Annotated in this window: 61 protein-coding genes, 2 tRNA genes and 1 other annotated feature (2 of these 64 running past the window's edge); of the genes, 13 read left to right on the top strand and 50 right to left on the bottom strand. The window is 38.9% G+C overall.

Features of this window, described 5'->3' with window-relative positions; all coding sequences use genetic code 11:
* From hemQ to JEM45_RS08955, 3 genes are all read left to right on the top strand, one after another.
* Positions 1-130: the 3' end of a hydrogen peroxide-dependent heme synthase gene (gene hemQ, locus JEM45_RS08965; protein WP_198687326.1), read on the top strand. It extends 620 nt beyond the left edge of the window; only the last 130 of its 750 coding nucleotides appear in the window; its start codon lies beyond the left edge, outside the window; the stop codon is at positions 128-130.
* 81 nt (positions 131-211) lie between these two features.
* On the top strand, positions 212-355 hold the full coding sequence (locus JEM45_RS08960) for a hypothetical protein (protein WP_198687325.1): 144 nt from the start codon (positions 212-214) through the stop codon (positions 353-355).
* A gap of 62 nt (positions 356-417) precedes the next feature.
* A complete protein-coding gene (locus JEM45_RS08955; protein WP_198687324.1) occupies positions 418-1,140 on the top strand; it encodes an MBL fold metallo-hydrolase in 723 nt (240 codons plus the stop codon).
* A 51-nt stretch (positions 1,141-1,191) separates the two neighbouring features.
* Here the strand turns inward: JEM45_RS08955 and JEM45_RS08950 are convergent, their stop codons facing one another.
* A complete protein-coding gene (locus tag JEM45_RS08950; protein ID WP_166627009.1) occupies positions 1,192-2,172 on the bottom strand; it encodes an acyltransferase family protein in 981 nt (326 codons plus the stop codon).
* Positions 2,173-2,313: 141 nt separating this feature from the next.
* Between JEM45_RS08950 and JEM45_RS08945 the strand changes: the two genes are divergently transcribed.
* The gene (locus JEM45_RS08945; protein WP_198687323.1) at positions 2,314-3,186 is read left to right on the top strand and encodes a LysR family transcriptional regulator; all 873 of its coding nucleotides are present in this window, start codon (positions 2,314-2,316) and stop codon (positions 3,184-3,186) included.
* A gap of 54 nt (positions 3,187-3,240) precedes the next feature.
* On the opposite strand, the gene JEM45_RS08940 is transcribed toward JEM45_RS08945, so the two are convergent.
* From JEM45_RS08940 to JEM45_RS08905, 8 genes are all read right to left on the bottom strand, one after another.
* Entirely contained in the window at positions 3,241-3,906 is a 666-nt protein-coding gene (locus tag JEM45_RS08940) for a hypothetical protein (RefSeq protein WP_198687322.1), read from the bottom strand.
* Positions 3,907-3,916: 10 nt separating this feature from the next.
* Complete coding sequence (locus JEM45_RS08935) at positions 3,917-4,543, bottom strand: hypothetical protein (protein WP_198687321.1); 627 nt, start codon at positions 4,541-4,543, stop codon at positions 3,917-3,919.
* Entirely contained in the window at positions 4,544-5,425 is an 882-nt protein-coding gene (locus JEM45_RS08930; protein ID WP_198687320.1) for an ATP-binding cassette domain-containing protein, read from the bottom strand.
* Entirely contained in the window at positions 5,425-5,793 is a 369-nt protein-coding gene (locus tag JEM45_RS08925) for a GntR family transcriptional regulator (protein ID WP_026866120.1), read from the bottom strand. The genes JEM45_RS08930 and JEM45_RS08925 overlap by 1 nt, the downstream gene beginning before the upstream one ends.
* Before the next feature lie 295 nt (positions 5,794-6,088).
* The gene (locus JEM45_RS08920) at positions 6,089-6,454 is read right to left on the bottom strand and encodes a DUF423 domain-containing protein (RefSeq protein ID WP_026866121.1); all 366 of its coding nucleotides are present in this window, start codon (positions 6,452-6,454) and stop codon (positions 6,089-6,091) included.
* A 17-nt stretch (positions 6,455-6,471) separates the two neighbouring features.
* Entirely contained in the window at positions 6,472-6,744 is a 273-nt protein-coding gene (locus JEM45_RS08915; RefSeq protein ID WP_026866122.1) for a hypothetical protein, read from the bottom strand.
* Between the two features lie 17 nt (positions 6,745-6,761).
* Complete coding sequence (locus JEM45_RS08910; protein ID WP_026866123.1) at positions 6,762-6,998, bottom strand: hypothetical protein; 237 nt, start codon at positions 6,996-6,998, stop codon at positions 6,762-6,764.
* Positions 6,998-7,657 (bottom strand): uracil-DNA glycosylase, encoded by a 660-nt coding sequence (locus JEM45_RS08905; RefSeq protein WP_035855713.1) that lies wholly within the window; start codon positions 7,655-7,657, stop codon positions 6,998-7,000. Before JEM45_RS08905 ends, JEM45_RS08910 begins: the two co-directional genes overlap by 1 nt.
* A 119-nt stretch (positions 7,658-7,776) precedes the next feature.
* On the opposite strand from JEM45_RS08905, the gene thiD reads away from it, so the two are divergent.
* The 4 genes from thiD to folE2 all read left to right on the top strand — a co-directional run bounded on the left by thiD (position 7,777) and on the right by folE2 (position 10,618).
* Positions 7,777-8,610, top strand: coding sequence for a bifunctional hydroxymethylpyrimidine kinase/phosphomethylpyrimidine kinase (gene thiD / locus JEM45_RS08900; RefSeq protein WP_026866125.1), 834 nt, complete (start codon positions 7,777-7,779; stop codon positions 8,608-8,610).
* Between the two features lie 69 nt (positions 8,611-8,679).
* Positions 8,680-9,042 (top strand): DUF1806 family protein, encoded by a 363-nt coding sequence (locus tag JEM45_RS08895; protein ID WP_026866126.1) that lies wholly within the window; start codon positions 8,680-8,682, stop codon positions 9,040-9,042.
* Between the two features lie 11 nt (positions 9,043-9,053).
* Positions 9,054-9,728, top strand: coding sequence for a bacillithiol biosynthesis deacetylase BshB2 (gene bshB2 / locus JEM45_RS08890; RefSeq protein ID WP_198687319.1), 675 nt, complete (start codon positions 9,054-9,056; stop codon positions 9,726-9,728).
* An 11-nt stretch (positions 9,729-9,739) separates the two neighbouring features.
* On the top strand, positions 9,740-10,618 hold the full coding sequence (folE2, locus tag JEM45_RS08885) for a GTP cyclohydrolase FolE2 (RefSeq protein ID WP_026866128.1): 879 nt from the start codon (positions 9,740-9,742) through the stop codon (positions 10,616-10,618).
* Between the two features lie 58 nt (positions 10,619-10,676).
* Here the strand turns inward: folE2 and JEM45_RS08880 are convergent, their stop codons facing one another.
* From JEM45_RS08880 to JEM45_RS08845, 8 genes are all read right to left on the bottom strand, one after another.
* Complete coding sequence (locus JEM45_RS08880; RefSeq protein ID WP_026866129.1) at positions 10,677-11,042, bottom strand: cytochrome C oxidase subunit IV family protein; 366 nt, start codon at positions 11,040-11,042, stop codon at positions 10,677-10,679.
* A complete protein-coding gene (qoxC, locus tag JEM45_RS08875) occupies positions 11,043-11,648 on the bottom strand; it encodes a cytochrome aa3 quinol oxidase subunit III (RefSeq protein WP_198687318.1) in 606 nt (201 codons plus the stop codon).
* Entirely contained in the window at positions 11,641-13,587 is a 1,947-nt protein-coding gene (gene qoxB / locus JEM45_RS08870; RefSeq protein ID WP_026866131.1) for a cytochrome aa3 quinol oxidase subunit I, read from the bottom strand. The genes qoxC and qoxB overlap by 8 nt, the downstream gene beginning before the upstream one ends.
* A gap of 18 nt (positions 13,588-13,605) precedes the next feature.
* A complete protein-coding gene (gene qoxA / locus JEM45_RS08865; protein WP_026866132.1) occupies positions 13,606-14,550 on the bottom strand; it encodes a cytochrome aa3 quinol oxidase subunit II in 945 nt (314 codons plus the stop codon).
* A 157-nt stretch (positions 14,551-14,707) separates the two neighbouring features.
* Positions 14,708-15,199 carry a tRNA adenosine(34) deaminase TadA gene (tadA, locus tag JEM45_RS08860; RefSeq protein ID WP_198687317.1) on the bottom strand — a complete coding sequence of 164 codons (492 nt, stop codon included), beginning with the start codon at positions 15,197-15,199 and terminating at the stop codon, positions 14,708-14,710.
* Positions 15,192-15,893, bottom strand: coding sequence for an HAD family hydrolase (locus tag JEM45_RS08855; protein WP_026866134.1), 702 nt, complete (start codon positions 15,891-15,893; stop codon positions 15,192-15,194). Before JEM45_RS08855 ends, tadA begins: the two co-directional genes overlap by 8 nt.
* Before the next feature lie 43 nt (positions 15,894-15,936).
* Positions 15,937-16,881: an NAD-dependent epimerase/dehydratase family protein gene (locus JEM45_RS08850; protein ID WP_198687316.1), complete on the bottom strand. Its 945-nt coding sequence runs from the start codon at positions 16,879-16,881 to the stop codon at positions 15,937-15,939.
* 29 nt (positions 16,882-16,910) lie between these two features.
* Positions 16,911-18,101: a glycine C-acetyltransferase gene (locus JEM45_RS08845; protein WP_198687315.1), complete on the bottom strand. Its 1,191-nt coding sequence runs from the start codon at positions 18,099-18,101 to the stop codon at positions 16,911-16,913.
* Between the two features lie 166 nt (positions 18,102-18,267).
* On the opposite strand from JEM45_RS08845, the gene JEM45_RS08840 reads away from it, so the two are divergent.
* The 3 genes from JEM45_RS08840 to JEM45_RS08830 are packed head-to-tail and all read left to right on the top strand — an operon-like array spanning position 18,268 to position 21,805.
* On the top strand, positions 18,268-19,455 hold the full coding sequence (locus tag JEM45_RS08840) for an amidohydrolase (protein ID WP_198687314.1): 1,188 nt from the start codon (positions 18,268-18,270) through the stop codon (positions 19,453-19,455).
* Entirely contained in the window at positions 19,446-20,633 is a 1,188-nt protein-coding gene (locus JEM45_RS08835) for a M20 metallopeptidase family protein (RefSeq protein ID WP_198687313.1), read from the top strand. The genes JEM45_RS08840 and JEM45_RS08835 overlap by 10 nt, the downstream gene beginning before the upstream one ends.
* Positions 20,633-21,805, top strand: coding sequence for a M20 metallopeptidase family protein (locus JEM45_RS08830; RefSeq protein ID WP_166627018.1), 1,173 nt, complete (start codon positions 20,633-20,635; stop codon positions 21,803-21,805). The genes JEM45_RS08835 and JEM45_RS08830 overlap by 1 nt, the downstream gene beginning before the upstream one ends.
* Positions 21,806-21,973: 168 nt before the next feature.
* Here JEM45_RS08830 and tuf read toward each other — a convergent pair whose 3' ends face one another.
* The 29 genes from tuf to JEM45_RS08685 form a co-directional block, all read right to left on the bottom strand.
* A complete protein-coding gene (gene tuf / locus JEM45_RS08825; RefSeq protein WP_026866140.1) occupies positions 21,974-23,161 on the bottom strand; it encodes an elongation factor Tu in 1,188 nt (395 codons plus the stop codon).
* 125 nt (positions 23,162-23,286) lie between these two features.
* Positions 23,287-25,368, bottom strand: a complete 2,082-nt coding sequence (gene fusA / locus JEM45_RS08820) for an elongation factor G (RefSeq protein ID WP_026866141.1) — start codon at positions 25,366-25,368, stop codon at positions 23,287-23,289.
* Positions 25,369-25,427: 59 nt separating this feature from the next.
* Entirely contained in the window at positions 25,428-25,898 is a 471-nt protein-coding gene (rpsG, locus tag JEM45_RS08815) for a 30S ribosomal protein S7 (RefSeq protein WP_026866142.1), read from the bottom strand.
* A gap of 65 nt (positions 25,899-25,963) precedes the next feature.
* Entirely contained in the window at positions 25,964-26,386 is a 423-nt protein-coding gene (rpsL, locus tag JEM45_RS08810) for a 30S ribosomal protein S12 (RefSeq protein WP_026866143.1), read from the bottom strand.
* A gap of 366 nt (positions 26,387-26,752) precedes the next feature.
* Positions 26,753-30,373 (bottom strand): DNA-directed RNA polymerase subunit beta', encoded by a 3,621-nt coding sequence (gene rpoC, locus JEM45_RS08805; protein WP_198687312.1) that lies wholly within the window; start codon positions 30,371-30,373, stop codon positions 26,753-26,755.
* A gap of 41 nt (positions 30,374-30,414) precedes the next feature.
* The gene (gene rpoB / locus JEM45_RS08800) at positions 30,415-33,957 is read right to left on the bottom strand and encodes a DNA-directed RNA polymerase subunit beta (protein WP_198687311.1); all 3,543 of its coding nucleotides are present in this window, start codon (positions 33,955-33,957) and stop codon (positions 30,415-30,417) included.
* Positions 33,958-34,196: 239 nt separating this feature from the next.
* Positions 34,197-34,784, bottom strand: a complete 588-nt coding sequence (locus tag JEM45_RS08795; RefSeq protein ID WP_198687310.1) for a class I SAM-dependent methyltransferase — start codon at positions 34,782-34,784, stop codon at positions 34,197-34,199.
* Between the two features lie 77 nt (positions 34,785-34,861).
* On the bottom strand, positions 34,862-35,227 hold the full coding sequence (gene rplL / locus JEM45_RS08790) for a 50S ribosomal protein L7/L12 (protein ID WP_026866147.1): 366 nt from the start codon (positions 35,225-35,227) through the stop codon (positions 34,862-34,864).
* Between the two features lie 40 nt (positions 35,228-35,267).
* Positions 35,268-35,774 (bottom strand): 50S ribosomal protein L10, encoded by a 507-nt coding sequence (gene rplJ / locus JEM45_RS08785; protein ID WP_026866148.1) that lies wholly within the window; start codon positions 35,772-35,774, stop codon positions 35,268-35,270.
* A 27-nt stretch (positions 35,775-35,801) separates the two neighbouring features.
* Positions 35,802-35,946: a sequence feature (ribosomal protein L10 leader region), on the bottom strand.
* A 44-nt stretch (positions 35,947-35,990) separates the two neighbouring features.
* On the bottom strand, positions 35,991-36,689 hold the full coding sequence (gene rplA, locus JEM45_RS08780; protein ID WP_026866149.1) for a 50S ribosomal protein L1: 699 nt from the start codon (positions 36,687-36,689) through the stop codon (positions 35,991-35,993).
* 59 nt (positions 36,690-36,748) lie between these two features.
* Positions 36,749-37,174 carry a 50S ribosomal protein L11 gene (gene rplK / locus JEM45_RS08775; protein ID WP_026866150.1) on the bottom strand — a complete coding sequence of 142 codons (426 nt, stop codon included), beginning with the start codon at positions 37,172-37,174 and terminating at the stop codon, positions 36,749-36,751.
* Positions 37,175-37,321: 147 nt separating this feature from the next.
* Positions 37,322-37,861 (bottom strand): transcription termination/antitermination protein NusG, encoded by a 540-nt coding sequence (gene nusG, locus JEM45_RS08770; RefSeq protein ID WP_026866151.1) that lies wholly within the window; start codon positions 37,859-37,861, stop codon positions 37,322-37,324.
* Between the two features lie 18 nt (positions 37,862-37,879).
* Complete coding sequence (gene secE / locus JEM45_RS08765; protein WP_026866152.1) at positions 37,880-38,056, bottom strand: preprotein translocase subunit SecE; 177 nt, start codon at positions 38,054-38,056, stop codon at positions 37,880-37,882.
* Positions 38,057-38,073: 17 nt separating this feature from the next.
* Complete coding sequence (gene rpmG, locus JEM45_RS08760) at positions 38,074-38,211, bottom strand: 50S ribosomal protein L33 (RefSeq protein ID WP_084145681.1); 138 nt, start codon at positions 38,209-38,211, stop codon at positions 38,074-38,076.
* A gap of 10 nt (positions 38,212-38,221) precedes the next feature.
* Positions 38,222-38,878: an RNA polymerase sigma factor gene (locus JEM45_RS08755; RefSeq protein WP_198687309.1), complete on the bottom strand. Its 657-nt coding sequence runs from the start codon at positions 38,876-38,878 to the stop codon at positions 38,222-38,224.
* Positions 38,879-38,941: 63 nt separating this feature from the next.
* Positions 38,942-39,466: an NYN domain-containing protein gene (locus JEM45_RS08750; protein WP_235678858.1), complete on the bottom strand. Its 525-nt coding sequence runs from the start codon at positions 39,464-39,466 to the stop codon at positions 38,942-38,944.
* Position 39,467: 1 nt separating this feature from the next.
* On the bottom strand, positions 39,468-40,208 hold the full coding sequence (gene rlmB / locus JEM45_RS08745) for a 23S rRNA (guanosine(2251)-2'-O)-methyltransferase RlmB (RefSeq protein WP_026866155.1): 741 nt from the start codon (positions 40,206-40,208) through the stop codon (positions 39,468-39,470).
* A complete protein-coding gene (locus JEM45_RS08740; protein ID WP_198687308.1) occupies positions 40,205-40,606 on the bottom strand; it encodes a Mini-ribonuclease 3 in 402 nt (133 codons plus the stop codon). Before JEM45_RS08740 ends, rlmB begins: the two co-directional genes overlap by 4 nt.
* Complete coding sequence (gene cysS / locus JEM45_RS08735) at positions 40,599-41,993, bottom strand: cysteine--tRNA ligase (RefSeq protein WP_198687307.1); 1,395 nt, start codon at positions 41,991-41,993, stop codon at positions 40,599-40,601. Before cysS ends, JEM45_RS08740 begins: the two co-directional genes overlap by 8 nt.
* A complete protein-coding gene (cysE, locus tag JEM45_RS08730; protein WP_026866158.1) occupies positions 41,977-42,633 on the bottom strand; it encodes a serine O-acetyltransferase in 657 nt (218 codons plus the stop codon). The genes cysS and cysE overlap by 17 nt, the downstream gene beginning before the upstream one ends.
* Before the next feature lie 248 nt (positions 42,634-42,881).
* Positions 42,882-44,333, bottom strand: coding sequence for a glutamate--tRNA ligase (gene gltX / locus JEM45_RS08725; RefSeq protein WP_026866159.1), 1,452 nt, complete (start codon positions 44,331-44,333; stop codon positions 42,882-42,884).
* Positions 44,333-44,818, bottom strand: coding sequence for a 2-C-methyl-D-erythritol 2,4-cyclodiphosphate synthase (gene ispF, locus JEM45_RS08720; protein ID WP_026866160.1), 486 nt, complete (start codon positions 44,816-44,818; stop codon positions 44,333-44,335). The genes gltX and ispF overlap by 1 nt, the downstream gene beginning before the upstream one ends.
* 1 nt (position 44,819) lies before the next feature.
* Positions 44,820-45,494, bottom strand: coding sequence for a 2-C-methyl-D-erythritol 4-phosphate cytidylyltransferase (gene ispD / locus JEM45_RS08715; protein WP_026866161.1), 675 nt, complete (start codon positions 45,492-45,494; stop codon positions 44,820-44,822).
* Positions 45,491-46,543, bottom strand: coding sequence for a PIN/TRAM domain-containing protein (locus JEM45_RS08710; RefSeq protein ID WP_026866162.1), 1,053 nt, complete (start codon positions 46,541-46,543; stop codon positions 45,491-45,493). The genes ispD and JEM45_RS08710 overlap by 4 nt, the downstream gene beginning before the upstream one ends.
* Positions 46,544-46,575: 32 nt before the next feature.
* Positions 46,576-47,955, bottom strand: a complete 1,380-nt coding sequence (gene radA / locus JEM45_RS08705; protein WP_026866163.1) for a DNA repair protein RadA — start codon at positions 47,953-47,955, stop codon at positions 46,576-46,578.
* A 233-nt stretch (positions 47,956-48,188) separates the two neighbouring features.
* On the bottom strand, positions 48,189-50,633 hold the full coding sequence (locus tag JEM45_RS08700; protein WP_198687306.1) for an ATP-dependent Clp protease ATP-binding subunit: 2,445 nt from the start codon (positions 50,631-50,633) through the stop codon (positions 48,189-48,191).
* Positions 50,634-51,650: a protein arginine kinase gene (locus JEM45_RS08695; RefSeq protein WP_198687305.1), complete on the bottom strand. Its 1,017-nt coding sequence runs from the start codon at positions 51,648-51,650 to the stop codon at positions 50,634-50,636. It lies immediately after the preceding gene.
* The gene (locus JEM45_RS08690; RefSeq protein WP_026866166.1) at positions 51,640-52,155 is read right to left on the bottom strand and encodes a UvrB/UvrC motif-containing protein; all 516 of its coding nucleotides are present in this window, start codon (positions 52,153-52,155) and stop codon (positions 51,640-51,642) included. Before JEM45_RS08690 ends, JEM45_RS08695 begins: the two co-directional genes overlap by 11 nt.
* Positions 52,156-52,159: 4 nt before the next feature.
* Complete coding sequence (locus JEM45_RS08685) at positions 52,160-52,627, bottom strand: CtsR family transcriptional regulator (protein ID WP_026866167.1); 468 nt, start codon at positions 52,625-52,627, stop codon at positions 52,160-52,162.
* A 213-nt stretch (positions 52,628-52,840) separates the two neighbouring features.
* Here JEM45_RS08685 and JEM45_RS08680 point away from each other — a divergent pair, with 213 nt between their 5' ends.
* Entirely contained in the window at positions 52,841-54,052 is a 1,212-nt protein-coding gene (locus JEM45_RS08680) for a NupC/NupG family nucleoside CNT transporter (protein WP_026866168.1), read from the top strand.
* A 47-nt stretch (positions 54,053-54,099) separates the two neighbouring features.
* Here the strand turns inward: JEM45_RS08680 and JEM45_RS08675 are convergent, their stop codons facing one another.
* Positions 54,100-54,909 (bottom strand): ZIP family metal transporter, encoded by an 810-nt coding sequence (locus JEM45_RS08675; RefSeq protein WP_198687304.1) that lies wholly within the window; start codon positions 54,907-54,909, stop codon positions 54,100-54,102.
* Positions 54,910-55,027: 118 nt separating this feature from the next.
* Here JEM45_RS08675 and JEM45_RS08670 point away from each other — a divergent pair, with 118 nt between their 5' ends.
* On the top strand, positions 55,028-56,350 hold the full coding sequence (locus JEM45_RS08670; protein WP_198687303.1) for a MurT ligase domain-containing protein: 1,323 nt from the start codon (positions 55,028-55,030) through the stop codon (positions 56,348-56,350).
* A 58-nt stretch (positions 56,351-56,408) separates the two neighbouring features.
* Here the strand turns inward: JEM45_RS08670 and JEM45_RS08665 are convergent.
* The 3 genes from JEM45_RS08665 to lysS form a co-directional block, all read right to left on the bottom strand.
* Positions 56,409-56,482, bottom strand: a tRNA-Ile gene (locus JEM45_RS08665).
* 30 nt (positions 56,483-56,512) lie between these two features.
* Positions 56,513-56,587 (bottom strand) — tRNA-Gly (locus JEM45_RS08660).
* Between the two features lie 132 nt (positions 56,588-56,719).
* A protein-coding gene (lysS, locus tag JEM45_RS08655) for a lysine--tRNA ligase (RefSeq protein ID WP_198687302.1) crosses the window boundary here: on the bottom strand, positions 56,720-57,671 show its 3' portion. It continues 536 nt past the right edge of the window; the window shows 952 of its 1,488 coding nt (coding positions 537-1,488); its start codon lies off the right edge, out of view; it ends in the stop codon at positions 56,720-56,722.

Here is a 57,671-nt window from a genome sequence, read left to right as displayed (position 1 = left end):
CATGCTTGAGTTCAAGAAAATCATCTATGAAATGCGCTTTGATGAAGCAAGTGCTCGTTATGGTGTCTTTGGTGACTTCTATGTCGGCAGTATCATCGAACGTGATGGATTAGAAGCGTACTTTAAGTAATAGATATTTTAAGTATCCCTCTGTTTTATCCTCTTTAAAATGGGTTATATATAATTATCTAGATTTTTAGGAGGAAACCTTATGAAGCGCTTGTTAAAGCGTGTAGCAATCTTTGCTGCACCAATTATCATCAATAAAATCGGTGAGAAATTCATGAATAAAGGCAGTAAAGATACTGACTCAAATTCAGGTACTTATCCAAGTAAGAAAAGTAAAAGAAAATAAAGATCAACTTATAAAATCCACCTAACAATCGTTAAGTGGATTTTACTATAGAGAGGACGCCTATGATTAAACAAATTTCAGATCACGTCTATGTTATGCCATTTGATGGTGAGCGGGACCGGCCACACATTGGATATATTCAAGGTGAACAGTTTAGTGTTTTAGTTGATGTCGGTAATTCACCTGAACATCTCAGTGAAGTACTAAATGAAACTCAAGAAAATAATTTACCAGAACCGACACTTGCCATCATCACCCATTGGCACTGGGATCATACTTTTGCTATGCATGCTTTTAAAGGTAAAACAATCGCCCACAAAAAGACAAATGATATCTTGTCTCAGGTCAGCACTTGGGAGTGGACAAAAGACGCGATGATGGAACGTCTTAGAACAGGTGAAGAATGTCAATTTTGCCATCATCATATCCTTATCGAATATGATGATATCTCAGAGATGAAAGTCGTAACTGCTGATATCGTCTATGACAACACGCTATCTTTAGACTTAGGAAACCTGACTGTACACGTTGTACCTATCGATAATCCCCATTCAGATGATGGTGTTGTGTTGTTCGTAGAAGAAGAAAAAGTGCTATTTGCTGGTGATGCAGACAGTGGCGAGTATTATAAATTAGATGGTGGTTATGATTCAGACCGCTTCTATCACTACGTAAAAACAGTTGATCAATTCCCATACGAAACCTATATTCATGGACATGTGGGACCCTTTAACCGTGAAGAGACTCAAAGATTTCGGCAAACAATCATAGATGAAGAATTGTAGGCAAAATACCGATTAATATACGAAAGAGAGCCGATAAAATCAGCTCTCTTTTTATTTCTTCCATTTTAATTCTACTAGTGGACGGGTCAATGTCACAACTGGCTTACTTGATAGCACCAACACAATAAGCGCTGAGAAAATGACAAATATAAAGGTTTCATACCATCTGTCATACCAAAGCACATCAAATTCTCTAAGTGGCTGGATTATAAAGCCGTGTAAAAGATAGACATATAAGGTATTTTGTCCAAGCTTAGTGAGGTAACCATAGTTTTTGTCTGGTATCCAAGCAATCATAAAAATAATAAGCAAGGTAGCAAGTACATAAATAATGAGTCGCATCAAGCTACCACTGATTTCAGCTTCCAACGAGCGGTAAGCAATAGCGCCAGTTAACCAGTCAGTATCTAGAGATACATCGATATTTATCGAGCTGTATATAAAAACAAAAAGTACAACTGCAAATATAAGTCCAATTATCCTTAAGCCCTTGGTTTTTAACATGACTACATGCTCTTTATTCATATAATACCCGGCTAAAAAGAATGGGAAGAACACTATCGTTCTAGACAAACTTAGGCCAAAACTTGATAAATCCACATAGCCAACTGAAATGCCTATGAGGACCGTAAGCGGAATACCTACGTATGCCGGAAAGCGTTTAAACAAGATTAACAATATGTGCCAACTAAATAGACTGACTAAGAACCACATCGCCCATTGCGGTTTCAGAATACCCACGTACACGTCCTCTCTACCTAAGAGAAGATACAAGCCCGTATATATAACTTGAAAAATTAAATAAGGCAAAAGTAAATTCTTAGCGAGCTTTAAAATGTATTTAGGTTCACCAATACCCTTAGCAAAAAAACCTGCCAACAAGATAAACATTGGCATATGGAAAATATAAATAAAGGCATAGATTGAATTTATTAATTGTGAATCCGTCGCAAATGGTTGAATCATATGACCGAACACGACTAAGAAAATCAAAATCAATCTCGCATTATCAAAAAACGGTAAGCGGTTCATAGTTCTCCTCCGAGCCAAAAAATATCATTCCCAATATAGTAGGATAATTTACACGAAAATGAAAGTAAAATAAAAAAAGAATCTTAAACTAATTAAGATTCTAAATGAAGTCATATTAAAAATAATATGGTTGGAGGGCTTATGGATTTTAGACAGCTATACTACTATAGAGAAATTATTCGAGAAGCAAGTATTTCTAAGGCAGCTGAAAAGTTACATATTGCTCAGCCACCCCTTAGTCAGCTATTAAAACGTTTAGAAGATGAACTTGAAACAACACTGATTCACCGTTACCGACAAAAGTGGGAAGTCACTGAAGCGGGTCGTCTTTTATATGATTACGCAAATCAAATAATCGGCCAGTCTGATCAACTTAAAAAGAGAATTCATGAACTTGAGATGGGTCAAGGTGGAACCATTGAAATAGGCGTCTCATCCTCATGCTATAACTTATTAATCGACTATCTTCATAATTTCCGGTCACTCTATCCAAATGTTAAGATACTCATCCATTCCGGTGATTCTGAAACTTTAATTGAAAAACTTAAAGAAAAGGAAATAGACATTGCCATTGTCATGCGTCCTTCAATGACTGATGATTATGATGTTAAAACACTCGAGAGTGAGCCTAATATTTTAATCACTCCAGAAAGCTGGGCGAGTAGTTTACCAGAAGAACCAGAATTAAAAGACCTGGTCCATCTTCCCTTTATTATGCTCGGTGCAATGAAGGACTATACTTTTAGAAACGATTTACTCAAGTCATTCGCCCGTCGAGGAATCAAACCAGATATCGTCATGGAGTGTAAAGACCTACCTATTTTGGTTTCGTTGGTCAGTCACGAACTCGGCATCTCTATTATTCCTGGTATGAATAAAAAATCCCTAGTTACAGAACATCTAAAGATCTATAAATTACCTCAGTTAGAAGTGACTGTAGAACCTGTCTTTTTAAAATTAAAAGATATACACATGTCGACAGCTGCGAATAACTTTTGGAACTTAGTAAACTAATAAAACCCTCTCGGAAAATCAAGATTTCCAAGAGGGTTAAACCAATTATAGAATTTATTTTACTTTTACCGGCATATCTTTCAAGATTCTCGATAAGATCCATGTGTAAATTAGTGTGACAACAACTACTGCCAGATGTCCTAAATATACTTGCATTCCATTTAAAGAAGCGAGATAGTTCATCCAACTTTCGGTGAAAACTAAGGCTACGATAAGCACGATACCGGATAGTATTGAAACCATTCCTGGCACGAAACCTTTCTGGAAAGCTGCACCTATCAATGCGCCTGTCACAAAGAACAGTGGACTTTGTAAGAACACGAATAGTCCATTACCAATCACTGATAAACTTTCAATTTGCTCTTCCATCAAATAGTCTCCTGCTAATGGTGTAAAGGATAATACAAAGTTAATGATAACTGCTACAATCACGAGTATAATCGCTGTCAACACTGCTGATGCCAACAGTGATTTAAAGAAAGTCTTTCTAGAAACGCCTGAATTCACTGCCCATTCCAAGAATCCTGCAACCATCGTTATTCCAACAACAGCAAAATAAATCCGGGCAGTTCTCATGCTGATGCCAAAGAAACTAGAAGTTGGATCGTCTAAAAAACTTAGAATAATATAAATGATGAGTAGTATTCCCAGAAACATCATTGTAAACATTGACAACATATATGTCAGTGACTGGGTCGTCTCTTTAAATTTCGTTTTCATACTTCGCCTCCTAATAAATATTTATAGTCGCATTTAAGACTAACTTTCTAGCAAAATAGCCAAGTAAAACTACAGATACAATTGAAATGACTAGCATTATTATTGGCTGAATACTGACTATTTCTGAAAAATTGAAATACACGGTTATTCCACCAAGAATCAAGGTCACCAATGTACCTAACCATATATTTTTCTTAAATGAATAGTAAATTATAAGCCCCACATAATAATAGATGACGCCACTTAATATCCCACTTATATTGATGACGATCAGCTCTAAAATTTGTGAGCTAGCATTAATTTGTCCATCTAAATTCAGTGTCATAATCAGTAACCAGTAAAATATATTAATGAGAATTGCACTATAAATACTTAGAAAAAGTACTGTGCCTGTGCTCTCTTTGAAAAATGTTTGTCTAGATACACCATAACCAACCATTTTTTTCAATACGATATAGGCAAGTAAGCCGAATAAAATCATGACCACACTGAGTTGAGTATACATGGCTTGATAATGAATCCCTGCCGACTCATCAGTAAAGTGAATAATCGCACCTACAATGATTGTTACCAGTAGTGCATACAGAAAAATCCACAGCAAATACTTAAAGCGTGTCTTATTTTTTAATTTAATCACCTAATCACCCTTACTCTTTTCATCATTCGTAAGACTAATGAATAACTCCTGTAGTGCTAGTCGTGAAATATCTAGATGATTATCTTCAGCGTACGCCATTTCTTCTGGACTTAAATAACCAATAACTGTGTCGATTTGTAAAGCACCTAAAAATTTAACATTGATAACGTTCTTATTGGCAGTAAATTCCCTTACTTTCTCCGCCTTACCAGCGACTGTGAACCCTTTTTCTAATAGATCATCCGTCGGTTCTTGAAGTAAAATCTTGCCATTGTGCATCATGACAATCTCATCAAATAAGTGTTCCATTTCAGAGATAATGTGCGTAGATAAGATGATGACACGGCTGCATCTACGTTTAGCTTGCAATACTTCTTCATAGAATAACTCTCTTGTTGGCGCATCCATGCCATTTGTGACCTCATCAAAGATGGTTACTTTCGATAAAGAAGCTAAGCCCATAGACGCATTCACTGCCGCTTGTTGACCTTGAGATAATTCATTGAAATTTTTATTTTCATCAATTTTAAATTTCTTCAGTAACTCATTTGCATATTCTTGATCGAAGTCCTCCCTAAACATCGCATGACTTTCCGGGTATTCTTTAACTTTATCCGTCTCAGATGAAGTATCTTTTACATTGTAGATAAAATTAACATGCTGCATCATTTCATCTTTTTCATATATTGTTTTCCCGTCCAAGGTAATTGAACCCTGAGTCGCTTTTCTATAGGATGCAATTAAAGAGATTAAAGAAGTTTTCCCTGCACCATTTCTTCCTAATAAGCCGTATATTTTTCCTGGAGTGAACTCTACATTGATATCACTCAAAATCTCTTCTTTCTTTATGGATAAACCCACATTCTCTATATTTAAATTCATTACTTTTCACCTCTATTATCAATTAGTTTTTGAATATCGGATTTACTTAATTCCAACTTCTTAGCTTCGTCTAACATCGGTTTTAAATAATCTTCAACAAATTCTTCTCGTCTTACAGTTAACAATTTCTCTCTCGCACCTTCTTCAACAAACATGCCTACACCCCTCTTTTTGTAGAGTATGCCTTCTTCAACTAACTGCGTTACACCCTTAGAAACTGTGATGTGATTGACTTTGAAGTAGGTCACTATCTCATTTGTAGATGGAATCTTGTCATGCACTTCTAAAGTCTCGTCTATAATTTGATCCGTTAGCCAATCCTTGATTTGAGCATATATCGGTTTTTTATCGTTCAACAAACTTGTCAAATGTATCCCTCCCATCACCTTGTACTTATCCGACAGGTAAACTGGTTATATATCTATGTATATAACTATATAACCATATGTTGTATTTGTAAACACCTTTGAGAGATTTTCATATAAATAGATGGGTTAGACTGCTTGATTTGCTTCGTTTTTATTTCGAAGCTCACCTATTGCCTGCGCTCAGCTTCGTTTTTATTTCGAAGCGGACCTAATGCCACTCCTCATCTTCCTGCAATACAACAAAAAACGCATCAAAAACCTTATACAAAGATTTTTGATGCGTATATATTTCTTTTTATAGTTTTGCGATACCGATAATTACAAGGATCCAGCTGATTAAGAACATTACGCCACCGATTGGTGTGACTGCTCCGAGTATAGACACACCTGATAAGGCGAGGACCATCAGTGAACCTGTAAAGAAGATAATTCCTGCTAACATGAACCAACCTGCTGCAGTTAAGAACTGTGCACCTGTCACTTGGATTAAAATACCAATCGCAATAAGTCCTAATGCATGGTAGAACTGATACTTAACAGCAGTTTCCCATATGTCTAAATAGTGCTGGTCGAGCTTTGCTTCTAAAGCATGTGCACCGAAGGCACCGCATGCAACGGCAATTAAAGCATTAATTGCACCGAGTATAACGAATAATTTCATCAAGAACTTCCTTTCGTTTAAATCACTTTTTTATTTTTATAGTAAATCATAAATAATGATGTCACATATATTAATAAACTAAATACCAAGAGCCAACCACTGATGAGTAGCATCTGTGCACCTGGTGTATACATCGCACCTGCAAATGCTGTGGCAAGGGCAATCCATCTTATATAATTCAACACTTTAGACCAAGGTTTCTGATACTTCTCTTGTAACTTGATTTTATAACTCTTTCCTAGAAAAGTTAAACTAAACACAAGGACACCTATAATAATAAACGCTAACATAATTTACACTTCCTACTCTAAAAATCGAAGATATCTCCACCGTGTCCGCCTGCTTTGTCTTCAGCTTGCTCATTTATAATTTGTCTACTGACAACTGGACTGGATTCAGTTCGTTCTTCAGTTGTTTCTTTAACCGCTTCGTCATCCAAAACATCCAACAGCCGCTTCATCGTATACACATGCTTTTCAATATCCTCACTATTTTTAAGCAAGGCAAGTTCATTTTCAAGCTGCGCAATTACTCTTTCGTTCATTATTTCTCGCTCCAATCGATTGGTTTCAACCCCTGACTCACTAGATAGTCATTGGTTTGACTAAAAGGTTTTGATCCAAAGAATCCTCTATATGCTGACAATGGACTCGGATGTACAGATTGGATGATGTGATGTTTAGTCGTATCGATGAGTTTAATCTTCCTCTGTGCAGGTTTGCCCCACAAGATAAAAACCACGCCCTCTAAATTGTCAGACACCGCTTCAATGACGCTATCGGTGAATACTTCCCAGCCTAAACCTCTATGTGAGTTTGCTTGACTCTCATCAACGGTGAGTACCGTGTTTAATAAAAGTACCCCTTCTCTAGCCCAGTCTTTTAAACTGCCAGAGTGACGTTTGATACCTAAATCAGCTTCTAATTCCTTGTAAATATTTCTTAAGGACGGCGGCAACTTAATACCATCGTTTACTGAAAAGGCTAAACCATGGGCTTGACCTTCCCCGTGGTAAGGATCTTGACCGAGAATAACAACTTTCACATTTTCAAAAGGTGTTAAATCAAATGCTGTATAAATTTCTTCTCTTGGTGGAAAGACATTTCCTGATTGATAACGTGAACTTAAAGTTTCTTTTAAAGTGGAAAAATCATGATTTTCATTTATCTTTTTAAATACATTGTCCCAATGTAATTTTGTCATTTCTTACTCACCTTCCATTAAAGTTTCATTATATCACCGAAGTAAGCAATGCTCTAGAATTACAAGGTAAATTATAGTAGAATGACAATATCTATATGTAGTTACTAGGAGGAAAATATATGGCTTTAGCAAAAACATTAACAATTGCTGGTACTGATGTAAGTGGCGGTGCAGGAATTGCAGCAGATTTAAAAACTTTTCAGGAACATGAAACATACGGTTACAGTGTCTTAACAACTGTCGTTTCGATGGATCCAGGTACATGGTCACACCGTGTAAGTCCAATTCCTGTAATTGATGTTAAAAACCAACTGGAGACAGCACTATCGCTTAATCCAGACGTTATAAAAACAGGTATGCTCCCTTCTGAAGAAGTTGTTGAACTTTCAAAAGATGCCTTCCTAAATTCAAATGCTAAACATTTCGTAGTTGATCCTGTAATGGTTTGTAAAGGGGACGACGAGGTTCTAAACCCAGGATTAGTTGAATCAATGATCGAAAATCTAATTCCTAATGCTACGGTCGTTACACCTAACCTTGTAGAAGCTGGCCATTTAGCGGGTGTTAAAACACCGCGTACGCTTGAGGAAATCAAGGATGCAGCTAGATTAATTCATGAAAAAGGTGCCAATAATGTTGTCGTTAAAGGTGGTACTGGTATCGAGGGAGATAATGCAATTGATGTCTTCTATGATGGTAAAGAAATGCACTTACTAGAGTCACCAAAATTTGACTCTTCATATAACCATGGTGCAGGTTGTACTTTTGCGGCTGCAATCGCAGCAAACTTAGCAAATGGAAAATCACCATTAGAATCAGTTCAAGACGCTAAATCATTCGTTACAAGTGCCATAAAAAATGGTTGGAAGATGAATGATCATGTTGGCGTTGTGAGACATGGTGCATACAATTCAGTAGAGAAAATCGAAGTACTCGATAAGGTATTGAACTAAGTTGAGAGATAGCTTGCTATCTCTTTTCTATTCAATGACTAACTATTTAGGAGTTTGCTATTCATGGAAATGAAAAAAATTGAAAAGAAAAAAGTTCAGGAGATTTTAACAAGTTTTCAAAATACACCGGTTTATTTACACGTTGAAATTACCAGCGGTATGTACGCAAGCCACCTAGACGATAGCGTTTTTAATGCCGGAACTTTCCTACGCAATATTCAAGTCGAATATATTCAAGGTACAATCCGAGGCGGAAATCGTTCTAAAGAGCACCGTGTCGGTTTAAAATTGACTAACGGTGGTTGGATTTACGTACTCGGTCTTACACATTACATTGTGAACGAGGACGAGGCGTTTATTATGCATGGCTTTAACGGTGAAGGCAAACTTGCTGCAGCTCTAGAAATCTCAACCAAACCATTTACTAAGTAGGAGGCTGTTCCATGGATTTTGCAAATGAAAATCATGTACTTGTTGTCTTCCCCCACCCTGATGATGAAGCATTTGGTGTGAGTGGGACAATTATGAAATATATAGATGCGGGTGTTCCCGTCACTTATGCATGCCTTACATTTGGCGATATGGGTCGCATGTTAGGATATCCACCTTTCGCTACAAGAGAATCACTTCGTGCCATTAGGAAAGCTGAAGTTGAAGAATCAGCTAGAGTAATGGGGCTTAAAGACTTACGTCTCTTAGGCTTCAGAGATAAAACACTTGAATTCGAAGAAAAAGGAATTCTAAAAGAGGTCATTACTAACTTAGTAGAAGAATTATCTACAACACGTATCATTAGTTTTTACCCTGGCTATTCTGTGCACCCTGACCATGAAGCAACTGCTGATGCAGTGATTGAAGCGGTTAAAGATATGCCTATAAAGGATCGTCCAAAGTTACAGATGGTTGCCTTTGATAATCGAACTTTTGATGATCTTGGTGAACCTGATATCGTTAATGATATCGATGGTTACACCGACCGTAAGATGGAAGTCATGGCTGCCCATCGTTCTCAAACAGGTAAGCTGTTAGAAGACTTAGCAGCTGATACTCAACAAGGTGACGACGCACGTAATCGATGGATGAAATACGAAAACTTTTACAGTTATGAAATAGATTAAGGAGTATCACTATGGAAGAATATGATCTAACGACACGAGAAGGTCGTTTTAAACATTTCGGCTCAGTAGACCCTATCGTTGGTTCGAAACCGAAGAAAAAAGAAGATATGGCAGACTTGCAAAACTCTCGTAAAGACTTCTTATTCGAAGTCGATTCAGTAGGAATCAATAACTTAACCTACCCTGTTGTAATTGGAGATTTCCAATCCGTTGGTAATTTCGAACTGTCTACAAGCTTAAACAAAGACGAAAAAGGTATCAATATGAGCCGTCTAATTGAGTCTCTTGAAACTGTAAATGAAAATGGCGTCCCATTAAATTTCGATACAATAGAGTCTCTATTATTGCACTTAAGAGAACGCATGAATCAGAATGATGCAGGAGTAACAGTTGATGGAACTTGGTTCTTTAACAAACCTTCACCAGGTACGAACATCAATGGTATCGCTCATGCAGATGTAAAATATTCAGCTTCTCATGATGGAGAAAAATTCACACGTAAACAATTTGGAATGACTGCACAAGTTACAACACTATGCCCATGCTCAAAAGAAATTAGTGAATATGGTGCACATAACCAACGTGGTAATGTTAAGGTGCTCATCGACATTGATGATAGTGTTGAATTACCTAAAACTTATAAAGAAGACTTATTTGAAATACTAGAAATAAATGCATCTAGTCAACTATTCCCAGTGTTGAAACGTACAGATGAAAAAATGGTCACAGAACGTGCTTATGAAAACCCACGTTTTGTTGAAGACCTCATTCGTCTTGTAGCTTACGACCTAGTTGAATTACCATGGGTCAAAGGCTTTGTATTGGAATGCCGTAACGAAGAAAGTATACATCAACACGACGCATTCTCAAGACTGAAATATCAAAAATAATATATAATAAGTAATCCGCACCTCACCTATTTCAGGTCAGTGCGGATTCTTATTGTATTTAATGAGAATCATCTGCTTCTTCGGATTGCATATCATGTTGTTCGTGTGAACCGTCTCCGTGATTATGGCTAAATCCAAAGGACATCGTAAAGATAGAACCTGCAACAATAATTGCCGCCAATATGAAGGCGTGGAAGATCATATGCCACGGTGCATGAGTGGTTCCGCGCTCTGTAATATGCATGAACATAAATAACTGTATAAAGGCTTGAATGACTGCAAGTGCTAGAACTGAAATAACAATCCACATCACTGGCATATCTGATGAGAGTGCAGTCCAGGCAGCTAATATAGTCAGTAACACTGATAATACAAAACCAATTATATGATTTATAGGATATTTCTTTTTGTTATTCTCACTCATCTACAACACCATCCCTAGCATATAGACTGCAGAAAAGATGAAGATCCAAACCACATCTAAGAAGTGCCAATATAGACTTAGAACAAAGGCCTTCCTAGTTGTAACAGGCGTCAAGCCACGTTTTCTGAGTTGAATAATTAATGCTACCATCCAACCAATCCCTAGGAGTACGTGCAAACCATGTGTACCTGTTAAGGTGAAGAAGACTGACCAATAAGCACTAGATTGTAGTGTCACACCTTCATGTACATAGTGCACGAATTCATATATTTCTAAGCCTAGGAATGATAAGCCTAGTAGTAAAGTTACTGCTAACATACTAATAAGCCCTTTTAATGACTGCTCTCTCATAAAGTGAACTGCCAAGCCACATGTGAAACTACTTGTCAGTAGTAAAAAGGTCATAATGAGGACGATGTTTGGTTGAAACATCTCCGCTGTAGTCGGGGCATCAGCTGTACGTCCCATTAAGACAGCATGAGTGGCAAACAAGGTTCCAAACAATGACATCTCAGCAGCTAAAAATAGCCAGAACCCAATTATTTTATTCTGTCCTTCTTCAGTACTATATTCCATTGAGACATCAGTTCGAATATCTTCACTCATTTTCAGCCCCCCTTAACTCGCGTTCTATACTTTCTATTTCATCAACTTCAAAGTGATAGCCATCTCTATAATCAAATGATCTCATTATCATCATTACGATTGTAGCGATGAGCCCAATGACCGCTAGCGTAATCCATTCAAAGACTAGGAAGAAACTTGCAAAAAACATTATTGCCGTCATAATAAAAGGCTGTCCAGTATCATTAGGCATGTGTATTCTTGATAATTTACGCTTATCGAAAGTCGTTTCACCTTTCTTTTTCATTTCAATTAAGGCATCAGTAGAATCGACTTCTGGTAGAGTGGCAAAATTATATTTTGGTACTGGTGTTGGTGTTGCCCACTCAAGTGTTCGTCCTACACCCCACACATCTCCGTCTAACTGACGGGTACTCTTGAGGTAGCTGTAGACGATACCGTAAACAAATATTGCGAAGCCAGCACCCATAACAAAGGCACCAATTGTTGAGATGAAATTAAGGGTGAACCATTCTGGACCTGCCGTAAATAACCTTCTTGCCATTCCATCTAGCCCTAGGAAATATTGTGGGAAGAAGGTGACGTGGAAGCCAATTAAGAATAACCAGAATGCCCATTTATTTATTCTTTCATTTAACTGGTACCCAAACATCTTAGGGAACCAGAATATTAGACCTGCAAAACTTGCAAATACAGTACCTGGAATAAGTACATAGTGGAAGTGAGATACGAGGAAATACGTGTTATGGAACTGATAATCAGCAGCTGCCATTCCTAACATAACACCCGTTACACCACCAATTGTAAAACTTGGTACAAAGGCTAATGACCATAGCATAGGTGTCGTAAATAAAATCTTAGATTTATAGATTGTCGCCAACCAGTTAAAGATCTTCACACCTGTCGGTATGGCAATTGCCATTGTTGTAATAGAAAAGATTGAGTTAACAAAGGCGCCAGCACCCATTGTAAAGAAGTGGTGCACCCAAACAACAAAGCTCAGACCTGCTATACCAATAATTGCCCATACCATTGTTTTGTACCCAAATAATTGCTTTTGAGCAAAGGTCGCAATTATTTCAGAGAAAATACCAAAGGCTGGTAAAATTACGATATAAACTTCAGGGTGTCCCCACATCCAAAACAGGTTCGCCCACATCATCGGCATACCTTCACCTGTCAATGCAAAGAAGTGAGAGCCAAAAATACGATCAATCGTCATCAATGCCAATGCCACTGTTAAAATTGGAAAGGCAAAAATGATAATAAATGATGTAATTAACGTGGACCAAGTGAATATTGGCATCTGAAACATTTTCATTCCCGGTGCACGCATTCTCAATATCGTCACCATTAAATTAATTCCTGTTGCTAAAGTTCCGATACCTGATAATTGTAATCCTAATAGGTAAAAGTTAATTCCCGGACCAGGACTTAATTCTGCACCTGCTAGTGGTGCGTAATTGGTCCATCCCGCATCTGGTGAACCACCAATAACAAAAGATAAGTTAAATAGTAAAGCACCAAAGAAGGTAGACCATAAACTCACAGCATTTACATAAGGAAATGCAAAGTCACGTGCACCGATTTGTAATGGTACGATATAGTTCATTAAACCAATTAAAAACGGCATTGCAACAAAAAATATCATGATTGTTCCGTGCGTCGTAAACACTTCATTATAATGTTGTGAATTTAAAAAGTTCATATTTGGGAATGCGAGCTGAATACGCATCATTAACGCGTCAACACCCGCTCTAAAGAACATCGCTAAGGCGATGAGAATGTACATAATACCAATCTTTTTGTGGTCGACTGTAACTAACCATTCATTCCATAGCCATTTCCATTTTTTAAAGTAGGTCAAAACAAAAATGATCGTAGCTGAAACTAATACAATCGAAACCATCCCTATATAAACTAAGGGCTCTCCGGTTACAAAAAATTCATCCAATTGCATATACTTGACCTTCCTTCATCATTCTGAAATTTCATTTGGTTTAAATTCTGGTTGATTGTATAAATCTAAACCTTTTTCATACTTTTCTTCATGTCTTTCGACGGAATAATCTCTGAATTCATTCTTTCCATGATTGACCCAATCCAGATGCGTAGATGAAAATGTTTTTTTGTCAACTATACTCGGTGCTAATATCTCATCGTACTTCTCTTGAGTTAATTCAGGTTCATTTTGCTGTACGTCTGTGACCCAGCTGTCAAATTCATCATGTTTGACGGCATTCACTTCGAACGTTTGTGCAGCAAAGCCTTCACCTGTAAAGTTTGAATTTCTACCTAGGAAGGTCCCTTCTTCATCTGCTTGCAGATAAAGTACGTTTTCCATACCTGCCATCGTATACTTTTGCCCACCTAAACGAGGTATCCATAGGGATGCCATTGAATCTGCAGAAGATAATCTAAATTCTACTGCTCGGTCTGTTGGGATATTTAAATAGTTAACAGTCTCCACCCCTTCTTCAGGGTAACTAAATATCCACTTCCAGTCCGCAGATGTTGCATATACAACGAGTGGCTCTTGATCACTTGAAGATTCTGGTGGTTCCTCAAGTTGAAAGAGCAAATTAATAGTCGGTATGGATAAGGCAGTGACAATAAGAATCGGTATTGTAAACCAAACGATCTCTAGTTTCATATTGCCATGCATTTCTGGTTTATAATCTGATGGCTTTCTGCCTTTACGATTGGCTCTATACTTGATAACAAAAACAGTAAAAATAGTAAAAACAACAACAATAATACCAGCCATAAAGTATAAAGAGTAATAAATTAAATCTCGCTGACTCTCAGCAACTGGACCAGCAGGATCAAATACCTCTAAATTACTACATCCAGATAGGATTAGAGCAAACATAACCATGCTCAATATAGAACTTATTTTGTACATTCTTTTCTTTCTCTTCATTGTTCACACTCCATATGTGATTTACAAATAAATATAAGAGACTCACACGCATTATATTATCTATTTGTTTCGCCCATAAACCTATTTTGTCGAATTCTCATAGAATGTTGACTGAATCGTAATATTTCTGCCACTTTCACAAAAAAACCTCGACTGTTCATAAATCTGTCGAGGATGTTTCATCAATCTTTTGTTGTTTCTTCTTTGTTCTTAAATTTTTAAAAAAATTTCTAAGTAATGCTGCACAGTCCTCAGCCATTATTCCGCTGATGACATTTGCACGATGATTGAACCTTGGTTCATCCAATAAATGCATTAAACTATCTACAGTACCGCCTTTAGGGTCCGGCGCCCCGTAGACAACCTGAGGTACTCTAGACATAATAATGGCGCCGGAGCACATTACACAGGGCTCTAGAGTAACGTACAATGTACATTCTTCTAATCGAAATGACCCAAGAACTCTAGCCGCTTCTTGGATCACTAACAACTCAGCATGTGTCACTGGGTTTTGACTCGTTTCTCTTAGGTTATGCGCTCTCGCAATTATCTCATCATTCTTAACTACGACAGCCCCAATTGGCACCTCTTCCAAGGCTTCTGCCTTATGTGCTTCTTTTATTGCTTCAGCCATGTAGATCTCATGCATCGAGAATAAAATCTCCTTCTTGATTAAATAAGTCCTTCACACTATCAATAATCATATTGGCACCATTTAAATGGCTTTCTGAGCTCGTCCCACTTAAGACACCAATCGTATATAAGTCTTCTTCATAACCAAGCATTGTATCCGCATGATTGTCACCAATCATCACAAGCTCTTTAACTTTATACTGGTGCTTATCCAGGAAGGGTTTAATGAACCTAAGATCAGGCTTGTGGAAATCATTATCATCTCCACAAATAATATCGAAGATGTATGGTTCGAGATTAAACTTCTCTATAAATCGAAGTGTGGAATCTCTACTATCACTTGTGACAATGACATTTTTAAAACCAAGTTTTTGACCTTTTTTAAGAGCATCTAGTGCACCGTCAATCAATACCATCTCGTCTCGAAGCATATCGAGATTTGATTCATAGAAGTCTTTTGCCCATTTCGCTCCACCATTACGGTAAGACTCAAATACTTTGTGAATATCTCGACCTGTACCTTGAGCAATAGTAGAATTCGCCTGTATTTCACCATTAACATATCCTAAATCTTCAGCGACTTCTTCTTTTATATCTTCTGCATCAAAGTCCTTAGCGAATACATCTATACATTTCTTAGCATATGGTGTCCACAACTTCTGAAAATTGAGCAAGGTCCCGTCCTTGTCATATAATATTACTCGACTCATCGTCATCCTCCATGACTAGGTAGGACCTTCTCTAGGAAGCTACCTATATTTTTTTCTTAATTGCTTCAATCATAGTGTCCGTCATTTTATCAATATCGAATTTAGCATCAAAGCCCCACTGACGCTTCGCCTCAGATGAATCGATACTATTTGGCCAACTTTCTGCAATACCTTGTCTCACTGGATCGACATCATAGCTTAATTCAAAGTCTGGGTAGTGGCGACGAATAGACTCAGCAAGTATTTCTGGATCAAAGCTTAGTTTTGAGACATTGAAAGCATTTCTATCTTCAAGCTTATCAGCATCTGCTTCCATAAGGTCAATAATTGCTTGAATCGCATCATCCATGTACATCATATCCATAAATGTACCTTTGTCGATAAACGATGTATACTTACCATTTTTTACTGCTTCAAAATAAATTTCAACAGCATAATCTGTTGTCCCACCTCCTGGCTCTCTCACATGTGAGATTAGACCAGGGAAGCGTACACCTCTAGTATCTACACCAAATTTTTCATAGTAATAGTCACATAGAAGCTCTCCAGATACCTTGTTTACACCATACATCGTCACTGGACGTTGGATTGTTGTTTGTGGTGTTTGATCTTTTGGTGTTGAAGGTCCAAATGAACCAATAGAACTTGGTGTAAAGAATTGTAAGTTTAAATTACGTGCAACTTCAAGTGCATTCACTAAGCCGCCCATGTTAATTTCCCAAGCTAGATGTGGATTTTTCTCACATGTCGCACTTAATAATGCAGCAAGATGCATTATTGTGTCCGCTTTAAACTCACGTGCAATTCTTTCCATCTCTTCATAGTTTGTAACATCCAAAGTTTCAAATGGTTTACCTTCAAGCGGTGAATCTACAGGTTCTTTAATATCTGTTGCTAAGACATTGTCCTCACCGTAAATTTCTCTTAACTTAACGGTTAATTCCGTTCCAATTTGTCCTAGTGCACCAGTTAGTATAATACGTTTCATTGCCTTTTCCCCTTAAATATTGAAGATTTTCAGTTAATAATTCCGAGTTCTTTACCGACCTTAGCGTATATTTCTAAAGCTCTGTCTAGCATTTCTTTAGTATGTGCTGCAGTAGGCATATTTCTCACGCGTCCTGTCCCTTTTGGCACTGTTGGGAAGACGATTGATTTAGCATAGACGCCTTCTTCTTTTAGACGCTTAGAGAATTCTTGAGCTTTCTTCTCGTCACCAATAATACATGGTGTGATTGGTGTTTCTGAGTCTCCGATATCAAAGCCAAGATCTTTAAGTCCTGCTTTTAAGTAGTCCCCATTTTCCCAAAGTTTGTCATGTAGTTCAGTTGAAGCCATTAGCATTTTAACAGCCTCAGTGATTGCTTTAGTATCTCCTGGAGTTAAAGAAGTTGAGAATAAGAATGGGCGTGCAGCAACTTTTAAGTAGTCAATTAAGTCTTGTGAGCCTGCAACATAACCACCGACAACACCAATTGCTTTAGATAATGTCCCCATCTGTAAATCAATTTCTTTTTCTAGACCAAAGTGTTTTACTGTTCCTGCACCTTTGCCCATTACACCAGAGCCATGTGCATCATCCACATAAGTAATAAGGTCAAACTCTTTAGCAATCTCTACGATTTCAGGTAATTTTGCAACGTCACCATCCATAGAAAAGACGCCATCAGTAATGTACATTACTTTTTTGTAAAGGCCTGATTCTACGGCTTTCTTAGCTTTTCTTCTTAAATCATCCATATCCGAGTGATTAACACGAATGATTTTCGCGCGTGATAAACGACACCCATCAATGATAGAAGCGTGGTTAAGCTCATCTGATAGAATTGCATCCTCTTTATTCATTACCGCTTGAATTGCTGCCATATTACAGTTAAAACCAGATTGGAAGGCTACAGCCGCTTCTGTACCTTTAAATTCTGCTAATGTGTTCTCTAGTTCTACGTGTAAATCTAACGTACCGTTAATTGTCCGTACCGCACCTGCACCAACACCGTGAGACTGAACTGCAGATATTGCTGCTTCCTTCAATTTCTCTTCTGTCGCTAAACCTAAGTAGTTGTTAGAAGATAAGTTAACCAGTGTTTGTCCACCGATTTTAATTTCTGGACCATTTGCCCCCTCTACTGTATCGATTACGTTATATAGTCCATTTTCTTTCAAATAGTTCAGGTTATCCTGTAAATACTGTTCTAATTTTTTTGACATATACGTCCCCTCCTTGACTTTTATTTTAGCATATTTAAGCGTTTACCTTTAATGAAAGCCTATTGTTTATATAATGCTAATTTTCTAATATTTTAAGCTATCTTAGTTTAAAAGTATCCAAAGTTTTGATAAGATGAATAGAAAAAAACAATACGGAGGTTGACCCATGAGCATTAAAGAAATAGCGTCCCAGAAACTCCCTGAGATGATTAAGAATCGCAGACATATGCATATGCATCCTGAGGTTTCATTTAAAGAGAAAGAAACTTATCAGTTTATACTAAATCATCTACAGCAGTACCCTGAACTTAAAATTCGTGAGAATGTGGGCACCAATGAACAAAATGAAGGTAGAGGTATCGTTGCCTCCATTGGTGAAGGTCATCCTCACATTGCGGTACGTGCAGATTTTGATGCATTGCCAATCGAAGATCAAAAAGACGTCCCATATAAATCTCAAAATCCAGGTGTTATGCATGCCTGTGGTCACGATGGACACACATCGACCTTACTCGCATTGGTCGATACAGTTGTACTGAATAAGGCAAATTTAAAGGGGACTGTGTCCTTTATCTTCCAATACGGCGAGGAAGAACAACCTGGTGGTGCCATGGCTATGACCAATGATGGTGCCTTAGAAGGTGTAGATAAAGTATACGGCCAACACTACTGGAGTCAATTTGATACCAATGAAATTCAAACACGTCCAGGTGCCTTAATTGCCAGTCCAGATGGATTCTACATCACTATTAAAGGTTCTGGTGGTCACGCTGCTTATCCAGATACGACTGTGGATCCAATTGTGGTTGCTGCTGAACTCATCACCAATCTCCAAACAGCTGTATCTAGACAAATCTCTGCTATCGACAATGCAGTCGTGACAGTAGGTAGTGTCCAAGGTGGAGATGCTTTTAATGTCATTCCTGATACAGTACGTGTCATCGGAACGGTGAGAACGTTTAAACAAGAAGTAAAAGAAAAAATATATGAGATTTTTAAAGCTGAAGTCGAGCATACGACCAAAAAACGCGGGGCAACCTATAACATGGACTACGTATTCGGTTACCCAGCAGTCATTAATCATGAGGAAGAAGCTAAAGTTATCGAAGCTGCAGCAAAATCACTCGATTTACCGTATAAAGAAGCAGATCCATTAATGATTGGTGAAGATTTCTCTTATTATATTTTGGAAAAACCAGGTGCCTTCTTCTACACAGGTACGGGAAACATCGACAAAGACTCTCGTCATGCCCACCACACAGATATGTTCGATTTAGATGAAGATGGTTTAGAAAGTGCGCTGATGATGTTCATGAAAATTCTTGAATTAGAGTCGGTGATTGAATGGAACTAAAACAAATTGAATCTCAGGTTAAATCGCATTTCAATGAAACGGTAAAAATCCGTCGTCATCTGCATATGTACCCCGAACTGTCCTTTCAAGAAGTCCATACACCGGCCTACATCGTAGAGTATCTAAGAGGACTCGGTATAGAAGTTCAGGAAGGTGTCGGTGGCCGCGGGGTCGTCGGTAAGTTGATTGTCGATGAATCACTACCTACGGTCGCACTTCGGGCAGACTTTGATGCCTTACCAATTCAAGACTTAAAGGACACACCATACAAGTCCACTGTTCCAGGTGTTATGCACGCCTGTGGGCATGATGCACATACTGCCATTGTCTTAACGGCCGCAAGGATTTTAAGCAGTATGAAAGATCAATTAAAAGGCAATATTGTCTTCATACACCAACATGCGGAAGAAGTAGATCCTGGTGGTGCCATTCAAATGATTGCTGATGGCTGTCTTGAAAACGTGGATGCAATATTCGGAACACATGTTACTACGTCTCTTGATGTTGGAAAGGTCGACTACAAATATGGTACAGCAACAGGCATGCCCGATGACTTCACCATTAAACTCAAAGGTCTGGGCGGGCATGCGTCCCGTCCACATAATGCAATTGATCCAGTAGCTGCCGGCATCTCACTCTGCAACCAACTTCAATATGCAGTCACAAGAAAATCCAATGCAATGGATTCAGTTGTTTTATCGATTACAATGTTTAATGCTGGCAGTCAACACAATATCATCCCAGATGAAGTCACAATTGGTGGAACAATTCGTACCTTCAACCATGACATGCAGGATTTAATGATTACTGAGTTGAATAACACTTTGGAAGGACTCGTTAGAACTACGGGGGTTTCATATGATTTGGACTATATGAGAGGCTATCCACCAGTCGTTAATGATGATGAAATGACTGATATAGTCGTTAAGAGTGCAAATAAAATCAGTACTGTATCTGAAACCATTCGTCTAGAACCAGACCTTGGTGGTGAAGACTTTTCTTACTACCTACAAAAAGTTCCAGGTACATTTTTCTATACGGGTGTTAAAAACTCTAGTTTTAAGGCAGACTTCCCTCACCATCATGGCCACTTCGATATCGATGAAAAAGGGATGATGAATGCAGTCAGTGTCATGCTTGAATCTGTATTTACCTATTTTGAAAAGGAGTCACAATAATGGACATTAAAAAAGTCATAGATGATAATTTCGAGTCAATGGTAGAACTTCGTAGATATATGCACCAATATCCAGAAGTATCCTTCCAAGAAGAAAATACTAAAGCATGGATTTACGAACAGATTAAAGATCTTGGCTTAGATATTAGAGAGAATGTTGGGGGTAATGGTATTGTCGCACGTCTTCAAGTAAATGATTCTTACGAAACAGTTGCGATTCGTGCAGATTTTGACGCCCTACCAATACAGGATGAAAAAGATGTACCCTACCGTTCTAAAACGCCTGGTGTCATGCATGCATGTGGGCATGATGCGCACACAGCGATGCTGATTACAATGGCAAAAGTGTTATCAGCGCATAAGGAGGAGTTGCCTGTCAATGTAGTATTCCTTCATCAACATGCTGAGGAGTTACTACCAGGCGGTGCAAAAGCAATGATTGAAGATGGTGCCTTAGAAAATGTTGACTATGTCATTGGCACACATGTTTCTACAAAGTTCCCTGTCGGTACAATTAAATATAACTACGACACGATGTACGCAAATGCAGACTCCTTTAAAATTGTTGTCAATGGACTAGGTGGTCACGGTGCAACCCCACAAGTTACAAAAGATCCAATTATTGCATCAGCATCCCTTATTCAACAGATACAGACTATTGTCTCAAGATCAGTCAGTCCATTGGATTCTGCTGTAGTTTCTATAGGCGCCTATAATGCAGGTTCTGTCTTTAATGTCATACCTGGTAAAGCAGAAATAAAAGGTACTTTCAGAACGTTCACTGAAGAAGTTAGACAAATTGTTGCAGAGAGACTAGAGCAACTATGTATGGGAATCAGCGCAAGTTTTAATGTTCATGCCGACATTGAAATCACATACGGTTACCCTTCATTAAAAAACGATCACGAGCTACTTGATTACGTCATCGATAATGTAAGAGAAGATTCATTTTATGTTAAGGATGTTGAAGAAGTAGGTCCTGCCATGGGAGGAGAAGACTTTTCGTATTTTGCAGAAAATCGACCAGGATGTTACTTCTATACTGGCGTGAGAAATAGTGATAAGAAAGCTGATACACCTCATCACCATCCTCATTTTGATATCGATGAAGATGGAATGAAGACAGGTGTAGAAACTATGTTAAAAGCTGTACTTAACTTTAATAAGAAATAAACACAAAAAAGCTGATACACCTCATCACCATCCTCATTTTGATATCGATGAAGATGGAATGAAGACAGGTGTAGAAACTATGTTAAAAGCTGTACTTAACTTTAATAAGAAATAAACACAAAAAAGCTGAGATCATTTGATCTCAGCTTTTCTTATATCAAAAAATTATTATTTAATGATTTCAGTTACAACGCCTGATCCTACAGTACGTCCACCTTCACGGATTGAGAAACGAGTACCGTCTTCAATAGCGATTGGTGAAATAAGTTCTACTGTCATTTCAACGTTGTCTCCAGGCATAACCATTTCAGTTCCTTCTGGAAGGTTAACTACACCAGTTACGTCAGTTGTACGGAAGTAGAACTGAGGACGGTAGTTAGTGAAGAATGGAGTGTGACGTCCACCTTCGTCTTTTGAAAGAACGTAAACTTCTGCTTTGAAGTTTGTGTGTGGTGTGATTGAACCAGGAGCTGCTAAAACTTGACCACGTTGGATGTCTTCACGTGATACACCACGTAGAAGGGCACCAATGTTGTCACCAGCTTCTGCATAGTCAAGAAGCTTACGGAACATTTCAACACCTGTAACAGTTGTTTTCTTAGACTCTTCAGTGATACCGATAATTTCGATTTCTTCACCGACTTTGATTTGTCCACGCTCAACACGACCAGTTGCAACTGTACCACGACCTGTAATTGAGAATACGTCCTCAACAGGCATCATGAATGGTTTGTCAGAGTCACGTTCTGGAGTTGGAATGTACTCATCAACTGCGTTCATAAGATCAAGAATTTTTTGCTCGTAGTCAGCATCGCCTTCAAGAGCTTTAAGTGCTGAACCAGCGATTACAGGAATGTCATCTCCAGGGAAGTCATACTCAGAAAGTAATTCACGAACTTCCATTTCAACTAATTCTAGTAATTCTTCATCGTCAACCATGTCAACTTTGTTTAAGAATACTACTAATGCCGGAACACCTACGTTACGTGAAAGTAAGATGTGCTCACGAGTTTGAGGCATTGGGCCATCTGCAGCAGATACTACTAAGATACCGCCGTCCATTTGTGCAGCACCAGTGATCATGTTTTTTACATAGTCAGCGTGACCTGGGCAGTCAACGTGTGCATAGTGACGTTTTGCTGTTTCGTATTCGATGTGAGACGTGTTGATTGTGATACCACGCTCTTTTTCTTCTGGTGCGTTATCGATCATGTCGTAACTTTGAGCTACACCGTCACCGTGCTTAGAAAGTACAGTTGCGATTGCTGCTGTTAAAGTTGTTTTACCGTGGTCAACGTGACCAATTGTACCAATGTTGGCATGTGTTTTCGAACGGTCAAATTTTTCTTTAGCCATTGTAAAATACCTCTCCTTATATATAACATTATTTTTTATTTAAAACCCAAGGTGGGGTAACCCACCTTTGGAGTCTTTCTTACAACACTTATAAAGCATTTGCTTAAAAAAATCAAGTATATGAATTAAGCACCAGTGTTTTTCTTGATGATTTCTTCTGATACTGACTTAGGCACTTCTTCATAGTGATCAAATACCATAGTATAAGTACCGCGACCTTGAGTGTTAGAACGTAGTGCAGTCGCATAACCGAACATTTCAGAAAGTGGAACGAATGCGTTAACAACTTGTGCGTTACCACGCGCGTTCATACCTTCAACACGTCCACGACGACTTGTTACGTCACCCATAATGTCTCCTAAGTACTCCTCAGGCATTACGATTTCAACTTTCATCATTGGCTCTAAAAGAACTGGTTTACACACTTTAGCTGCTTCTTTAAGCGCTAATGATGCAGCTACTTTAAAGGCCATCTCAGAAGAGTCGACATCGTGGTAAGATCCATCGTAAAGTCTAGCTTTAACGTCTACTAATGGATAACCAGCAATTACACCGTTTTCCATTGAGTCTACAAGTCCAGCTTCAACAGATGGAATGTATTCACGTGGAACTACCCCACCAACGATTGCGTTTTCGAATTCGAAACCGCCACCTTGTTCGTTTGGAGTGAATTCGATGTGAACATCACCGTATTGACCACGACCACCAGACTGACGTGAGAATTTACCTTGAACCTGTGCAGGCACTGTAAATGTTTCACGGTATGATACCATTGGCGCACCAACGTTACATTCAACTTTGAATTCACGTTTCATACGGTCAACAAGTACGTCTAGGTGAAGCTCACCCATACCACCGATAATAACTTGTCCAGTTTCCTTATCAGTACGTGCTGTGAAAGTCGGGTCCTCTTCTTGTAACTTAACAAGAGCAGTTGTTAACTTGTCTTGGTCACTCTTAGACTTCGGCTCAACCGATAAGTGAATAACCGGCTCAGGGAATTCCATAGATTCAAGTACAATATCAAGTTTCTCTTGTGTAAGCGTATCACCAGTACCAGTATCTTTAAGACCTACTGCAGCTGCGATATCTCCTGAGTAAACAGTTGAGATTTCTTCACGTGAGTTGGCGTGCATCTGTAAGATACGTCCAACACGTTCACGCTTATCTTTAGTAGTGTTCTGTACATAAGAACCAGCGTCTAGTGTACCAGAGTAAACACGGAAGAAAGTTAATTTACCAACGAATGGATCTGTCATAACTTTAAATGCAAGTGCTGCGAATGGTTCTGAATCGTCAGGACGAGCAATGTACTCTTCTTCCTCATCGTCAGTTTTATGACCAACGATTGGTTTAACATCTAATGGTGATGGTAGGTAGTCGATTACTGCATTTAATAGTAATTGAACACCTTTATTTTTAAATGCAGTACCACAAAGTGCAGGGTAGAACTCAACATCACAAGTCGCTTTACGAATTGCTGCTTTAAGCTCATCTACAGATAGGTCTTCTCCACCTAGGTATTTTTCCATGACGTCTTCGTTGACATCTGCTAAACCTTCGATAAGAGATTCTCTAGCTTCTGCTGCTTCATCTGCGAATTCTGCAGGGATTTCTGTAATTTCAATATCAGTACCTAAGTCGTTACTGTATAGGATTGCTTTCATTTCAACAAGGTCAATAATCCCTCTGAAATCATCCTCAGATCCGATTGGTAACTGAATTGGGTGTGCATTCGCTTGTAAACGGTCTTTGATCGTGCCTACTGAATACTGGAAGTCTGCACCGATCTTGTCCATTTTGTTGACGAATACTAGTCTTGGTACGCCGTAAGTTGTCGCTTGGCGCCAAACTGTTTCTGTTTGTGGTTCAACACCTGATTGTGCATCAAGTACTGTTACCGCACTATCGAGTACACGAAGTGAACGTTCAACTTCAACAGTGAAGTCTACGTGTCCAGGAGTATCGATAATGTTTACACGGTGGCCGTCCCACTGAGCTGTAGTTGCAGCAGATGTGATAGTAATACCACGTTCTTGCTCCTGCTCCATCCAGTCCATTTGTGATGCACCTTCGTGCGTTTCACCTAATTTGTGGATACGTCCTGTGTAATAAAGAATACGTTCAGTCGTCGTAGTTTTACCTGCATCGATGTGTGCCATGATACCGATATTACGCGTTTTCTCTAAAGTGAATGGTCTTGCCATGAGTATTCTTTGCTCCTTCCAGGAATGGATTAGATTTATATACTAAAGAACTTAGCATACTACCAACGGTAGTGTGCAAATGCTCTGTTAGCTTCAGCCATTTTATGACTTTCTTCGCGTTTTTTAACTGCTCCACCTGTGTTGTTAGCAGCATCAAGAATTTCGTTAGCTAGTCTCTCTTCCATTGTCTTTTCCCCACGCAGACGTGCGTAGTTCACAAGCCAACGTAAGCTTAGAGTAGTACGGCGTTCTGGACGAACTTCAACCGGTACTTGGTAGTTAGACCCACCAACACGGCGTGCTTTAACTTCAAGAAGTGGCATAATATTTTCAATTGCTTCGTCAAAAACCTCCATTGCATCTTTACCAGAACGTTCTTGTACGATATCGAATGCATTATAAAGAATTTTTTGTGAAGTTCCTCGTTTACCGTCAACCATCATCTTGTTGATGAGTTTAGTCACAAGCTTAGAGTTGTGAATCGGATCCGGTAGAACATCTCTCTTTGGTACAGGACCTTTACGTGGCATAATTATCCTCCTTCCAATTTTTATTTTATCATTATTTATATTTAAAATTCACATCTAAAGCGAGATTATTTCTTCTCTTCTTTAGGTTTTTTAGCACCGTAGTGTGAACGGCTTTGTTTACGCCCTTCAACACCTGAAGTATCTAAAGCACCACGAACGATGTGGTAGCGCACACCAGGTAAGTCTTTTACACGACCTCCACGGATAAGTACAACACTGTGTTCTTGTAGGTTGTGACCAATTCCAGGGATATACGCGTTAACTTCGACGTTATTTGATAATCTTACACGAGCATATTTACGTAATGCAGAGTTTGGTTTCTTAGGTGTCATAGTACCTACACGTGTACAAACACCGCGTTTATGTGGCGCAGCTTCGTTAGTTACACGCTTTTTGAGACTGTTGAAACCTCTGTTTAATGCAGGTGAGTCAGATTTTTGCGTTTTAGTAGTACGTGACTTTCTAATCAACTGATTAATAGTTGGCATCTTTGAATGTCCTCCTCTCGTAACTTAATCCACACATCCAGGTGGTTCATTTTTTGAGTATAAAAAATCTGTAAGATAACAATCTTACAAAAATACACTTTGTCTCCTTTAAAAAAGGCGCATTAGTCCCCTCTTAAAGTAACCTTAACAATAATACCATTTCCAAAAGAAATGTGTCAAGCATTCACAGTGAAAAAGTTAATGCTCTTAGACACATAAAACATAATAACATAGAGCATTATACAAAACTAGTCGAGTTCCAATTTTAATAAAACAAGAACGGAACCTCGACGTTGAGGTTCCGCTCTATATAATCATTTTCATAAGAACTTGACCCATAAGTTCTTACCATCTAACTCTGTAGAATTAGTCTTCAGTTAAGACGAAATCTTCTTCAGCGATAGTTTCATCAGCTACTGAAATATCAACATCTTTATAATTTGTCATACCTGTACCTGCAGGGATCAGCTTACCGATAATGACGTTCTCTTTAAGCCCGAGAAGATCATCTCGCTTACCTTTAATTGCTGCATCTGTAAGTACACGAGTTGTTTCTTGGAAGCTGGCAGCTGATAAGAAGCTTTCAGTTTCAAGAGACGCTTTCGTGATTCCGAGTAATACAGGTTTTGCAGTGGCAGGACGTTTTCTTTGTTTAAAGATTTCCTTGTTCGCATCTGTAAATTGGTGAATTTCCACTAAAGCACCTGGCAATAAGTTAGTATCTCCGGCATCTATGATACGTACTTTACGTAACATTTGACGAACCATAACTTCAACGTGTTTATCGCCAATTTCTACCCCTTGCATGCGGTATACTTTTTGTACTTCTTTCAACAGATACTCTTGAGTTGTATTTAACCCGGCAACTTGAAGTAATGATTTAGGTTCGATTGAACCTTCGTTTAATACGCCACCTGGTTCAACTTTATCTCCAATTTCAACGAGGAGACGTGCTGCACCTGGTACATTGTACGTACGATTTTCGTGTTCACCTTTAACTTTAACTTCTTGTTGACGGTCTTTAACGATTTCAATGTCAGTTACAGTACCGTGAATTTCTGAAATCTGCGCTTGCCCTTTAGGATTACGCGCTTCAAATAATTCTTGGATACGTGGAAGACCTTGTGTAATATCGCTACCTGCTACCCCACCTGTGTGGAATGTACGCATTGTAAGCTGTGTACCAGGCTCACCGATTGATTGAGCAGCAATTGTACCAACTGCTTCCCCAACTTCAACTTTTTCACCTGTAGCAAGGTTCTTACCGTAACAACGTTCACATACACCATGACGCGTGTTACATGTAAATGCTGAGCGGATATATACTTGTTCGATACCACTGTTAACAATTTCTTTAGCGTTATCTTGAGTAATTAATTCATTAACGCCAATGATCACTTCATCAGTTTCTGGGTGTCTAACTGTTTCTTTCGTGTAACGTCCTTCTAGACGGTCAAGTAGTGGTTCGATTAACTCAGTACCTTCCATCAAGGCAGATACATGAAGTCCTTTATCTGTGCCACAATCTTCTTCACGAACAATAACATCTTGAGCAACATCTACAAGACGACGAGTCAGATAACCAGAATCGGCAGTTTTCAGTGCTGTATCGGCAAGACCTTTACGCGCACCGTGTGTAGAGATAAAGTACTCGAGTACTGTAAGTCCCTCACGGAAACTTGATTTGATTGGTAACTCAATGATCTCACCAGATGGGTTGGCCATTAGACCACGCATACCAGCAAGTTGAGTAAAGTTAGATGCGTTACCACGGGCACCTGAGTCACTCATCATGAATATTGGGTTTAGACGGTCAAGTGATGACATCAACTTATCTTGGATAACATCTTTCGCCTTAGTCCAAAGCTCAATAACTGCATTGTAGCGCTCTTCTTCAGTGATAAGACCACGTGAGAATTGCTTTTGAACTTTCTCAACTTTTTCTTCAGTTTCGTCGATGATGACCTGTTTGTCTGGAAGTACCACAATATCAGATACCCCAACTGTAATACCTGCTTTAGCAGAGTACTTGAAGCCTAAGTCTTTCATCAAGTCGAGCATCACTGAAGTTTCAGTAATGTGGAACTTATTAAACACTTCTGCAATAACTTGTCCAAGGAATTTTTTGTTGAACGGATCAACAAGTGGCATTTCTGTAATCTTCTCGATTAAGCCTTCCTCACTTAAGTCACTCGCAGCAATAAAGTACTTATCTGGAGTTTTACGTTCTAAGTTATCCTTAGTCGGTTCATTTATATAAGGGAATGAAGGTGGCATAATCTGGTTAAAGATTACCTTACCAACAGTTGTCATTAAAATTTTACCTTTGTTCTCTTCAGACACTTTCTCTACAGGCATATCCTTAGTATGGATACCAATACGAGTGTGCAGTGAAGTGTAACCATTTTGGTAACTCATAATGACCTCTTCAATGCTCTTGAAGATGTGCCCCTCATTTTTAGTCGCTTCACGTTCTAATGTTAGGTAGTAGTTACCTAGGACCATATCCTGTGAAGGTGTAACGACTGGTTTACCATCTTTCGGGTTAAGAATGTTTTGTGCAGCAAGCATCAACATACGTGCCTCTGCTTGTGCTTCTTTAGAAAGTGGTACGTGTACAGCCATTTGGTCTCCATCAAAGTCAGCGTTATATGCTGTTGTTACTAGTGGGTGAAGGCGAATCGCACGTCCTTCTACTAGTGTCGCTTCGAAGGCTTGGATACCTAAACGGTGAAGTGTCGGTGCACGGTTAAGGAGTACTGGATGTTCTGTGATGACATCTTCAAGTACATCCCAAACTTCATTTTCCATGCGCTCGATTTTACCTTTGGCATTCTTAATGTTAGTTGCAAGCTCACGCTTAACTAGCTCTTTCATTACGAATGGCTTAAATAGCTCAAGTGCCATTTCCTTAGGTAAACCACACTGATACATTTTCAGTCCAGGACCAACTACGATAACCGAACGACCAGAATAGTCGACACGTTTACCAAGTAAGTTCTGACGGAAACGACCTTGCTTACCTTTAAGCATGTGAGATAGTGATTTCAATGGACGGTTACCTGGTCCTGTTACAGGACGGCCACGACGACCATTATCGATTAGAGCATCGACAGCTTCTTGTAACATACGTTTTTCATTTTGCACGATAATTCCAGGTGCTCCTAAATCAAGTAGACGTTTCAAACGATTATTACGGTTGATTACACGACGATAAAGGTCGTTTAAATCACTTGTGGCAAATCGTCCACCATCTAATTGAACCATCGGACGAATTTCCGGTGGAATAATTGGTAGGACATCTAAAATCATCCAAGAAGGATCATTACCAGAGTGGCGGAATGCTTCCACCACTTCTAGCCGTTTGATCGCTCTTGTTAGGCGCTGACCTGTTGCAGTTTCAAGTTCTTTTCTAAGCATCTCTAGTTCAGATCCTAGATCAACTTGTTGTAAGAGTTCCTTGATTGCTTCAGCACCCATTTTAGCAGTGAAAGTATTACCGAACTTATCGTAGTATTCACGGTATTCGCGTTCACTTAGCAGTTGTTTAGGTTCTAGGCCTGTTGGACCTGGTTTAATAACAGTATATGACGCAAAATAAATAATTTCCTCTAAAGAACGCGGAGACATATCAAGTAATAGTCCCATACGTGATGGTATTCCTTTGAAATACCAAATATGAGTAACTGGAGCTGCAAGTTCAATGTGCCCCATTCTTTCACGTCTTACTTTAGCGCGTGTCACTTCTACACCACAACGGTCACATACCATGCCTTTATATCTAACGCGTTTGTATTTACCACAGCTACATTCCCAATCTTTAGTAGGACCAAAGATTTTTTCGCAGAATAAACCATCACGTTCAGGTTTTAATGTTCTATAGTTAATTGTTTCCGGTTTTTTGACCTCACCGAATGACCAAGAACGAATTTTTTCAGGTGATGCTAAACCTATTTTCATATATTTAAATCTGTTTACATCTATCAATGAGCTTTCCTCCCTCAGTTTTCTCGAAGCTCAGAACGTTACTATTCAGTAACATTTTCGTTAGCAGCAGCGTCTGTTTCTTTGACCGGTTGAGCCGGTTGATTCGGAATATCGTCTTCATCAGTATCGCGTAGTTCAATTTCCTCATCGTTTTCATCCATGATGCTTACATCTAAGCCCAGACTTTGAAGTTCTTTCATCAATACTCTGAATGACTCAGGGACACCTGGTTTAGGAAGGTTTTCACCTTTAACGATTGATTCATATGTCTTAACACGTCCGACAGTATCATCAGATTTAACAGTTAAGATCTCTTGGAGTGTATATGCAGCACCGTATGCTTCAAGTGCCCAAACTTCCATCTCACCGAAACGTTGTCCACCAAATTGTGCTTTACCACCAAGTGGTTGTTGTGTAACGAGTGAGTATGGTCCAATACTTCTTGCGTGAAGTTTATCGTCAACCATGTGTGCAAGTTTAAGCATATACATCACACCAACAGAGATACGGTTTTCAAATGGTTCACCTGTACGGCCATCATATAGAACGGTCTTACCATCACGTGCAAGTCCTGCTTCTTCCATTGTTGACCATACATCTTCCTCATTTGCACCATCGAATACTGGTGACGCCATTCTTAAGCCCATCGCACGAGCAGCCATACCAAGATGTAGTTCTAGCACCTGACCGATGTTCATACGTGATGGAACACCGAGTGGGTTAAGCATGATGTCGATTGGCGTGCCGTCTGGTAAGTAAGGCATATCTTCTTCTGGAAGGATTTTTGAAATAACACCTTTGTTACCGTGACGTCCACACATTTTATCCCCTTCAGAAATCTTTCTCTTCTGAACGATATAAACGCGTACAAGTTGGTTAACACCTGGAGATAATTCGTCACCATCTTCACGGTTAAACACTTTAACATCTAGAACAATACCACCAGCACCGTGAGGTACACGTAGAGACGTGTCTCTAACTTCACGCGCTTTCTCCCCGAATATTGCATGTAGTAAACGTTCTTCAGCAGTTAATTCAGTCACACCTTTTGGCGTAACTTTACCAACTAAGATATCTCCATCATTAACTTCCGCACCAATATATACAATACCGCGGTCATCAAGTTTTTTCAGGGCACTGTCTGAAACGTTAGGGATATCTCTCGTAATTTCTTCTGGTCCAAGCTTAGTATCTCTTGATTCCGACTCATATTCTTCAATATGAATTGATGTGTAAACATCTTGTTTAACTAAGCGTTCGCTCATGATTACGGCATCCTCATAGTTATAACCATCCCAAGTCATGAAGCCGACAACAACGTTACGTCCAAGCGCCATCTCACCATTGTCCATCGATGGACCATCTGCTAAGATTTCGCCTTTTGTTACGATATTTCCTTCTTCAACGATTGGTTTTTGGTTGTAACAAGTCCCCGCATTTGAACGAATGAATTTAGACATTCTATAAACGTCTTTTTCAGTTTCTACTTCTTTACCATTCTTCTCTTCGATACGACGAACATGAACTTCTTTTGCTTCAACATGTTCAACGCGTCCTTTGTAACGAGAAACGACCGCAGCACCAGAGTCACGTGCAGATACGTGCTCCATACCTGTACCAATGAATGGTGATTCAGGATTTAATAATGGTACAGCTTGACGTTGCATGTTTGCACCCATCAAGGCACGGTTTGAGTCATCGTTTTCTAGGAACGGAATACAAGCCGTCGCTGCAGAAACAACCTGCTTAGGTGAAACGTCCATGTAGTCCATACGCTCACGGTCCATTTGCGTGTTATTACCACGGAAACGACAAATTACTTCTTCATTAGTGAAGCTACCATCTTCATTTAATGGTGCATTCGCCTGTGCAACAACGTAACTATCTTCTTCGTCTGCTGTTAAGTAGTCGATTTGGTTCGTTACTCTGTTTGTTTCAGGGTCTACTCTTCTATAAGGTGTTTCGATAAAACCAAAGTCGTTCACTCTAGCATAACTTGATAAAGTGTTGATCAAACCAATGTTTGGTCCCTCTGGTGTTTCAATCGGACACATGCGTCCATAGTGAGAATAGTGAACGTCACGCACTTCCATACCAGCACGTTCACGTGTTAAACCACCAGGCCCTAATGCAGATAAACGACGTTTGTGCGTCAACTCTGCAAGTGGGTTTGTTTGGTCCATGAACTGAGATAACTGTGAACTACCAAAGAACTCTTTAATAGATGCAATTACTGGACGGATATTAATTAATTGTTGTGGTGTGACAGTTTCAGTGTCTTGAATAGACATTCTTTCACGAACCACACGTTCCATACGAGAAACCCCAATACGGAATTGGTTTTGTAACAATTCACCAACAGAACGTAAACGACGGTTACCTAAGTGGTCGATATCGTCAGTCTGTCCAACGCCTTCTAATAAGTTAAAGAAGTAACTCATTGAAGACACAATGTCAGATGGTGTAATTGATTTAACTTCAACATCTGGGAATGCGTTACCGATTACCGTCGTCGATGTTTCTTCGTTATTATGAGAACGTACTTTTATTGATTGAACTTCTACAGGCTCATCAAGTAACCCCTGCTCTAAGTGGTAAGTCTTCAAGTTCGCTGTAGATTCTAACTGGTCCATAATCGCATCTAAAGTACGACGATCGATTGTTGAACCTGCCTCTGCAATGATTTCACCTGTTTCGCTATCAACGATTGGCTCAGTGAGCACTTGGTTAAACAAGCGGTGTTTTAGGTGAAGTTTTTTATTCATCTTATAACGACCCACATTCGCTAAATCATAACGTTTTGGATCAAAGAATCTTGAGTATAATAAATTACGTGCGTTTTCCACTGTAGGTGGTTCACCCGGACGTAATCTTTCATATATGTCTAAAAGTGCTTGATCTACTGTTTCTGTCGCGTCTTTCTCTAGCGTATTACGAAGGTATTCGTTGTCGCCAAGAAGGTTGATGATTTCTTCATCTGTTTGAAAGCCTAGGGCACGTAATAATACTGTAATTGGCAATTTACGCGTGCGGTCTATTCTTACGTATACGACATCTTTAGCATCGATTTCATACTCGAGCCAAGCGCCTCGGTTAGGGATGACAGTTGCTCCGAAGTTTAATTTACCGTTCTTGTCAAACTTCTCGGAGAAGTATACAGATGGGCTTCTTACTAATTGTGAAACGATAACACGTTCAGCACCATTTATAATAAAAGTACCTGTATCCGTCATCAACGGGAAATCTCCCATAAATACATCCTGCTCTTTTACTTCGCCGGTTTCTTTGATGACTAAGCGAACTTTAACTCTCAGCGGAGCTGAGTAAGTCGCATCGTGGTCTTTCGCTTCTTCTTCGTTATACTTCGGCTCGCCAAGTTTATAATCGACAAATTGTAAAGACATATTACCAGTAAAATCTTCTACCGGAGAAATATCTTTAAACATTTCGATTAAACCTGTTTCCAGGAACCACTCGTACGATTTCGTCTGAATCTCAATTAAGTTAGGTAGTTCCAACTTCTCTTCGATACGTGCATAACTTCTACGTTGTGCATGTCTTCCATACTGAATCAATTGACTCATCGACAGATTCACCCCTAATAATATTTGCGTAAACTATAATGGCGTTTAAGGCCGCACCCTATTCATTGTAAAGACAAAAAGAAAACGGAATCGTATTCAACCCCATTTTCTATTAAACTGGATACTTTTTTAAACGCTCCATTCAACAAATGTACAGAAAAGTACATACTTATTGATATTAATTTAACATTCTATAAGAATAACACAGACAATTTGTCAAGTCAAATATTCTTTATATTTTATTTAATGCTTTTCAATATATAATACCCTTTATCTTTAACGACAATCTGCACATTACCAAAAGTTGATTGCAAGTATTTCTTATATGATGCCATACCTTGCTTTTTCTGGACAACCATATAGATTGCACCGTCTAAGGTCAAGCGTTCATATGCATCTCTTAAGATTTCTAAGACCACATCTTTCCCCGCTCTAAATGGTGGATTCGTAACATAAAGAGAGGTATCAATATTTGACTCATCAAAGTCATGACGGCTCATCACTTCCACTGAGATTCCCGCTCTTTTGGCATTCTCATCTGCAAGGTCTGCTGCATCCTTATTTACTTCAACCATAATGGGATGCATACCTAATTCACGACCGATTATAATTCCGATCGGACCATAACCTGCGCCCATATCGATAAAACTTCCATCGCCTTGATAAGTGTCAACTACCGTTTTAATAAGTAAGGCACTACCGTAATCAACATTATTTTTAGAAAATACACCGCGGTCAGTTTTAAAGCGGTAAGTATAATCGTTAAAATCGAAGGTTGTTTCACCATACTCATGTGGCGTGTCATCTGTCGTATAATAATGTGACAAATAAATTTCCTCCAATCAGAAAAAAGTCTCCGCTAAACTAAGTTTGCGGAGACTTTTTGCGACAAAAATTATAGATACTATTTAAGTTCTACACCAGCGCCAACTTCTTCAAGTTGAGCTTTAAGTGCTTCAGCGTCTTCTTTAGAAAGACCTTCTTTAACAACTTTAGGTGCGTTGTCAACAAGTTCTTTAGCGTCTTTAAGTCCAAGACCAGTCGCTTCACGAACTACTTTGATTACTTTAATCTTAGATGAACCTGCATCTGTAAGTTCAACGTCAAATTCAGATTTTTCTTCAGCTGCAGCAGCTTCTCCGCCACCTGCTGCTGCTACAGGAGCAGCCGCTGTTACGCCAAATTCTTCTTCAATTGCTTTAACTAAATCGTTTAATTCTAAAACTGTCATTTCTTTAATGCTTTCAATGATTGTTTCAATGTTAGCCATGATTATTTTCCTCCATTTTATAATTGGTTTTTAGCTTAAATTAAGCTTCGTTGTTTTCGTTCTCTTTGTCTTCACCGACTGCTTTAACTGCATAAGCGAAGTTTCGTACTGGTGCTTGTAGCACTGAAAGAAGCATAGAAAGTAGGCCATCTCTTGATGGAAGAGATGCGATAGCTTTTACATCTTCAACAGGTACATAGCTGCCTTCGATGACACCCGCTTTAATCTCTAAAGCTTCGTGTTCTTTAGCAAAGTTGTTAATGATTTTAGCTGGAGCGATAACATCTTCATTAGAGAATGCTAATGCACTTGGTCCAACTAGGAATTCGTTAAGTTCAGAAAGTTCCAATGCATCAGCCGCACGGCGAGTCATTGTGTTTTTGTAAACTTTGAATTCAACACCAGCTTCACGTAATTGTTTACGTAATTCTGTGACTTCTGAAACTGATAAACCACGGTAATCTACAAGAATTGTAGAAACTGAGTTTTTAAGTTGTTCAGTAATCATTTCAACGTGTTGCTGTTTTTGTTCAATGATGTTTGACATGTCGTTACACCTCCATAATTTTTGTCTGGAGCAAATAAAAAAGCACCTTTTACCAGCGGCAAAAAGTGCTCGAATATATGAAAATATAATTCAAGTCGTTTTATTTGCCTCGGCAGGAAAGATATTAAGCTATAAAAGCTCCTGCTGTCTTAGGTAATCTTTAAAATTTACAAGTGTAAATATACCTCGTATACCTACACTTGTCAATATCTATTTTTAAACAGTTCTAATTACATTAGGGTCTACTGTAACGCCAGGGCCCATTGTGCTTGAAACTGTAACAGATTTAAAGTAAACACCTTTAGAAGAAGATGGTTTAGCTTTTTCTAAAATATCGTGAACAGCTTTAAAGTTGTCTACAAGTTGCTCATCAGAGAATGAAACTTTACCGATTCCAACGTGAACAATACCTGCTTTTTCAGCACGGTATTCAACTTTACCAGCCTTGATTTCTTCAACTGCTTTAGTCACGTCCATCGTTACTGTACCAGTTTTAGGGTTAGGCATTAAACCTTTAGGTCCTAATACGCGACCAAGTTTACCAACTTCACCCATCATGTCCGGTGTTGCAACGATAACGTCGAAATCAAACCATCCACCGTTAATTTTTTGTGCTAGCTCAGCTTCACCAACGTAGTCAGCGCCTGCTGCTTCTGCTTCTTTTGCTTTGTCGCCTTTCGCAAATACTAATACACGCTGTGTTTTACCAGTACCGTGTGGAAGTACTAGTGCGCCACGGATCTGTTGATCATTTTTGCGCGTATCAATACCTAGACGGAATGCAACATCAACTGAAGCGTCAAAGTTTACAATAGAAGTTTCTTTTGCAAGCTTGACTGCTTCTTCAATTGAAAATGTAGAGTTTTGATCAAACTTTTCTAGAGCAGCTTGATACTTTTTACCTCTTTTAGCCATTTATATTCCTCCTTGTGGTTATAGCGGGGTTAATCCTCCCACGACCGTATTAATACTTATTATTTTTCGACAGTGAAGCCCATGCTTCGTGCTGTACCTTCAACCATACGCATTGCTGCTTCAACAGTTGCCGCGTTTAGGTCTTCCATTTTCGTTTCTGCGATTTCACGAACTTGAGCTTCTGTAACAGTTGCTACTTTGTTCTTGTTAGGCTCTCCAGAACCTTTTTCAGTACCAGCTGCTTTTTTAAGTAAAACTGCTGCTGGTGGAGTTTTTGTGATGAATGTGAATGAGCGATCTTCAAATACTGAAATTTCAACAGGGATAATTAAACCTGCTTGCTCTTGTGTACGCGCATTGAATTCTTTACAGAATCCCATGATATTTACACCTGCTTGCCCTAGTGCTGGACCTACCGGTGGTGCCGGGTTAGCCTTTCCTGCAGGGATTTGCAATTTCACAACATTAATAACTTTTTTAGCCACGATGTTGCACCTCCTCATAATCGTGATGTGGTCACAGGATGTTTAGATTTCATCCTCCCACTCATAAGTCTTTATACAAATAAAGATGGCCGCAATTTTGCGACCATAAAAGTATAGCATATTAACCTGTAATTTCCAAGTGGAAAATTAAAGTTTTTCAATCTGATCAAATTCAACTTCAACCGGTGTCTCTCTACCAAACATCTCAACAAGTACCGTTAGCTTATAACGTTCCTCGTCAATCGATTCAATCACACCCGTTTGATTATTAAACGGTCCTGAAACGATGTTAATGGATTCACCAACTTCAACCTCAACATCCACAATTTTCTCACTCATACCCATCTGACGAAGGATAAATTTCACTTCTTCTGGTAAGAGTGGGTTTGGCTTACTACCCGCACCTTGTGAACCAACAAAACCTGTAACTCCTGGTGTATTACGAACAACATACCAAGACTCATCCGTCATGACGAGCTCTACTAAAACATAACCAGGGAATGTTTTCTTCATTGCCGTCTTTTTCTTACCATCTTTTATAGATGTTTCCTCTTCTTCAGGAATAACGACACGGAAAATTAGATCTTGCATATTCATTGACTCGAGGCGCGCCTCTAAGTTTGCTTTTACTTTGTTTTCATAGCCTGAATAAGTATGTACTGCATACCACTCTTTGTCTAGAGACATTATACCGCTCCTTTAAAATTACATTAAATCAATTAGTGCTGTGATACCCAGATCAAGCACATAGAAAAACACTAAGAAAAATACAACTGTCACTACAACTGTTGTCGTATAACGGACGACTTCCTGACCAGTCGGCCAGCTGACTTTTTTCATCTCGCTGACGACATTTTGGAAGAAGTTCTTATTATTATTCATCAATCGTTCCTCCTGAACTATATAGAACTCTTATGCGTTGTATGCTTATTGCATTTGGGGCAAAACTTTTTCATGATGAGTCTCTCTGTGTGGGTTGGTCTGTTCAATGAGTAGTTACGAGACCCACATTCACTGCAAATCAGTGCAATTTTCATCTTAAAATCCTCATTTCAATTCTAATATACTATATCGATTTGAAGCGTTGTTGTCAACAATACTGTGTAAATCTTCAACCTCACCAAACTTTATTTTCAACCGATGAACTGTGTTTTTCACAGACTTTAGACCACACTTTAAAATACTCGCTATTTCTTGAACGGAATATCTTTCTAAAAAAAGTTTTAGTACGTATTTTTCACGAGTGGATAAGCTTTCTACAGCAGATAAGTAGTCTTCTGCCCTTTCCTTTAAATGAATACCTGCTAATGCATCCGAATGTGTACTATCAAAGATAGTTTCAAGTAATGGCTCCCAGCTGTTCCATGCTCCAGGATTCACCACTATCTTGTTATACATTTTAAAACGTATAGAACGAAGCGCATAGTTCATAAAATGACCGCGTTCATAATCATATCTAAAACACATCATAAACGCCTCGATCATCATATCTTGAACCAGGTCATCTCGATCATATGACGTTATTTCATATTTAAATGACATTCTTAATATATGAGACCTAAGCAGTTTATCAACTGTATCAAAGGCAGCATAGTCACCGTTCTTCACACGGCAAGCAGCTCTATCTAAATCTTCTAAATCACTATCTTTGTAACTTGTACGCCTTTCCAACACTAAATGACTAGAAACCTTGATCCTATACAATCGATTCCCCTCCAACCTTTAGTTAACCTAAATATAAGTTGGAGGGGGGATATCTTCAAGTTGTCAATTTTCTCCCCGTCGCAGTTTTTCCATTTCTGCAAGTATTTCATCCGAAATATCCAATTTTGTCCTAGGCAGTTTTTCATTTATTGCCTTAATTCTTTTACTAATATTTTTATCTGCCTCGGACAAGTTCAACCACATTTCTCTCGATGAGATTCGGTAAGCTCCATAAGCAAAGATTGCATTTTGTTCAGTTAAGTCACTCGTTACTACACTGATATCACATAGAAATGGATGGTAATTATCATAGACAAATCTTTCGATAAATTCGTCTGCCGTTTCTTTTTCTTTCGTGTAGACCACTTCAATACCGTAATAATCCATCACGGCTTCTTTGCTTTTGACCTCGTAAGCATCAAAGACGCAGATAATCTCATAATTCTGAACTGCTTGGTATTCGCTCAATAGCTTTAATACTTCATCTCTTGCGAGTTGTAGAGACATCTGCGCTTCACGGTATAAATCAGAATTTGCCCCAATTAAATTGTAGCCATCGACGAGTAATACCCTTCTTTTTTTACGCACATTAACCACGCCCAAGTGGGTTTTGCTGCCTGTATACCTCATACATTAAAAGTGCAGCTGAAACCGAAGCATTTAAACTCGTTATTTCTCCTGCCATCGGGATACGAACGACAAAATCACATTTCTCTAGCGTCTTCTTACTGATACCTTCACCTTCGCTACCGATTACTACTGCAGTGTTCCCCTTAGCATTAATCTCACGATAATCCGTTTGTCCTGTTCCATCCGTACCAACAAGCCAGAAGTTATGCGCTTTTAAGGTATCGATTGTTTGGTTGATATTAGTCACTCTAATTACAGGTACATATTCAATCGCCCCTGTGGAGGTTTTTGCCACTGTATCTGTCAATTGCACTGAACGACGTTTAGGAATAATGACCGCATCAAAACCAGAAGCATCACAAGTTCTTATGATTGACCCTAAGTTATGCGGGTCTTCAAGCCCATCTAAAATAATAACATTTGCTGTTTTCCCCTCAACATTTTCTAAAAAGGTCTCAAGTGGCATATATTCATGCGCACTAACCATCGCCACAACACCCTGATGACGTTCTTCAGTCATGCCATCAATCTTATTTTTCGGCACCATAGAAACAACAATCTTTCTCTCTTTAGCGAGATCTAAAATTTCTTTTAGCTGTTGCTTGTTTGCTGTGTCCTGAACGTATACCTTGTTTATATCTGCATCTGTACGCAGTAGTTCTCTAACAGCATGACGTCCTGCAATTACTGAACCTGTCAAATGCCTTCACTCCCATCTGTAATTATAAGTTTCATAAGTTCATCTACTCTGTCAGTCTCTCCAGTCAAGGTTAAATACCCAATCAATGCCTCTATACCAGAAGCATTTCTATATTCTTGAATCGTTGCGTTCTTCGCTCTGGTTTGACTCGATTTATTACGCGCTTTTCTCGCAATGTCCCACTCATCTTCGGTGAGCACGCCAGTATTTTTCAAATAGTGTAATGCAGTTGCTTGCGCCCTAGCTCTAACCAACTTATTGGCCGCTTTGTGCAGGGCATCCGGTTTTGAATAAGGTTCATTTTCAATTAAATGCTCACGGACTTTAACCGCATAGACCGCGTCACCTAAAAATGCAAGCGATAGTGATGGAATTCTATTAATATCTATATTATCCACGTTTAAATCTCACGCCATCTTTAGTGTCTTCTAGGATAATTCCTTCATTTTTCAAGTTGTCTCTAATTTCATCAGCGCGTGCAAAATTCTTATTTTTTCTGGCACTTTCTCTTTCTTCAATCAGCGCTTCTATTTCTTCATCTAGGAGTACATCTTTACGTCCTAAACTGACACCTAGTACTTGTGAGTATGCATCAAAGGTTTCGATAAACTTCTGTAGAACTGCCTTGCAAGTTGCTGGACGGCGTAAGTATTTGTTCAACTCACCCGTCAACTCATGCCATGCGGTAATGGCATTAGCAGTATTGAAATCATCGTCCATATGACTTTCAAATAATTTAATATTATCATCAATAAGCTCAAGCACTTTACCATCAGATGCTTCATCAACCGCTTTTTCAAGACGTTCAAGTGCATGATGGTAGCTATCTTGAATACGTTCTAAACTACTTCTTGCTGCATCAACTAATTCACGGTTATAGTTAATTGGATTTCTATAATGCACACTGATCATAAAGTAGCGAAGCACATTAGGCTCAATCTCCTTAATAATGTCATGCACAAGAATGAAGTTCCCTAAAGACTTAGACATTTTCGTATTATCAATATTGATGTACCCGTTATGCATCCAATAATTCGCAAACGTTTTGTCTGTCATACATTCACTTTGAGCAATCTCATTTTCATGGTGAGGGAAAGTTAAATCTTGACCACCAGCGTGAATATCTATCGTGTCTCCAAGATGACGACGGGCCATAACTGAACATTCAATATGCCAACCTGGACGACCTTTTCCCCAAGGTGATTCCCAGCTGATTTCTCCTTCTTTCGCTTGTTTCCAAAGAACGAAATCTAGTGGATCTTTTTTCTTCTCACCCGCTTCAATCCTCGCACCGACCTTCAAGTCATCAACTGATTGTTGAGACAATTTTCCGTAGTTATCAAATGAACGTGTTTTAAAATAAACATCACCATCTGATTCATAAGCATGCCCTTTATCGATCAATATTTTAATAAATTCGATAATATCAGGCATGTGATCGTGCACGCGTGGATGGACTGTTGCTTTCTTAACATTTAAAGCACCTGTATCTTCAAAGAAAGCTTCGATAAAACGTTCTGCAATCTCTGGCACTGTCTCACCAAGCTCCTTAGATGCCTTTATTAATTTATCATCTACATCCGTAAAGTTAGAGACGTATTTCACATCATAACCTTTGTATTCCAAGTATCGACGTACTGTATCAAAAGCAATTGCTGGTCTTGCATTTCCAATATGAATATAGTTATACACTGTCGGACCACAAACATACATGCTGACTTTACCTTCTTGTAATGGTACAAATTCTTCCTTTTTTCTAGTAATTGAATTATATATGCGAACCATCTTTTACCTCACTCCCTACTTCTCTTCTGAAGTTATTAATATCTTTTTCAAGTTCCAATAATTTTTCAAACAGCGGATCTGGTATATCTCTATGATCGAAATTATTATGCTTTCTTATGCGCTGGCCATGCTGCTTAACGACGTGACCAGGAATTCCGACCACTGTGGAATGAGCTGGTACATTCTTTAATACAACAGAATTCGCTCCAACATTTGAGGACGCTCCGATGCGGATGTTTCCAAGTACTTTAGCCCCTGCAGCAATTAACACGTTATCATCAATATCAGGGTGTCTTTTATGGTCTTCTTTACCCGTTCCACCGAGTGTTACCCCTTGGTAGATTGTCACGTTATTACCAATGTTACATGTCTCACCAATCACTACACCCATACCATGGTCAATAAATAGACGCTTGCCGATATTCGCTCCTGGGTGAATTTCTATTCCTGTCATAAACCGTGTGACTTGCGAAATTACCCGGGCAATAATTTTAAAATTTTTCTTATAGAACCAATGCGCAACTAAATGCGCCCATACTGCGTGAATTCCAGAGTAAGTAAAGAATACTTCTAGCCGATTCTTTGCTGCTGGATCGAGCTCTAACACCATATTCAAGTCGTCTTTCATTCTTTGAAACATCTGTACCCTCCTTCACATAAGTAATATAAAAGCGCCTCTGTCCATATTGGGACAGAGGCGCATAAGCACGGTTCCACTCTGATTTTACTCTTTAATATAAGGTTTAAAGTACGTAAAAGCGCAATTCTATAAGGTTTATTGTTATCCTTTTCACCAACCGGATAATCTCTACATGTCCAGAACCTTATATACTAAACTTTTAACACCCATATTATACTTCGTCACCGCACCATTTTCAACATTCCAGTTTATTTCAAGCGTTCAATTCTTTCTAATGCTGTTTCTTGACCAATCAATGAAATCGCATCTGGTAATTCTGGTCCTTTAGTTTCTCCAGTTACTGCGACACGAATTGGCATGAATAATTTCTTACCTTTTATACCTGTTTCTTTTTGGACAGCTTTGATTTCAGCTTTAATTGCTTCAGGCGAGAAGTCTTCCATCGCTTCAAAATGGCTATACAGTGCCGTCATCAATTCATTTATATGATCTTGTTCTAGCACTTCTTTCGCATCTTCATCAAATTCAACATGGTCTTTAAAGAACTGTGCTGATAACTCAGTAATCTCAGCAGCATAGCTCATCTGTGGTTGGTATAAGGCAACAAGCCTACGCGCCCAGTCCAACTCTCTATCATCTGGGTTTTCTGAAACCTTCCCTGCTTTTTGTAGGAATGGTAGAGACATATCGAAAATTTCCTCAGCATTTTTTTGCTTCATGTACTGGTTATTAATCCACATTAACTTTTGATTATCGAAGAATGCTGAAGCTTTAGATAGACGATTTTCATCGAAATTATTAATCAATTCTTCCTTAGTGAATAGTTCTTCTTCACCTTCTGGAGACCAACCAAGTAAAGCAATGAAATTAAACATTGCATCTGGTAGATAACCTAATTCTTCATACTGTTCGATGAATTGGATAATTGATGCATCACGTTTAGATAATTTTTTCTTCTCTTCATTTACGATCAACGCCGTATGCCCGAACTTCGGTAATGGTAGGTCGAGAAGGTCATAAACCATCATTTGTTTTGGTGTATTTGAGATATGATCATCCCCACGTAAAACATGGGTGATTTTCATTTCATAATCATCAATGACAACCGCAAAGTTGTACGTTGGTACACCATCTTTTTTAACAATGACCCAGTCACCAAAACCATTAGAATCGAACGACACTTCACCTTTAACCATATCGTTGAAGGTATATGTTTTATCTCTCGGTACACGAATACGAATTGAAGGTTCACGACCTTCAGCCTTAAATGCTTCTTCCTGTTCAGCTGTAAGGTGCGCATGCTTTCCACCATACATCGGTGTCTGTCCATTTCTTAGTTGTTCTTCTCTTTCCGCTTCCAGCTCTTCAGAAGTCATGTAGCAACGATATGCAAGATCATTATCTAACAATTTCTGAATGTAAGGTGCGTAGATATCACCACGTTCAGATTGGCGGTAAGGTCCATAGTCTCCACCAACGTCGACACTTTCATCCCAGTCGATGCCCAACCATTTTAAATAGTTGAGCTGTGATGATTCACCTTCATCAACGTGACGTTGCTTATCAGTATCTTCAATACGAATTATAAAATCACCATCATAGTGGCGTGCAAATAAATAATTAAATAATGCTGCGCGCGCGTTACCGATGTGTAGGAATCCTGTAGGACTCGGTGCATATCTAACTCTAACTTTACTCATTATTTTGCCTCCTGTTTGTTAAGTAAGACTACCGCTTCACTTGCGATGCCTTCTTCTCTACCTGTAAATCCAAGTTTTTCAGATGTTGTTGCCTTGATATTAACATTCTCTATCTTTGTCAATAAAAGATCGGCTACATTCTGCCGCATTGTATCAATGTACTCTCTCAGCTTTGGTTTTTCTGCAATGACAACAACATCAATATTTCCAATTTCGTATCCTTTTTCAGTCATCATTTCGACGACTGCCGACAATAATTTCTTTGAGTCCGCATCCTTATATTGTGCATCCGTATCAGGGAAAAACTTACCGATATCTCCAAGGGCTAAAGCGCCGAGGATGGCATCAGTAACAGTGTGCAAGACGACGTCTGCATCCGAATGACCCTTCAAACCACGGTCATGTGGTATTTCCATACCACCTAAAATTAGTGGACGATTTTCATCAAAGGCATGAACATCGTATCCATGACCTATTCTCATCATATTAACCTTTCCCTTCAAGTATCAACTTGGCAAGCTGAATATCTTCAGCTGTCGTTATCTTAATATTATCATAGGATGATTCTGTTATATAGACAGACTCCCCGATTGCCTCTACCATCATAGAGTCATCAGTGACGTCAAGATGATGCTTTTTTGCATGTTCATAAGCTCTTTTTAAAATGCTTGCTTTAAATGCTTGGGGTGTATGTACAGAAATTATTTCCTGTCTCGGTAACGTTTCAACGACTTTATCATTTACAATTCGCTTTAAAGTATCTTTAACTTTTACCCCGCAAATGACTGCACCAGTTTCTTGAACCTTTTCTTTCAATCGTAGGATAATATCCTGACTAACAAATGGCCTCGCCCCGTCGTGGACAAAAATATATTCAGCAGAGTCTACATTAATTAATGCATTATAAATGCTGTCCTGACGTTCTTTACCACCAGTATGGATCCCTTTTACCTTAGCGACACTATGAAACAAGTCAGATACAACATCTCGTTCTTCCGCTCGGACAGATAAATGTATTGCTTCACAGTCCGGGTCTTCATCAAAAAATCTAACCGTGCGTGAAATAATAGATTCCCCGCCTATGTCTAATAAGACTTTGTTGTAGCCGAGGCCCATTCTAGAACCAAGTCCTGCTGCCGGAATAATTACTGTATACCTCATTTGTTTTTCTCTCTTTTCGCAAAGACGATACGTCCAGAATTTGTCTGCAGTACACTAGTTACAATGATTTTAACTGTTTGGTTAATCAATTGCTCTCCACGTTCGACAACCACCATCGTTCCATCTTCAAGGTAACCGACACCCTGGTTCTCTTCTTTACCAGTTTTGGAAATAAAGAGTTCAAAAACATCACCCTGTGCAACTACAGTTTTTATTGCATTAGATAATTCGTTCACGTTTAAGACTGGAATATCGTGGAGCTGACAGATTTTATTTAAATTATAATCCGTCGTTAAAATTGCACCGCCTTCTTTTTTGGCGATATCAATCAACTGTTGATCTACATCAAGTCTCTCATAAGTTACGGGTTCAATTTTTACGTTTTCATTATTGGTCTGTAACTTATTCAACATGTCTAAACCACGTTGCCCCTTTTCTCTTTTCACAGGGTCAGTCGCATCCGCAATAAGTTGCAGTTCATCCAAGACGAATTGTGGAATGACAATGTCTCCTTCTAAAAAGCCCGTTTCAACTACGTCGACTATGCGTCCGTCGATAATCACACTCGTATCGATAAACTTCGTCTTAGCTTCGGAAATCATTTTTTCCTTCGGGTTATTCTTTGGAAAGAAGTCCAGAACCTCACTGAACTTTCTCAAGCCGATAATGAAACCTAAGTAGCCAAAAACAACTGCCGACACAATCGGTACAATCTCTCCGACAAGTGGAATTTCTAAAGTATTAATCAATAGTGTGATTAGTACTGCAATCACTAAACCTAGTACCATTCCGAGTGTTGCAAAAACAATTTCGGTCAAACTTCTACTCAATAAATAACCTTCGCTTTTCTTCAAAAAGTTGTAAGCATGCTTGATTGTCCAGCCAAATAATAAGAAAAATAAAAGAATACCTAATAGGCCATATACAAGCACATTGTCTACTACTCTCGGAATATCAAACGGTAGCCAAACTGCTAGTTCTGGGAATAGCCAAGCACCTAATGATAAGCCAATCACTAAATAGACTGCATAGAGTAAGTATTTAAGCATCTTATCGCCTCCTCTCTTAAGCTTTTTTAAAATTAATCATTAAATTTTGTATGTCTCAATGCTTGTTTTAAAGTCTTAACACCCAACACTTCTAAACCATCAGGTACTTGGACCCCACTTAAATTGGACTGAGGAACAATAGCTCTTTTGAAGCCAAGTTTTGCCGCTTCTTGTAGCCTCTGTTCGATCTTTGTCACACGTCTGATTTCCCCAGTTAAGCCAACTTCACCAATGAAACAATCATCTCCTCGTACAGCAATGTTTTGAAAACTTGATGCAATACTGATGACTATACTTAAGTCTACTGCAGGTTCGTCTAATTTCACACCACCTGCTACTTTAATATAAGCATCATGTTGCTGCATCAGCAGACCTTCCGATTTTTCTAACACTGCCATAAGTAGCGATAGACGGTTAGTATCGATACCGGTTGCCATGCGTCTTGGATTGTGAAAGTGGGTAGGCGTAACAAGGGATTGTACTTCTACTAGCATCGCTCTCGTACCCTCCATAGTGGCAACAATAGCTGATCCTGGCGCATTTTTCGAACGTTCTTCCAAGAAGATTTCAGAAGGGTTTAACACCTCTTCTAAACCACTCGCTTTCATCTCAAAAATACCCATCTCATTTGTTGAACCAAACCTGTTTTTCACTGCTCTTAAGATACGATAAGTATGATGCTGATCCCCTTCAAAATAGAGTACAGTATCAACCATATGTTCAAGCAATCTAGGACCTGCAATCTGTCCATCCTTTGTGACATGTCCAACTATAAAGGTTGCAATATTATTGCCCTTAGCGATATTCATAATAGACTGTGTACTCTCTCTCACTTGTGCCACTGAACCTGGTGCGCTTGTAACGTCTGGGTGAAAGACAGTCTGAATTGAGTCGATAATCAAATAATCTGGTTGGATCTTTTTAATTTCATCATGAATATACAAAAGGTTTGTCTCACAAAAGACTGTTAAATTGGATGGTTTTGAGGTAATGCGGTCTGCACGCATTTTAATCTGCTCTAGAGATTCCTCCCCAGATACGTATAAAACGTTATGGTTTTCAGCTAGAATTAATGCAGTCTGTAAGAGAATAGTGGACTTCCCTATACCTGGGTCACCACCAATTAAAATAAGCGATCCATTAACAATACCACCACCGAGCACTCTATCGAATTCCCCAGAACGCGTAGTTGTTCTTGGTGTGACTTTCTTTTCAATGGTACTTAATTTAGATGCTTTACTACGCTCATCTATCTTATTTTTTCCGAGCGTCCCTCGACCACTAACGGTTTCTTTATGTACAATTTTTTCTTCAAGCTGATTCCACGCACCGCAATTTGGACATTTACCCATCCATTTAGGTGTTTCATAACCACATGCCATACACTCAAAAGTAACTTTTGGTTTTGCCATTCGTGTATACACTCCCCCATTGTATTTCTTTTACTATTGTATTATTTATCTACATGTTTTAAAAGGCTAAAACCTTACAGTTAAAGACTTTTATAGAATTTTGTTGAGTAATTCACAAAAGTAAAATTATATTACTAGTTATAAAATATCCCTCTTAAGTATTCACTTTTTAAGTGTCTACATAAGAGGGAATATATCATGAGTCAGAGATGCTTATTAAAATCTATCCAGGATTACTGTTCAACAGTTTCGTTAACTTTGTCTTCTGTTGTGACTTTGAATGCATCATCAACATAATCCACTGTAACAAGTTTATTCTCAAAACTTTCACCTGATAGTAATGATTCACTTAGAGTATCTTCTATATTCTTTTGAATACTTCTAGACAAAGGTCTCGCCCCATATTCCGGATCGTAACCTTCTTCAACAATACGCTCAGTCGCTCGATCTGTAACCTCAATATGAATATTCTGGTCAGTTAATCTCGCTCTTAAAGTATCAATCATCAAGCTAACAATTTCTTTAAGATGTTCTTTCTCAAGTTTGTGGAAGACAATAATGTCATCAATTCGGTTAATGAATTCTGGTCTAAAGGTATTCTTCAATTCTTTCATCATTGTACTTCTAATATTTTCATAGCTTTCAGCCTCTGGACCACCAAAGCCTACGAATCTCTGATCTTGTAATTCTCTCGCACCTACATTTGATGTCATAACAATAATTGTATTGCGGAAATCCACCATGCGTCCGTTAGAGTCTGTTAAACGTCCATCATCTAACACTTGTAAGAGCAAGTTAAACACATCAGGGTGCGCTTTTTCAATTTCATCGAAGAGTATAAGAGAGTATGGTTTTCTTCTTACTCTTTCGGTTAATTGTCCCCCATCATCATAGCCTACATAGCCTGGAGGCGAACCAACTAAACGAGATACAGAATGTTTCTCCATATATTCACTCATGTCTACTCGAATCATCGCATCTTCTTCACCAAACATTGTTTCACTTAAGGCTCTAGCAAGTTCGGTTTTACCTACACCCGTCGGTCCTAAGAAGATGAAACTACCGATTGGACGCTTAGGATCTTTCAGTCCAGCACGCGCACGTCTTACTGCCTTAGATATCGATTGTACTGCAGAATCCTGTCCGATCACACGCTCGTGTAGAATGGATTCAAGATTCATCAGTCTATCCGACTCATCTTCAGCAATCTTAGATAACGGAATACCTGTAATACCAGCGACTACAAGCTCAATATCACTCGCTGTAACTGATTGTGAAGATTGACCCTGTTGCTTCTTCCAGTTTTCTTCACATTCTTTAACTTCATTTTCAATTTTTGTTTGTTGATCTCTAAAGTTTGCTGCTGCTTCAAATTCTTGGCTTTGAACCGCCGCATCTTTTTCCTTTTTCACTGCTTCTAAACGCGTCTCTAAGTCTTTAAGATCTGGGGGTGTAGAATAGCTTCTTAGTCTAACTTTAGATGATGCTTCATCTATTAAGTCAATTGCCTTATCAGGCAGGAAACGGTCTTGAATATAGCGGCTGCTCATACGAACTGCTGCTTCCAGTGCTTCATCTGTAATATTAATGCGGTGGTGCGCCTCGTAACGATCACGTAGGCCTTTTAGAATCAACGCAGCGTCTTCCGCCTTAGGCTCATCGACCATTACCGGCTGGAAACGACGTTCTAATGCCGCATCTTTTTCAATGTGTTTACGGAATTCATCTAAAGTTGTCGCACCGATACACTGCAACTCGCCACGTGCAAGAGCTGGTTTAAGAATGTTAGATGCATCGATCGCACCTTCAGCTCCCCCCGCACCTATTAGTGTGTGTAACTCATCAATAAATAGTACAACGTTACCAGCCTTATGGATTTCATCCATTACTTTCTTCATTCTCTCTTCAAATTCACCACGGTACTTCGTACCTGCAACAACAGTCCCCATATCTAGAGACATCACGCGTTTATCTTTTAAGTTTTCAGGCACTTCACTGTTAATCACTGCTTGGGCTAGGCCTTCAGCCACAGCTGTTTTACCAACACCAGGTTCACCAATTAACACGGGATTGTTCTTCGTTCTACGGCTTAGCACTTCTATAACACGTGTAATCTCACTAGAACGACCAATCACTGGATCTAACTGACTCTCTCTGGCCATTTGAGTTAAGTCACGTGCCAAAGAGTCTAATGTCGGCGTATTTGTATCTTTTTGAACACTTGAATGTGACTGGAAAGCTTCTGGATTACCAAGCATTTTAATCACTGCTGCACGTGCTTTAGTAATATTTAAGTCAAGATTAGCCAATACTCTCGCTGCCACGCCCTCACTCTCACGAATCAGGCCTAATAGTAAGTGTTCTGTACCTACAAAATTGTGATGTAGTTTACGAGCTTCATCCATAGATAACTCAATTACTTTTTTAGCACGCGGTGTATAGTGAATCGATGATGCTTTTTCTGTACCCGTTGTTATTAAATTGTGCACTTCTTCATTAACTCGTTGTTCATCGATATTAAACGATGCTAGAACTTTTGCAGCGATGCCTTCTTTTTCTTTTACCAAACCTAATAGTAAATGTTCTGTACCGATATTAGAGTTTTTAAGTGTGATCGCTTCTTCTTGGGCAAATGCGAGTACTTTTTGTGCTCGCTCTGTCAGTTTTCCAAATAGCATCTATTTCCCTCCTAATAGTTCGCGTGTCAGTGTCGCCCGTAATCTTTCGTGCTGATTATTTGGTCGACTAGTGTCATATTCAAATTCATTCAGTTTTTGGCTAATAAAAGCCGGTTGGATTTGTTGAAACCATGCTTGAAAGTTAAAACGGTCAAAATCTATATAGCCTAAATCAATCCCTAGTTTCACATTACTCAAATGCATTGCTGCTTCTTTTAAAGGTAATTTGTAGGCGTATTGTAGAATACCAAAAGAACGATTGACAGCGTCACAGGTTTCTAAAGTTTTTAATTGCTCTCTTGCGCTACGTTCTTCTTCAATAATGCGTTCTTTTAATTCTGTCAAATTTTCAATGATATCTGTTTCACTAAAACCAAGCGTCACTTGATTCGATAACTGGTAAACAGAACCAATGGGCTTAGACCCTTCCCCGTATATACCTCGTAAAGTAAAACCAAAGCGCGTTAAATTATTATGAAAACGTTGAATTCTTTTCAAGGCTGTCAAGGCAGGTAAATGCAGCATTATAGAGGCTCTCATTCCTGTCCCTAGATTAGTCGGGCAAGCTGTAAGATAGCCGTATCGTTCATCAAATGCATACTCTATCTTACTCTCTAATGTATCATCTATAGCACTTGCTTTCTCGTATAGCGACTCAAGGGATTCATTTACACCGAGACTTTGAATTCGTAAATGATCTTCCTCACCAATCATCACCGACACGTCTTCCTCTTCATTGATGAAGACACTTTCTCCATTTTGTGAAAATCTAAGACTAATCAAATGCTTTTCGACCAATAAGGCACGGCCTACATCAGTAAATTCAGATAAGCGGAGACGAGTCAAATTAGGTAAAGTTTTCTCTACTATTTTACCAAGCGCTGTGATGTCTTCATCATCTTCAAGCATATGTGTGAAAGGTACACCATTAATATTCCGTGCTAGCCTCACACGTGAGGAAAGTTCAATATCAGTGACTGCTGTTCTATTGAGCCACTTACTAATATTATTCTCCATGTGACTCACCATCCTTCAGTGCCTGAATCTGGTCTCTAATCACCGCTGCTTCTTCAAAGGCCTGGGTTTTCACCTTGTCATCTAGTCTCTGTTGTAAGGACTCTATGTCTCTTTTGAGGCGCAGTGCATCTACTTTTTGATGAGGAATCTTCCCAAGATGTCTATTTTGGTTCAGCTGCACACGTTCAACAATTTGAGGTACGTATTCGCCGAAGTAGTCATAGCAATAACTACAACCAAACAAGCCATTGTCGACGACGCTTCTTAATGTTGAACCACATGATGGACATTCAGGCGCTTCAACTTCAACCTCTTTTTTCTCTGCATTAGCCGCTAACATCTTCAGTAATGTATGGATGTCAAAAGGATTATCCACTTGATAGTCATTCACGTGTAGCGATTTTTCAGCACACTGCTCACACAAATACCGTACATTTTGAGCAAGACCTAAGTCTTCCGAAATATGGACTGTGGCTTCATTTTCATTACATATCTCACACTTCATATATTCACTCCTTAGCGTACAGTATTGCCGTGATTACACGGCGTAAAATTTTCGCTCTTAAGCGGTCTCTATAAGGTAACTCAATGGATAGAACTTCTCTTTCCATAACAGCATCGATGATCTGTGCTTCTCTATAGGTAATAACACCATTTTCAAACATTGATTGAACAAGGTGACCCGCATTCAACTGAGATATGTTATCCCCAATAAGATTTTGTAAGTGCGCTAAGTATTCTGTCTCAGAATGTGTTTCTACTTTGGTGATTCTTATATAGCCGCCACCGCCACGTTTACTTTCAACGACGTAGCCATGTTCATTTGTAAAACGCGTTTTGATAACATAGTTTAACTGCGACGGTACACAATCAAATTTTTCAGCGATGTGCGCACGTTTTATTTCAACGACTTCGTTACCGGATTTCTCAATCATTTCTTTTAAATATTTTTCAATAATATCCGACATATTACGCATCTCATCACTCTCCCTTGACCTACTTTGACTAAAGTATACAAGTTGTGAACAAAATTGGCAAATAACATGTTTATTTTTAATTAAAAGGGTTTATTTTTGGAACCGGTTGCATTATACTAATTTAGTATCGCATAAATGTATCATTTGGTATATAATTTACAAATGAAATCATTTTCAATATTTCTTACATAATAATTTTTGGAGGCTTTCACAATGAGTATTGTAATGGGAATAGTTGGTATACTATTCACCGTCTTTCTTGCTTGGATTGCAAGTAGCAACAAAAAACTTGCGTTCAAACATTGGAAGAACATATTAATATTAGTTGCATTACAGTTTATCGCTACGTTCTTATTCCTTAACACTACGGGTGGACAAACGATTATCCTTGGTTTAGCGAACGGTTTCGACTACTTACTAGGATATGCAAGAGAAGGTGCACAATTTGTGTTTGGAGATTTGATGACGAACGCGGAAGGCGAACCAGTTGATGTATTCCTATTCAACGTGCTTATACCGATCATCTTTATCTCAGCAATTATCGGTATTCTTTCTTACACTAGAATCTTACCTTTCATCATAAAAGGATTAGGCTTCTTACTGACTAAGATTACTGGAATGCCATACATCGAGTCTTACAATGGTGCGGCATCTATGATGCTTGGACAGTCAGAGGTATTCGTATCTCTTAAAAATCAGCTGCCTAAGCTTACAACACGTCGTTTATATACATTAGCTGCACAGGCAATGAGTTCAATTTCACTTTCTATTGTCGGCGCATTCTTTACAATGTTAGACCCTCAATTTGTCATCATTGCGATTGTACTGAACTTATTCAGTGTTTACATCATCGTACACATCATCAATCCATATGATGAAGTTATCGAAGATGGTGACATTGAAATCTCAACTAATCCAGAAAAAGGTAAATCTTTCTTCCAAGTCCTTGGTGATTACATCATCGATGGTGGTAAAATCGTACTCGTCGTTGGTTCGATGTTAATTGGTTTCATCGCTCTAATCGGTTTACTGAACCAGATTTTCTTATTAATTCCTGGTTCAAACCTTTCATTCCAAGATATCTTGGGCTACATCTTTATGCCAGTTGCCTTCCTAATGGGTATTCCTTGGGCTGAGGCACAAACTGCCGGTTCATTAATGGCAACTAAGTTAATCACTAACGAATTTGTTGCAATTCTTGAATTCATAAATGTTGCAGAAGGACTTTCTGAGAAGACACAAGCAATGATTTCAGTATTCTTAATCTCATTTGCTAACTTTGGTTCAATCGGTATCATCGCTGGTTCTGTTAAAGGACTTCACGGTGAGAGCGGAGACAAAGTTGCGAGATTCGGCCTTAAACTAGTATACGGTGCGACTCTTGTATCTATCTTAAGCTCTGTAATCATCGGTTTCTTCTATTAAAATTTATAAATTTTAAGCCTCTGGGGAAGACCCTAGAGGCTTTTTTGTTATCCTAAAGCTACGTCTAACACCATCATCACAGAAAATCCAAACAGGAATGCAAAGACTGCTGCATCGGAATGACCATTTTTTTGTGTGCTGGGAATAACTTCCTCCACCACCACAAATATCATTGCACCTGCACCTGCAGCTAAAGCATACGGCAATACTGGCTCCATTGAGGCCACAAGCAAGACACCAACAAGTGCTGCCATCGGCTCAACGATTGCTGACATCCAGCCCCAAAAGAATGCTCGAAATTTAGATGCACCCTCTGCTCTTAACGGCATGGAAACTGCAGTACCTTCTGGGATATTTTGTAGACCAATCCCTACTGCTAAGGTAAGTGCACTGGCAATCATGACTGGATCTTGACTCAACCCTGCTGCACCGAAGAGAATACCGATAGAGAGTCCTTCAGGAATATTGTGAAGTGTTAAGGATGTTACTAGTAAGGTACTTCTTCTGGAGCTAGCAACTGTAAGCCCCTCAGCAGTGTGTTCTCCCCTATGACGGTGAGGGATAATTTTATCGAAGAAGTAAATAAATAAGGCACCGCCTAAAAAGCCGATTAAAGCAGGGAACCATTCTCCTATTGGATTATCTGCACTCGCATCAATCGCAGGTGATAAAAGCGACCAAAAACTCGCGGCCACCATGATACCGCCTGCAAAGCCAAGTGTGATATTTAAAAAGTTTTCACTAACACCTTTAGTTAAAAAGACAACTGCTGCACCTAGCCCCGTCATTGTCCATGTGAACAAGGTTGCTATAAGTGCCTGTTGCCAAGGGTCCAAGGTCATTAGATAATCTAACATATTCATTCTCCTTAGAATTTTCTTAATAATAATTATAACGCTTTCCAAAAAATTATAGTACCTATTAAAACTGAATGATATAATGGTTTCTCATAAGGAACTTAAAGGAGCGCTAAGAATGACAATTAAATCCACTATTGCCAAGAACGTCGGAAAAACATTAAGTTATTTCCTAACGAGATATACAAATGGAGGCAGCAGCTTACCAGGTAAGGTTGCCTTATCAATCGACAAAAACCTGCTAAAAAATTTAGCAGCGTCTTACGATGTTGTCGTTGTAACTGGGACGAACGGTAAAACCTTAACAACGACACTAACGACAAGTGTTTTATCGAAGAAGTATAACCATGTAATTACTAATAAGACAGGTTCTAACATGAAGCAAGGCATCGTTGGTGCCTTCCTGAATGCACCGCGAGTGACAAAAGATGCCATTGCTGTCTTAGAAGTTGACGAGGGATCCTTAAAAAATGTTGTAGAAGAATTACAACCTAAAGTATTTCTACATACTAACATATTTGCAGACCAACTCGATCGTTACGGTTCAATAGAAAAAATATATGAGTTGCTTACAGATGCTGCAAAAAGTACCCCAGATGCTACTGTTATAGCGAATGGTGATTTACCGTTATTTAATTCTGTCGCACTACCTAACAGTAGAAAATTCTTTGGGTTTGACACAAATGTTGATACAGGGAACCAATCAAAAGCAGACACAGCCTGCCCAAACTGTGGACATGATTTAGAGTATACAATTTATACTTATGCAAACCTTGGAGACTATTCATGTTCATCTTGTGGGTATAAACGCCCTGAATTAGACCATAGAGTCACTTCGGTCAAAGAATTAGATGTTACGCATTCCACATTTACGATCGACCATCACACATACACTCTGCATAATGCGGGAATATACAACATATACAATGCCCTAGCAGCCTACTCGGTCGGTCGTCATTTTGATGTTCCAAAAGAAGATATTGTCGATGCATTTAATGTCAATGAACGTGTTTTCGGTCGCCAAGAAGTCATCGTCGCATACGATAAGAAAATCGTCCTTAATGTTGTTAAAAACCCAGTAGGGTTAGATCAGGTATTGAATCTTATTAAACTTGAAAAAGATCCATTTACTTTTGTATCACTCTTGAACAACCGACCAGCAGACGGTGTCGACCTATCTTGGTTAGCTGATACAAACTTTGAATCCCTAACTGACTTAGACATCAAACAAATAATTACTGGTGGTATCGCAGTCGGTAAGATGACAGATCGCTTGCTCACTGCTGGATTCGATTCCTCAATACTTTATAGTGCTGGTACACTAGAAAATGTTGTAGAAGCTATTGAAAAAGCACCGACGACAAAAATCCACATGATCGCCACCTATACTGCTATGCTTGAGATTCGTAAAGCATTAATAGAAAAAGGTCACATTAAATAAAGTTCACTCTAAACAAAAAGGTCACTGATGAAAACTCATCAGTGACCTTTTATATTAGTGGGCCTAAGTGGACTCGAACCACCGACCTCACGCTTATCAGGCGTGCGCTCTAACCAGCTGAGCTATAGGCCCTTATATGGGAAAAAGCAAAAAAAAATAAAATGGAGCGGAAGACGGGATTCAAACCCGCGACCCCCACCTTGGCAAGGTGATGTTCTATCACTGAACTACTTCCGCATAATATGTATAGCAGCAAAATCAAACTATTAATTATTTTAGCGATAACCACCTAAATTGTCAACCAATTTTTACACAAAATTAATAATTACAAAAATCGTACTTATTCTTTAAGAATAAGTACGATTTTTCTTATCTTTCTCTCATTGAAGGGAACAATAAAACATCACGGATTGAAGCTGAGTCTGTCAGTAACATTACTAATCTATCAATTCCGATACCCAATCCACCTGTTGGTGGTAAACCGTATTCCATCGCCTCTAGGTAGTCTTCATCCATTTCATGCGCTTCATCATTACCTTGATCACGCTCAGCAACTTGTGCTTCAAAGCGCACACGCTGATCAATCGGATCATTTAACTCTGTAAACGCATTGGCATGTTCACGTCTAACGATAAATAACTCAAATCTATCAGTGAATCTAGGATCCTCATCATTTTTCTTAGCTAACGGTGAAATCTCTACAGGATGGCCGTATACAAAGGTCGGTTGCACTAATTCTTCTTCTACTTTTTGTTCAAAGAATTCATTTAGAATGTGACCATACTGCATGTTGTCACCAATTTCTACATTGTGTGCCTTAGCTGCTTTTCTTGCTTCTTCTACTGAATTAATATCATAGAAGTTAACCCCTGTATATTCATTAACGATATCTACCATGTGCACGCGTTTCCACTCTGGTGCTAAGTCAATCTCTTCACCATCATACACAACTTTAGTCGTCCCATTCACTTTCTCAGCAATATAAGCAATCATCTCTTCAGTTAAAGTCATAATGTCTCTGTAATCAGCATAAGCTTCATATAGTTCCATCATTGTGAACTCAGGGTTATGTCTTGTAGATACCCCTTCATTTCTAAACACGCGACCAATTTCATAGACTTTCTCAATACCTCCGATTACGAGGCGTTTTAAATGCAGCTCCAAGGCAATACGCATATATAAATCTGTATCTAAAGCATTGTGATGCGTAATGAACGGACGTGCCTGCGCACCACCTGCGATTGAGTGCATCATTGGTGTTTCTACTTCTAAGAAGTCATTCTCATTTAAGTAGTTACGCATTTCTTGTATAATTTTACTT

Source organism: Jeotgalicoccus sp. ATCC 8456, from assembly GCF_016313225.1.
Classification (GTDB): Bacteria; Bacillota; Bacilli; order Staphylococcales; family Salinicoccaceae; genus Jeotgalicoccus; species Jeotgalicoccus marinus.
The sequence above is the reverse complement of the archived record's forward strand: the minus strand, read 5'-3'. Positions and strand labels throughout refer to the sequence as shown.

Bases quoted from the DNA above. Each gene is read 5' to 3' on its own strand.
- secE (WP_026866152.1), bottom strand. From the start codon at position 38,056: ATGAATAATAATAAGAACTTCTTCCAAAATGTCGTCAGCGAGATGAAA.
- JEM45_RS08960 (WP_198687325.1), top strand. From the start codon at position 212: ATGAAGCGCTTGTTAAAGCGTGTAGCAATCTTTGCTGCACCAATTATC.
- nusG (WP_026866151.1), bottom strand. From the start codon at position 37,861: ATGTCTCTAGACAAAGAGTGGTATGCAGTACATACTTATTCAGGCTAT.
- gltX (WP_026866159.1), bottom strand. From the start codon at position 44,333: ATGAGTAAAGTTAGAGTTAGATATGCACCGAGTCCTACAGGATTCCTA.
- JEM45_RS08855 (WP_026866134.1), bottom strand. From the start codon at position 15,893: ATGAGTCGAGTAATATTATATGACAAGGACGGGACCTTGCTCAATTTT.
- ispD (WP_026866161.1), bottom strand. From the start codon at position 45,494: ATGAGGTATACAGTAATTATTCCGGCAGCAGGACTTGGTTCTAGAATG.
- JEM45_RS08840 (WP_198687314.1), top strand. From the start codon at position 18,268: ATGAGCATTAAAGAAATAGCGTCCCAGAAACTCCCTGAGATGATTAAG.
- JEM45_RS08950 (WP_166627009.1), bottom strand. From the start codon at position 2,172: ATGAACCGCTTACCGTTTTTTGATAATGCGAGATTGATTTTGATTTTC.
- bshB2 (WP_198687319.1), top strand. From the start codon at position 9,054: ATGGATTTTGCAAATGAAAATCATGTACTTGTTGTCTTCCCCCACCCT.
- tuf (WP_026866140.1), bottom strand. From the start codon at position 23,161: ATGGCTAAAGAAAAATTTGACCGTTCGAAAACACATGCCAACATTGGT.
- JEM45_RS08695 (WP_198687305.1), bottom strand. From the start codon at position 51,650: ATGGAGAATAATATTAGTAAGTGGCTCAATAGAACAGCAGTCACTGAT.
- JEM45_RS08710 (WP_026866162.1), bottom strand. From the start codon at position 46,543: ATGCTTAAATACTTACTCTATGCAGTCTATTTAGTGATTGGCTTATCA.
- JEM45_RS08955 (WP_198687324.1), top strand. From the start codon at position 418: ATGATTAAACAAATTTCAGATCACGTCTATGTTATGCCATTTGATGGT.
- JEM45_RS08895 (WP_026866126.1), top strand. From the start codon at position 8,680: ATGAAAAAAATTGAAAAGAAAAAAGTTCAGGAGATTTTAACAAGTTTT.
- radA (WP_026866163.1), bottom strand. From the start codon at position 47,955: ATGGCAAAACCAAAAGTTACTTTTGAGTGTATGGCATGTGGTTATGAA.
- JEM45_RS08910 (WP_026866123.1), bottom strand. From the start codon at position 6,998: ATGAACGAAAGAGTAATTGCGCAGCTTGAAAATGAACTTGCCTTGCTT.
- qoxC (WP_198687318.1), bottom strand. From the start codon at position 11,648: ATGAGTGAAGATATTCGAACTGATGTCTCAATGGAATATAGTACTGAA.
- JEM45_RS08835 (WP_198687313.1), top strand. From the start codon at position 19,446: ATGGAACTAAAACAAATTGAATCTCAGGTTAAATCGCATTTCAATGAA.
- rpsL (WP_026866143.1), bottom strand. From the start codon at position 26,386: ATGCCAACTATTAATCAGTTGATTAGAAAGTCACGTACTACTAAAACG.
- rpsG (WP_026866142.1), bottom strand. From the start codon at position 25,898: ATGCCACGTAAAGGTCCTGTACCAAAGAGAGATGTTCTACCGGATCCG.
- JEM45_RS08945 (WP_198687323.1), top strand. From the start codon at position 2,314: ATGGATTTTAGACAGCTATACTACTATAGAGAAATTATTCGAGAAGCA.
- folE2 (WP_026866128.1), top strand. From the start codon at position 9,740: ATGGAAGAATATGATCTAACGACACGAGAAGGTCGTTTTAAACATTTC.
- qoxB (WP_026866131.1), bottom strand. From the start codon at position 13,587: ATGCAATTGGATGAATTTTTTGTAACCGGAGAGCCCTTAGTTTATATA.
- JEM45_RS08830 (WP_166627018.1), top strand. From the start codon at position 20,633: ATGGACATTAAAAAAGTCATAGATGATAATTTCGAGTCAATGGTAGAA.
- JEM45_RS08905 (WP_035855713.1), bottom strand. From the start codon at position 7,657: ATGACAAAATTACATTGGGACAATGTATTTAAAAAGATAAATGAAAAT.
- JEM45_RS08850 (WP_198687316.1), bottom strand. From the start codon at position 16,881: ATGAAACGTATTATACTAACTGGTGCACTAGGACAAATTGGAACGGAA.
- rplA (WP_026866149.1), bottom strand. From the start codon at position 36,689: ATGGCTAAAAGAGGTAAAAAGTATCAAGCTGCTCTAGAAAAGTTTGAT.
- thiD (WP_026866125.1), top strand. From the start codon at position 7,777: ATGGCTTTAGCAAAAACATTAACAATTGCTGGTACTGATGTAAGTGGC.
- JEM45_RS08685 (WP_026866167.1), bottom strand. From the start codon at position 52,627: ATGCGTAATATGTCGGATATTATTGAAAAATATTTAAAAGAAATGATT.
- JEM45_RS08930 (WP_198687320.1), bottom strand. From the start codon at position 5,425: ATGAATTTAAATATAGAGAATGTGGGTTTATCCATAAAGAAAGAAGAG.
- JEM45_RS08680 (WP_026866168.1), top strand. From the start codon at position 52,841: ATGAGTATTGTAATGGGAATAGTTGGTATACTATTCACCGTCTTTCTT.
- ispF (WP_026866160.1), bottom strand. From the start codon at position 44,818: ATGATGAGAATAGGTCATGGATACGATGTTCATGCCTTTGATGAAAAT.
- JEM45_RS08700 (WP_198687306.1), bottom strand. From the start codon at position 50,633: ATGCTATTTGGAAAACTGACAGAGCGAGCACAAAAAGTACTCGCATTT.
- cysS (WP_198687307.1), bottom strand. From the start codon at position 41,993: ATGGTTCGCATATATAATTCAATTACTAGAAAAAAGGAAGAATTTGTA.
- JEM45_RS08880 (WP_026866129.1), bottom strand. From the start codon at position 11,042: ATGAGTGAGAATAACAAAAAGAAATATCCTATAAATCATATAATTGGT.
- rpoB (WP_198687311.1), bottom strand. From the start codon at position 33,957: ATGAGTCAATTGATTCAGTATGGAAGACATGCACAACGTAGAAGTTAT.
- qoxA (WP_026866132.1), bottom strand. From the start codon at position 14,550: ATGAAGAGAAAGAAAAGAATGTACAAAATAAGTTCTATATTGAGCATG.
- rplL (WP_026866147.1), bottom strand. From the start codon at position 35,227: ATGGCTAACATTGAAACAATCATTGAAAGCATTAAAGAAATGACAGTT.
- JEM45_RS08915 (WP_026866122.1), bottom strand. From the start codon at position 6,744: ATGTTAGCGTTTATTATTATAGGTGTCCTTGTGTTTAGTTTAACTTTT.
- fusA (WP_026866141.1), bottom strand. From the start codon at position 25,368: ATGGCAAGACCATTCACTTTAGAGAAAACGCGTAATATCGGTATCATG.
- rplJ (WP_026866148.1), bottom strand. From the start codon at position 35,774: ATGTCAAACATCATTGAACAAAAACAGCAACACGTTGAAATGATTACT.
- rpmG (WP_084145681.1), bottom strand. From the start codon at position 38,211: ATGAAAATTGCACTGATTTGCAGTGAATGTGGGTCTCGTAACTACTCA.
- JEM45_RS08845 (WP_198687315.1), bottom strand. From the start codon at position 18,101: ATGTCAAAAAAATTAGAACAGTATTTACAGGATAACCTGAACTATTTG.
- JEM45_RS08675 (WP_198687304.1), bottom strand. From the start codon at position 54,909: ATGTTAGATTATCTAATGACCTTGGACCCTTGGCAACAGGCACTTATA.
- JEM45_RS08920 (WP_026866121.1), bottom strand. From the start codon at position 6,454: ATGAAATTATTCGTTATACTCGGTGCAATTAATGCTTTAATTGCCGTT.
- cysE (WP_026866158.1), bottom strand. From the start codon at position 42,633: ATGTTTCAAAGAATGAAAGACGACTTGAATATGGTGTTAGAGCTCGAT.
- JEM45_RS08940 (WP_198687322.1), bottom strand. From the start codon at position 3,906: ATGAAAACGAAATTTAAAGAGACGACCCAGTCACTGACATATATGTTG.
- JEM45_RS08670 (WP_198687303.1), top strand. From the start codon at position 55,028: ATGACAATTAAATCCACTATTGCCAAGAACGTCGGAAAAACATTAAGT.
- JEM45_RS08690 (WP_026866166.1), bottom strand. From the start codon at position 52,155: ATGAAGTGTGAGATATGTAATGAAAATGAAGCCACAGTCCATATTTCG.
- tadA (WP_198687317.1), bottom strand. From the start codon at position 15,199: ATGCATGAGATCTACATGGCTGAAGCAATAAAAGAAGCACATAAGGCA.